41 protein-coding genes and 3 pseudogenes (1 of these 44 running past the window's edge) are annotated in these 57,671 nt (G+C 62.1%); 25 read left to right on the top strand and 19 right to left on the bottom strand.

What is annotated here, in order from left to right:
• Positions 1–1,255, bottom strand: partial view of an AAA family ATPase gene (locus SM766_RS19175; RefSeq protein ID WP_116560466.1) — the 5' portion only. It extends 161 nt beyond the left edge of the window; 1,255 of the gene's 1,416 nt are visible here — the first part of the coding sequence; its start codon is at positions 1,253–1,255; its stop codon lies off the left edge, out of view.
• A gap of 63 nt (positions 1,256–1,318) precedes the next feature.
• Between SM766_RS19175 and SM766_RS19170 the strand changes: the two genes are divergently transcribed.
• The gene (locus SM766_RS19170; protein WP_368948810.1) at positions 1,319–1,600 is read left to right on the top strand and encodes a hypothetical protein; all 282 of its coding nucleotides are present in this window, start codon (positions 1,319–1,321) and stop codon (positions 1,598–1,600) included.
• 192 nt (positions 1,601–1,792) lie between these two features.
• Complete coding sequence (locus SM766_RS19165) at positions 1,793–2,806, top strand: replication initiator protein A (RefSeq protein WP_368948809.1); 1,014 nt, start codon at positions 1,793–1,795, stop codon at positions 2,804–2,806.
• Positions 2,807–2,919: 113 nt separating this feature from the next.
• On the opposite strand, the gene SM766_RS19160 is transcribed toward SM766_RS19165, so the two are convergent.
• Positions 2,920–4,167 (bottom strand): glycosyltransferase family 4 protein, encoded by a 1,248-nt coding sequence (locus SM766_RS19160; RefSeq protein WP_368948807.1) that lies wholly within the window; start codon positions 4,165–4,167, stop codon positions 2,920–2,922.
• Positions 4,168–4,461: 294 nt separating this feature from the next.
• Here SM766_RS19160 and rfbC point away from each other — a divergent pair, with 294 nt between their 5' ends.
• The 4 genes from rfbC (at position 4,462) to rfbA (ending at position 7,911) form a co-directional block, all read left to right on the top strand.
• Entirely contained in the window at positions 4,462–5,016 is a 555-nt protein-coding gene (gene rfbC, locus SM766_RS19155) for a dTDP-4-dehydrorhamnose 3,5-epimerase (protein ID WP_368948836.1), read from the top strand.
• Between the two features lie 3 nt (positions 5,017–5,019).
• Positions 5,020–6,072 (top strand): dTDP-glucose 4,6-dehydratase, encoded by a 1,053-nt coding sequence (rfbB, locus tag SM766_RS19150; RefSeq protein WP_368948806.1) that lies wholly within the window; start codon positions 5,020–5,022, stop codon positions 6,070–6,072.
• A 109-nt stretch (positions 6,073–6,181) separates the two neighbouring features.
• Positions 6,182–7,030 carry a dTDP-4-dehydrorhamnose reductase gene (rfbD, locus tag SM766_RS19145; protein ID WP_368948805.1) on the top strand — a complete coding sequence of 283 codons (849 nt, stop codon included), beginning with the start codon at positions 6,182–6,184 and terminating at the stop codon, positions 7,028–7,030.
• Positions 7,027–7,911 carry a glucose-1-phosphate thymidylyltransferase RfbA gene (gene rfbA, locus SM766_RS19140; RefSeq protein ID WP_368948803.1) on the top strand — a complete coding sequence of 295 codons (885 nt, stop codon included), beginning with the start codon at positions 7,027–7,029 and terminating at the stop codon, positions 7,909–7,911. Before rfbD ends, rfbA begins: the two co-directional genes overlap by 4 nt.
• A 6-nt stretch (positions 7,912–7,917) precedes the next feature.
• On the opposite strand, the gene SM766_RS19135 is transcribed toward rfbA, so the two are convergent.
• Complete coding sequence (locus tag SM766_RS19135) at positions 7,918–9,033, bottom strand: polysaccharide biosynthesis/export family protein (RefSeq protein ID WP_368948802.1); 1,116 nt, start codon at positions 9,031–9,033, stop codon at positions 7,918–7,920.
• Positions 9,034–9,144: 111 nt separating this feature from the next.
• Here SM766_RS19135 and SM766_RS19130 point away from each other — a divergent pair, with 111 nt between their 5' ends.
• The 8 genes and pseudogenes from SM766_RS19130 (at position 9,145) to glmM (SM766_RS19095) (ending at position 18,590) form a co-directional block, all read left to right on the top strand.
• Entirely contained in the window at positions 9,145–10,050 is a 906-nt protein-coding gene (locus tag SM766_RS19130; protein WP_368948801.1) for an NAD-dependent epimerase/dehydratase family protein, read from the top strand.
• Positions 10,051–10,053: 3 nt separating this feature from the next.
• Complete coding sequence (locus SM766_RS19125; protein ID WP_116560441.1) at positions 10,054–10,665, top strand: sugar transferase; 612 nt, start codon at positions 10,054–10,056, stop codon at positions 10,663–10,665.
• 259 nt (positions 10,666–10,924) lie between these two features.
• Positions 10,925–12,799 carry a polysaccharide biosynthesis protein gene (locus SM766_RS19120; RefSeq protein ID WP_368948799.1) on the top strand — a complete coding sequence of 625 codons (1,875 nt, stop codon included), beginning with the start codon at positions 10,925–10,927 and terminating at the stop codon, positions 12,797–12,799.
• 91 nt (positions 12,800–12,890) lie between these two features.
• Positions 12,891–15,164 (top strand): YjbH domain-containing protein, encoded by a 2,274-nt coding sequence (locus tag SM766_RS19115; protein WP_368948798.1) that lies wholly within the window; start codon positions 12,891–12,893, stop codon positions 15,162–15,164.
• A gap of 2 nt (positions 15,165–15,166) precedes the next feature.
• A complete protein-coding gene (locus SM766_RS19110; RefSeq protein WP_368948797.1) occupies positions 15,167–15,886 on the top strand; it encodes a YjbF family lipoprotein in 720 nt (239 codons plus the stop codon).
• Between the two features lie 174 nt (positions 15,887–16,060).
• Entirely contained in the window at positions 16,061–16,315 is a 255-nt protein-coding gene (locus SM766_RS19105; protein ID WP_368948796.1) for a hypothetical protein, read from the top strand.
• Positions 16,316–16,559: 244 nt separating this feature from the next.
• Positions 16,560–17,200, top strand: a pseudogene (locus SM766_RS19100) (nucleotide sugar dehydrogenase); the annotation flags it as partial.
• A 46-nt stretch (positions 17,201–17,246) separates the two neighbouring features.
• Positions 17,247–18,590, top strand: a complete 1,344-nt coding sequence (glmM, locus tag SM766_RS19095; protein WP_368948795.1) for a phosphoglucosamine mutase — start codon at positions 17,247–17,249, stop codon at positions 18,588–18,590.
• Positions 18,591–18,602: 12 nt separating this feature from the next.
• On the opposite strand, the gene SM766_RS19090 is transcribed toward glmM (SM766_RS19095), so the two are convergent.
• Positions 18,603–21,287, bottom strand: coding sequence for a methyl-accepting chemotaxis protein (locus tag SM766_RS19090; protein ID WP_368948794.1), 2,685 nt, complete (start codon positions 21,285–21,287; stop codon positions 18,603–18,605).
• Between the two features lie 566 nt (positions 21,288–21,853).
• Here SM766_RS19090 and SM766_RS19085 point away from each other — a divergent pair.
• Complete coding sequence (locus tag SM766_RS19085) at positions 21,854–24,574, top strand: PAS domain-containing hybrid sensor histidine kinase/response regulator (protein WP_368948793.1); 2,721 nt, start codon at positions 21,854–21,856, stop codon at positions 24,572–24,574.
• A 302-nt stretch (positions 24,575–24,876) separates the two neighbouring features.
• On the opposite strand, the gene SM766_RS19080 is transcribed toward SM766_RS19085, so the two are convergent.
• From SM766_RS19080 to rfbF, 4 genes are all read right to left on the bottom strand, one after another.
• Positions 24,877–25,647 carry a cephalosporin hydroxylase family protein gene (locus SM766_RS19080; RefSeq protein WP_368948792.1) on the bottom strand — a complete coding sequence of 257 codons (771 nt, stop codon included), beginning with the start codon at positions 25,645–25,647 and terminating at the stop codon, positions 24,877–24,879.
• Positions 25,648–25,675: 28 nt separating this feature from the next.
• Positions 25,676–26,521 (bottom strand): NAD-dependent epimerase/dehydratase family protein, encoded by an 846-nt coding sequence (locus SM766_RS19075; protein ID WP_368948791.1) that lies wholly within the window; start codon positions 26,519–26,521, stop codon positions 25,676–25,678.
• Between the two features lie 19 nt (positions 26,522–26,540).
• Positions 26,541–27,755 (bottom strand): glycosyltransferase family 2 protein, encoded by a 1,215-nt coding sequence (locus tag SM766_RS19070; protein WP_368948790.1) that lies wholly within the window; start codon positions 27,753–27,755, stop codon positions 26,541–26,543.
• A gap of 200 nt (positions 27,756–27,955) precedes the next feature.
• Positions 27,956–28,723 carry a glucose-1-phosphate cytidylyltransferase gene (rfbF, locus tag SM766_RS19065; protein WP_116560461.1) on the bottom strand — a complete coding sequence of 256 codons (768 nt, stop codon included), beginning with the start codon at positions 28,721–28,723 and terminating at the stop codon, positions 27,956–27,958.
• A 390-nt stretch (positions 28,724–29,113) separates the two neighbouring features.
• Between rfbF and rfbG the strand changes: the two genes are divergently transcribed.
• The 5 genes from rfbG (at position 29,114) to SM766_RS19040 (ending at position 36,546) form a co-directional block, all read left to right on the top strand.
• A complete protein-coding gene (gene rfbG / locus SM766_RS19060) occupies positions 29,114–30,232 on the top strand; it encodes a CDP-glucose 4,6-dehydratase (RefSeq protein ID WP_368948789.1) in 1,119 nt (372 codons plus the stop codon).
• Between the two features lie 286 nt (positions 30,233–30,518).
• Positions 30,519–30,851 carry a hypothetical protein gene (locus tag SM766_RS19055; RefSeq protein ID WP_368948788.1) on the top strand — a complete coding sequence of 111 codons (333 nt, stop codon included), beginning with the start codon at positions 30,519–30,521 and terminating at the stop codon, positions 30,849–30,851.
• A gap of 13 nt (positions 30,852–30,864) precedes the next feature.
• Positions 30,865–33,087: a nidogen-like domain-containing protein gene (locus SM766_RS19050; RefSeq protein WP_368948787.1), complete on the top strand. Its 2,223-nt coding sequence runs from the start codon at positions 30,865–30,867 to the stop codon at positions 33,085–33,087.
• A 159-nt stretch (positions 33,088–33,246) separates the two neighbouring features.
• Positions 33,247–34,962 carry a calcium-binding protein gene (locus SM766_RS19045; protein ID WP_368948786.1) on the top strand — a complete coding sequence of 572 codons (1,716 nt, stop codon included), beginning with the start codon at positions 33,247–33,249 and terminating at the stop codon, positions 34,960–34,962.
• Between the two features lie 189 nt (positions 34,963–35,151).
• Positions 35,152–36,546, top strand: a complete 1,395-nt coding sequence (locus SM766_RS19040; RefSeq protein WP_368948785.1) for a M10 family metallopeptidase C-terminal domain-containing protein — start codon at positions 35,152–35,154, stop codon at positions 36,544–36,546.
• A 5-nt stretch (positions 36,547–36,551) separates the two neighbouring features.
• Here the strand turns inward: SM766_RS19040 and SM766_RS19035 are convergent, their stop codons facing one another.
• Positions 36,552–38,849: a calcium-binding protein gene (locus tag SM766_RS19035; protein WP_368948784.1), complete on the bottom strand. Its 2,298-nt coding sequence runs from the start codon at positions 38,847–38,849 to the stop codon at positions 36,552–36,554.
• A 241-nt stretch (positions 38,850–39,090) separates the two neighbouring features.
• Here SM766_RS19035 and SM766_RS19030 point away from each other — a divergent pair, with 241 nt between their 5' ends.
• On the top strand, positions 39,091–40,152 hold the full coding sequence (locus tag SM766_RS19030; RefSeq protein WP_368948783.1) for a peptidase G2 autoproteolytic cleavage domain-containing protein: 1,062 nt from the start codon (positions 39,091–39,093) through the stop codon (positions 40,150–40,152).
• A 36-nt stretch (positions 40,153–40,188) separates the two neighbouring features.
• Here the strand turns inward: SM766_RS19030 and SM766_RS19025 are convergent, their stop codons facing one another.
• From SM766_RS19025 to gmd, 4 genes are read right to left on the bottom strand one after another with little or no spacing between them, the layout of a single operon-like run.
• Complete coding sequence (locus SM766_RS19025) at positions 40,189–41,640, bottom strand: mannose-1-phosphate guanylyltransferase/mannose-6-phosphate isomerase (RefSeq protein ID WP_368948782.1); 1,452 nt, start codon at positions 41,638–41,640, stop codon at positions 40,189–40,191.
• Positions 41,641–41,689: 49 nt separating this feature from the next.
• Positions 41,690–42,856, bottom strand: coding sequence for a DegT/DnrJ/EryC1/StrS family aminotransferase (locus tag SM766_RS19020; protein ID WP_274838578.1), 1,167 nt, complete (start codon positions 42,854–42,856; stop codon positions 41,690–41,692).
• Positions 42,853–43,788, bottom strand: coding sequence for a GDP-L-fucose synthase family protein (locus SM766_RS19015; protein WP_368948781.1), 936 nt, complete (start codon positions 43,786–43,788; stop codon positions 42,853–42,855). Before SM766_RS19015 ends, SM766_RS19020 begins: the two co-directional genes overlap by 4 nt.
• 4 nt (positions 43,789–43,792) lie before the next feature.
• Positions 43,793–44,911, bottom strand: a complete 1,119-nt coding sequence (gene gmd, locus SM766_RS19010) for a GDP-mannose 4,6-dehydratase (RefSeq protein ID WP_368948780.1) — start codon at positions 44,909–44,911, stop codon at positions 43,793–43,795.
• 196 nt (positions 44,912–45,107) lie between these two features.
• Between gmd and SM766_RS19005 the strand changes: the two are divergent.
• A pseudogene (locus SM766_RS19005) lies at positions 45,108–45,317 on the top strand (transposase); the annotation flags it as partial.
• Between the two features lie 147 nt (positions 45,318–45,464).
• Here the strand turns inward: SM766_RS19005 and SM766_RS19000 are convergent.
• The 3 genes and pseudogenes from SM766_RS19000 to SM766_RS18990 form a co-directional block, all read right to left on the bottom strand.
• Positions 45,465–45,644 (bottom strand): annotated as a pseudogene (locus SM766_RS19000) (integrase core domain-containing protein); the annotation flags it as partial.
• Positions 45,645–45,863: 219 nt separating this feature from the next.
• Positions 45,864–47,906 carry a glycosyltransferase family 2 protein gene (locus tag SM766_RS18995; protein ID WP_368948779.1) on the bottom strand — a complete coding sequence of 681 codons (2,043 nt, stop codon included), beginning with the start codon at positions 47,904–47,906 and terminating at the stop codon, positions 45,864–45,866.
• Entirely contained in the window at positions 47,903–48,439 is a 537-nt protein-coding gene (locus SM766_RS18990) for a hypothetical protein (RefSeq protein ID WP_368948778.1), read from the bottom strand. Before SM766_RS18990 ends, SM766_RS18995 begins: the two co-directional genes overlap by 4 nt.
• Positions 48,440–48,565: 126 nt before the next feature.
• On the opposite strand from SM766_RS18990, the gene SM766_RS18985 reads away from it, so the two are divergent.
• Positions 48,566–50,134, top strand: a complete 1,569-nt coding sequence (locus SM766_RS18985) for a glycosyltransferase family 4 protein (RefSeq protein WP_368948777.1) — start codon at positions 48,566–48,568, stop codon at positions 50,132–50,134.
• Between the two features lie 28 nt (positions 50,135–50,162).
• Here the strand turns inward: SM766_RS18985 and SM766_RS18980 are convergent, their stop codons facing one another.
• The 3 genes from SM766_RS18980 to wecB all read right to left on the bottom strand — a co-directional run bounded on the left by SM766_RS18980 (position 50,163) and on the right by wecB (position 52,994).
• On the bottom strand, positions 50,163–50,459 hold the full coding sequence (locus SM766_RS18980) for a hypothetical protein (RefSeq protein ID WP_368948775.1): 297 nt from the start codon (positions 50,457–50,459) through the stop codon (positions 50,163–50,165).
• A 129-nt stretch (positions 50,460–50,588) separates the two neighbouring features.
• Positions 50,589–51,845, bottom strand: coding sequence for a UDP-N-acetyl-D-mannosamine dehydrogenase (wecC, locus tag SM766_RS18975; RefSeq protein ID WP_368948774.1), 1,257 nt, complete (start codon positions 51,843–51,845; stop codon positions 50,589–50,591).
• A gap of 33 nt (positions 51,846–51,878) precedes the next feature.
• Complete coding sequence (gene wecB, locus SM766_RS18970) at positions 51,879–52,994, bottom strand: non-hydrolyzing UDP-N-acetylglucosamine 2-epimerase (RefSeq protein ID WP_368948773.1); 1,116 nt, start codon at positions 52,992–52,994, stop codon at positions 51,879–51,881.
• A gap of 199 nt (positions 52,995–53,193) precedes the next feature.
• Here wecB and glmM (SM766_RS18965) point away from each other — a divergent pair, with 199 nt between their 5' ends.
• A complete protein-coding gene (glmM, locus tag SM766_RS18965) occupies positions 53,194–54,534 on the top strand; it encodes a phosphoglucosamine mutase (protein ID WP_368948772.1) in 1,341 nt (446 codons plus the stop codon).
• 59 nt (positions 54,535–54,593) lie between these two features.
• A complete protein-coding gene (locus tag SM766_RS18960; protein WP_368948771.1) occupies positions 54,594–57,119 on the top strand; it encodes a glycosyltransferase in 2,526 nt (841 codons plus the stop codon).
• Positions 57,120–57,671: the final 552 nt, after the last annotated feature.

Genomic DNA, 57,671 nt, shown 5'->3' with positions numbered 1-57,671 from the left:
CGCCGGCCTGACCGATCAGCGCGGTGTAATCCTGTTTATGCGGAGAGAGCACCGGCCCCATATAGGCCTGCATCAGCCCGGCCAGCTCGCCCTGCTGGGCGCTGTCGTAGCGGGTGATGACAGCGCGCACCGCATCCCATTCAAAGCCCATCTCGGGCCGACCCAGGGCGCGGGCAGCAAGGTTCTCGCCCTCCTCGATACTGGCAAAGGTGGAATGCAGCATGTCAAAGAACCGCCCCGTCGAGTCGAACTCCAGAAAGGACGCCCCCATGGGCACCAGCAGGATATCCGCCGCTGACAGCCCGTTGATGGTGAGATAGCCAAGAGCGGGGGGCGTATCGATGAAGATCACATCGTACTGGTCCAGCACCCCGTCGGCCTCCAGCCGGTCGGTGAGCGCATCCCAGAGCTTCCAGGAGCGCGCCGCCATGCGCCAGACCGGGATCTGGAACTCGGCCCAATAGAGGTTCAGCTGGGCGCCGATCAGATCGATATTGGGCCAGTGGGTGCTCTGGATCACATCCGCCGCCGTCATGTCCATCGCCGCAGTCAGCGCATCGTCCATCGGCTGGGGCGCCTCGCCCCGGTCCAGACGGCGCTGGTTCTCGCTGCGCAGGTGTTCGCCGTAATGGCGCGCCAAGAGCGGAAAGGCGGTCTGCCATTCATCCTCGACCCGGCCGCCAAAGATCGAGGTCATTGACCCCTGGCTATCAAGATCAATGACCAGCACCTTGTAGCCATCCAGCGCCGCCGACATCGCCAGATGCGCCGCGGTGGAGGTCTTGCCGACACCGCCCTTGAAGTTGGCCACGGCGACCATCTTGGCCGGCAGGCCCTTGGGGCGGTAGGGGATGTAATCCTTGGCCTTGGATCCTTGCGCCGCGAAATGCGCCCGCAGGACCAGCACCTCGTCGAGGGTGAACCACTTGGCGCCGCCCTCGGTTTCCGAACGCCCCTGCGGCAGCTCCGGGTTGGCCTTCAGCACCCGGCGGAAATGGGCCTGGGCGACGGGGATCAGGTAGCGGGTGATTTCCCAGGTGGAGAACAGGCGCAGGGTTTTGCGCCCTTCGTCATCCAGGCCCCGGCTGGCCAGATCGGCCCGGCCCCGGGCACAGCCTTCGGCGATTCCGGCAAAGCCTGCCGTGCTGGTGGGCGCCTCCAGCTCGGCCAGAGCCGCGTCGGGATCAATGTTGAAATAGGGGGGCAGGGCGCTGTCTTTTCGCCCGGTTTCTTTCCTGTGGATATCTCGTGCCATGGATTGCTGCCGGTTTCTTTGCTGCTGCGCTGCGCCCTTCTGAAAAGAGTACAACCCTCTTGGATGAAACGCCTTATGTGCGCTCTTTTTGGCAAGATAACAGAAAACAGCGCACATGGAAGAAATATGCGCACCCCTTTTGCTTTTTCTAAGCAAATCCGTCTGTTGCAGCGGGGGAAAGCCGTGGTTTTGGGGGTGTTGGGGCAGGCTGAAAATTTTTCTGCCCTGTTATTTATGAGTTATATAATAGTTACGGGAAGAAGCCCGGTGCTGCAAAGCCCTTTTTTCATTGGCGATTGGGCGTGTTTTTCTGGAAGCAGTGACTCTGAAACCCCGTTCATATGACTCCGAACCCCCGATGTTCCGATTCCGGAACCCCGTTGCGGCGGCATGTGGATAACTTTAGGGTGAGCGTAATCAAAACCACGAAAAACGAGTCACCCCGGAGGGCGCAATGATCGCCCTGAAAACCGGGGGGCCAGGCAGAGCGACAGGGCAGGGATCATGGCAGCTGCGGGCACAGCAGGCGGAACGGGTATGCAAACTCCCGTGGCGCAGACATCGGAGCAGGGGGCGTTCTTCCTCTGCGATATTTTCGATGCGATCCCCAAGAACGACCTCGCCTCGATGGAGCATCCGCTGTTCTCGCTGGGCACCCGGCCGGACCGGCGCATTCTCAACTACGAACACAATGGCGCCGAGATCACCGTGACCCCCAGCGTCAAGGGGCTGGCGACAATCCACGACAAGGACATCCTGATCTTCTGCATCAGCCAGCTGATGGCGGCGCTGAACGCCGGGCGGCAGGTCAGCCGCACATTGCATCTGAAGGCGCATGATCTGCTGATGGCGACAAACCGGGAAACCTCGGGTGATGCCTACCGGCGGCTGCGCGAATCCTTTGAACGGCTTGCGGGCACCCGCATCACCACCAATATCGTCACCGGCGGCCAAGAGGTCACCTCGGGTTTTGGCCTGATCGAAAGCTGGGAAATCGTGCGCAAGGCCCGGGGCGGGCGCATGGTCAACGTTGCCGTCACCCTCAGCGAATGGCTGTTTCGGGCGGTGCTGTCGAAATCGGTGCTGACCCTCAGCCGCGATTACTTCCGCCTGCGCAAACCGCTGGAGCGGCGCATCTACGAGCTGACCCGCAAGCATTGCGGCCGCCAGGAAGGCTGGACCATCTCGGTGGACACCTTGCTGAAGAAATCCGGATCGGCCAGCCCGCGCCGGGTGTTCCGCAAGATGATCCGCGATATGATCGAGGCGCAGCCCTTGCCGGATTATGCGATGGAAGAGCTGCCGGGCGATCTGATCCGGTTCAGCCAGAAACACGCGGTGGTCGCCCCGGCGTCCGGTATGGGGATGGGCGCCGCCCCGGTGCTGAAGCCGGAGACGCTGGAGCGCGCCCGCAGCCTGATGCCCGGCGCCGATGTCTATGCGCTGGAGGCCGAGTGGCGGGCCATGTGGCAACGTTCGGGCAGCCCGCGCCTGCGCCAGGCGGATGGGGCTTTCCTGGGCTGGGTGAAAAAACGCGCCCGAGAGGCCTGAAACAGTCCCTAAAGAGCTTAAAGTCGTCTCTAAACCGGCCCTCAGGGAAGAGGGCCAGTCCCGTCATTTGTCATGGCAGATACCTTCAAATGTTTCGCGCGCGAAACATTTGCTCAGATCCGGATCCGCTTCTCTTCAGGCACCAGCGCGTTGATCTGCGCGATATGTTCCGGCAGGCAGCGGGTCAGGAAATCGTAGGTCTCCACCACATGGGCGCGGGCATTGGGGCCAAGATGGGCATAAGATCCTGGGTTGGCCACCACATCCACCACCTGCGCCGCCAGCGCATCGGGGTCGAAGAAATCCACCAGCATGCCGGTTTCCCCATGGGTGACGGCCTCGCGCACCGGCGCCACATCGGCGGCCACCACCGTGGCCTGCATCGACATCGCCTCCAGCAGCGACCAGCTGAGCACGAAGGGCATGGTCAGATAGATATGGCAGCGGCTGATGCGGATGATGTCGCAGAGGGCATCATAGGGGACGCGGCCGAGGAAATGCACCCGGCTCCAGTCGATTTGGCCTTGCAGCTCATCCTCCATCTCACCGCGCAGGCCCTCCGGGTGTTTGCTTTCGGCGCCATAGGAGGTCTCATTGCCGCCGATCATCAGGACACGGGCGTTGGGGCGTTCCTTCAGGATCTTCGGCAGGGCGCGCATCATGATGTGAAAGCCGCGGGCGCGCTCCATGTTGCGGGCGACATAGGTGATCACCTCGTCGTCCCGGGTTAGCGGGCGGTCCAGCCGCCCCAGCGAAATCGAGGCCTCGGGGTCGGGCTGCAGCCGGTCGGTGCGGATGCCGTCGTGGCAGACATACATGCGGTCATGGAAGCTTTTGGGGAAGCGGTCGCGCTGCCAGTAGGTGGGGGTATGGCCGAGATCGACGGTGTGGATATTGGTATAGGGCACCGTGTTGCGGGCCTGGGCAAAAAAGCCGGCCTGATCGTTGGGCGGGTTGTCCGGGTCGAACCCCACCAGCCCGCCGGAAGTGCGGTAGAAATATTCGAAGAAGCCGATCATCGGCACCTCGGGCCAGACCTCTTTCAGGAAGGTCAGCTCACCCCAGCCGGTGTGCCCGATGATGATATCGGGGCTCCAGCCGCGGGCGTCTTTCAACTGCCGCGCGGCCAGCGCCGCGCCAATACCGGTGCCGGCGGCGGCCTCCCAGTCCTTGGACAGCCCATAGGCGTCCTTGGCGGGCTGATGATGCGCCTTGTAGGTCACCGTGGTGACGCCGGGCAGCTGGATGTCACTGCGCTGGGTCAGGAAATAGATCTCGTGACCCTCGGGCTGCGCCGCCAGCCAGGTGATTAATTCCCGGTACTGGCCGGGCATGTTCTGATGGACAAAGAGAAATTTCATTGGTGATTTTGACACCGTCTTAGGAATGTTTTTTGCATGCTTGCCCTGCGGGGGCGGCTGGCGCAACCGGATTGCGGCTGAGCGCCCCGGTTCTGTCGTCTCCGTGTCATGAGGTGGTCATGGGCTGGTCATGGGGTTGCCGGTTTTACAGAGCAGAAGGGGCAGGCCCTCCGCGCTGCGGTTGCGGAGGCAGAGCTGAAGGCTGGCTTGATCACTGGCCTGATGACTGGCGCGGGGGCGCCGGAGCGGCTAGGACTGCGGCAGGAAAAGATCATCCAGATCGGGACGGACAGGATGCAGATCGAAGAGACAGGCATGCCGGGACTGAAGGTCCTGACACCGCAGCGGTTCGGGGATGCCCGCGGGTTCTTCAGCGAAAGCTGGAACCGGCAGCGGATGGCAGACCACGGGCTGGATTTCGATTTCGTGCAGGACAATCATTCGTTGTCGTCGCAGGTCGGCACCCTGCGGGGGCTGCATTTCCAGGCGCCGCCCCATGCCCAGGACAAGCTGGTGCGCTGCGGGCGCGGGGCGCTTTTTGATGTGGCGGTGGATATCCGCAAGGGCTCGCCCAGCTATGGCAAATGGTTCGGGATCGAGTTGAGCGCGGAAAACGGCAAGCAGCTGCTGGTGCCCAAGGGCTTCCTGCACGGCTTCATCACTCGCGCGCCGGATACCGAGATCCTTTATAAATGCACGGATTATTACGCGCCCGAGTGTGATGGCGCCGTGGCTTGGAACAGTTGCGGCATCGACTGGGGCTTTGAGGGCACGCCGGTCCTGTCGGATAAGGACGCCGCCGCTGGCGCGCTGGCAGATTTCGACAGCCCGTTTGTCTGGGAAGGATAACCCATGAAGATACTCGTGACCGGCGGCGCCGGATTTATCGGCTCTGCGGTGGTGCGCCTGGCGATTGCCCGGGGCCATCAGGTGGTGAACCTTGATGCGCTGACCTATGCCGCCTGTCTTGAGAATGTAGCCGAGGTGGCAGAGAGCCCCGATTACGCTTTTGAACAAGCCGACATCCGCGACCGCGCCGCGCTCGACCGGGTCTTTGCTGCGCATAAGCCCGATGCGGTGATGCATCTGGCCGCCGAAAGTCACGTGGACCGCTCGATCGACGGGCCGGGCGATTTCATCGAGACCAATATCACCGGCACCTTCAACATGCTGGAGGCGGCGCGCAAATACTGGGCCCGGAATGACCGCCCCAAGGGCTTCCGTTTCCATCACATCTCCACCGATGAGGTCTATGGCTCGCTGCCCAATGATCCCGCGGTGATGTTCACCGAAGACACCGCCTATGATCCGCGCTCACCTTATTCCGCGTCCAAGGCCAGCTCTGACCATCTGGTGCGCGCCTGGGCCGAGACCTACGGGCTGCCGGTGGTGCTGACCAATTGTTCCAACAACTACGGCCCCTATCATTTCCCGGAGAAACTCATCCCGGTGGTGATCCTCAACGCGCTGGCCGGAAAAGCCCTGCCGATCTATGGCGATGGCTCCAACATCCGCGACTGGCTTTACGTGGAAGATCACGCTGATGCGCTGTTGCTGGTGTTGCAGAAGGGCGTGCTGGGGCGCTCCTATAATATCGGTGGCGAGAACGAGCGTAGCAATCTGGAACTGGTGCAGACGCTCTGTGCGATCCTCGATGAGAAACGCCCGCGCGCCGATGGGAAATCTTACGCTGAGCAGATCACCTTCGTGACGGATCGTCCGGGCCATGATGCGCGCTATGCCATCGACCCCTCGCGTATCCGCGAGGAACTGGGCTGGCGCCCTTCGGTGACGGTGGAGGAAGGTCTGGCAAAGACCGTGCAATGGTATCTGGATAACGAGGCCTGGTGGCGCCCGCTGCAGGACCGTCACGGCGTCGGCCAGCGGCTGGGGACTGGCGAATGATGGCCCGGGGTGCGTATAGCAGCCCGGGCAACGCCCGCCCCGCCCCCATGGGCGGGCGTTTCACGCCCACCCCGGTGCGGGCGCTGCCCTTGGTTTGGGGGAAGGCGATATGATCCTTGTCTTTGGCAAAACCGGCCAGCTGGCCCGCGAACTGGCTGCCTTTGACGGCGTCACCTGTCTGGGCCGCGATCAGGCGGACCTCTCCGATCCGGAGGCCTGCGCCGAGATCCTCCGCGCCCGGGCGCCCGCCGCGGTGATCAATGCCGCCGCCTATACCGCTGTCGATCGCGCCGAAGAGGAAGAGGAACTGGCCACGGTGATCAACGGCGTTGCTCCCGCCGCCATGGCCCGCGCCTGCGCCGATCTGGGGATCCCCTTTGTCACCGTTTCCACCGATTACGTCTTCGACGGCAGCGGCGATACCCCCTGGAGCCCCGAGGATACGACCGGTCCCCTTGGCGCCTATGGCCGCAGCAAGCTGGTTGGTGAAGAGGCGGTGCGCGCAGCAGGCGGCACATATGCCATCCTGCGCACCTCCTGGGTGGTCTCGGCCCATGGCAACAATTTCATCAAGACCATGCTGCGCCTTGGCAAGGAACGCGACCGCCTGACTATCGTGGCGGATCAGATCGGTGCCCCGACCCCGGCGCGCGCCATCGCGGTGGCCTGCGTGACGATCGCCGGGCAACTGGCCGAGGATCCGGGCAAGAGCGGCACCTATCATTTTGCAGGTACACCGGACACCAGCTGGGCCGGGTTTGCGCGCGAGATCTTTGCCCGCGCGGGCCTTTCGTGCGAAGTGGTGGATATCCCCTCCAGCGAGTATCCGACTCCGGCAAGGCGGCCGTTGAACTCTAGGCTCGATTGTGCCTTGTTAGATACTGTTTTTGGCATCACCCGCCCCGATTGGCGGGCGGGCCTTGATGATATTCTGAAGGATCTGGGAGAGAGTGCATGACGGCACGCAGCACCACGCGCAAGGGCATCATTCTGGCGGGGGGCTCGGGCACCCGGCTCTATCCGATCACCATGGGGGTGTCGAAACAGCTGCTGCCGATCTACGACAAGCCGATGATCTATTACCCGCTGTCGGTGCTGCTGCTGGCGGGCATCCGCGAGATCTGCATCATTACCACGCCGCAGGATCAGGAGCAGTTCCAGCGCACCCTTGGCGACGGCAACCAGTGGGGCGTCTCGCTGACCTATGTGGTGCAACCGTCGCCCGATGGTCTGGCGCAGGCCTATATCCTGGCCGAGGAGTTCCTGGATGGCGCGCCCTCGGCGCTGGTGCTGGGCGACAATATCTTCTTCGGCCATGGTCTGCCGAGCCTGCTGGCGGCAGCAGATGAACAGGCCAGCGGCGGCACCGTCTTTGGTTATCACGTGGCCGATCCCGAACGCTATGGCGTAGTGGATTTCGATGACCAGGGCACCGCCCGCCAGATCATCGAGAAACCTGAGGTGCCACCGTCGAACTATGCGGTGACCGGGCTTTATTTCCTTGATGGCTCTGCGCCCACGCGCGCGCGACAGGTCCAGCCTTCGCCGCGCGGCGAATTGGAGATCACCGACCTTCTGCAGATGTATCTGGATGAAGGCAGCCTGCGGGTGGAAACCATGGGCCGCGGCTATGCCTGGCTTGATACCGGCACCCATGGCTCGCTTCTGGATGCGGGCAATTTCGTGCGCACCCTGACCAAACGCCAGGGGCTGCAGACCGGCTGCCTTGAGGAAATCGCCTATGAGCAGGGCTGGATCGACGACCAGCAGCTGCAGGCCCGCGCCGACCTGTTCAAGAAGAACGACTACGGCACTTATCTGGAGCGGCTGCTGGACTGACGCGCGTTACAGCACGCCGGCCCGGCTGAAGACGCCGAAGAAGTTGCCGATGAGATTGGAGACGGTCAGCGCATCGTTGATCGGGGATTCGGTGGCAATGACCAGATCGCCTGGGTTGATCTCGAACTTGCGGGCGGAAAACAGCCCGTCCGCCGTGGTCAGATCCAGGGTGAAGACCACGCGGTTGTGGCGCGGTCCGCGCTGACCGGGCGCCACCGCTGAAGCCGGGTATTCGCGCAGGACCAGCAGCCCTTCGGGATCGGCCTTGCTGTCCTGAAAGCCCCCCGAGACCGAGATCGCGTCCATCGCCGACATCTCGTCCTTGGTGAAGATATGCAGATCCTCGGTGCCGGTGGCCCCGAAGGACAGGAAATAGCGTTCGTCCTCTTCCACGAAGACCCGGTCACCGCCGCGCAGGAGCGTATCAAGGCGCGGATTGTTCAGCAGGTTCTGCACCGAGGTGCCGTAGATATTGCTGCCCCGCACCAGGCGGATCTGCGGGTTGTTGAGATTGGAGGAAATGCCGCCCCCGGCCGAGATCAGCCCCATCACCGTATAGTTGCGGTCCGGCATCGGATAGGTGCCGGGCCGGGCAACGCCCGAGACCAGATCGACCGAGTTGCCGCGCCCCTCGGCCATGTCCAGCTGCAATTGTGCCGAGGGCACGATGGCCTCCAGTTCTTCCTGCAGTTTTTCTCGCGCCAGATCCGGGGTAAGTCCCAGCACGTTCACATTGCCCACATAGGGCATGAAGACAGAGCCGTTCGAAGCCACCCGCACGTCCTGCAGCTGTACCATCTTCTGCTCGTGCGAGGTCAGCAGGGAATTGTCGCTGCTGTCCCAGATTCGGAGCGTCAGCGTATCGCCGGACTGGATGATCTGGGTCTTGGCGCCCTGGCTGGCCCGGATCCAGCCCAAAAGCTCTTTCTGGCCGGTTTCCGGCCATTGCCCCACCGTGGGCAGGAAGGCGCGGGTGACCTGATAAAGCGCAAAATCGGCATCCGGTTCGCTGGACTGGGCCAGGATTTCCTCGCTGACAGGGGCGCCGCTTGGCAGACGGCCACAAGCCGCCGACAAAAGAACTAGGCTGACGGCGGCGAGCAGTGAAATGAAAGAGCGCATGAGGTCCCTGTCCGGAAACGGCTTGATTTCTGATCCGGTTTCGGACCTGTGGTTATTATTCGAGCAAGATACTGGGCCTGTGCCATGCGTCAACAACAAGCGTCAACACCTATGGAGGCAGAATCGGGAGGCGATCCCACAGCCCCGGCCATTCTGGTGCTCGGCGCCGCTGGGCGGATCGGCGGGCTGTTGCGCCGGGACTGGCCGACCCTGCTGCCCGCGGGCGCCGATCTGCGCTGGCAGGCGCGCCGCCGTCCGGCTGATTATGCCGCAGGGGAAGCCTGGCATATCCTTGCGCCGCTGGAAGATCCCGCGACTCTGGTGCGGGCCGCCGAGGGCGTCGATACGATCCTCTGCCTCGCTGGCGTCACCCCGGGTCATGGTGGTGATCTCGATGACAATACGCGCCTCGCCGAAGCCGCGATAAGGGCGGCGCAGGCAAGCACCCGCGTTAGCGACAGAAAGACGCGGGTGTTGCTGGCCTCTTCGGCGGCGGTCTATGGCAATCAGCCCGGTGTCCTGTCCGAAGAGGCGCCACTGCATCCGGCCAACCCCTATGGCGCCGCCAAGGCCGCGATGGAGATGCGGGCCCTCAGGCTGGGGGCAGAGGCCGGGGTGGCGATCACCGCCCTCAGGATCGGCAATATCGCGGGGCTCGATGCCATTCTCGGCGGCTGGCGCCCCGGGTTTCAGCTGGACCGTTTCGCCGATGGCACGACGCCCCGGCGCAGCTATATCGGGGTGCGGATGCTGGCGCAGGTGCTGGCGGCGCTAGTGCAGCACCGGGGTCTGCCTGAGGTGGTGAACGTGGCTCAGCCCGGCCCAGTTGCCATGGGCGATCTGCTGCGCGCGGCGGGACTGGATTTCAGCTTGCGCCCGGCGCCCGATAGCGCCATCCCCGAGGTTGCGCTGGAGGTGACCCGGCTGGCCGGGTTGTTGCCGCCGGATGTGCCGCTACCCCCTGCCGATCCGGCGCGGCTGGTGGCCGAATGGGCCGCGCTGAGGGACGAAAGCTGAGACATGACCTGGGACAAACGCCTTTTCGATCTTTTCTTTGCCACGCTGCTGATCGTGATTCTGGGGCCGATTCTGCTGTTGCTGCTGCTCTGGTTGCTGCTGAAGGAAGGGCGACCGCTGTTTTATGTGGCAGAGCGGATGAAAACGCCGGATCAGCCCTTTGATCTCTGGAAGCTCCGCACCATGACCGTGGTGGCCGAGGATGCAGGTGTCTCCGGCGGTGACAAGGCGGCACGCATCACCCGCACCGGCGCCTGGCTGCGGCGCAAGCGGCTGGATGAATTTCCCCAGCTCTGGAACATCCTCAAGGGCGATCTCAGCTTTGTCGGGCCGCGCCCGCCGCTGCGCCAATATGTGGAGGCCCATCCTGAAGTCTATGAAAAGGTGCTGAAAAGCCGTCCCGGCGTTACTGGTCTGGCGTCTATCACCTATCACAAGCACGAGGCGGCGCTGCTGGAACGCTGCACAAGCCGCGAGGAAACCGATGCGGTCTATTCGCGCATCTGCGTGCCTGCCAAGGCGCGGCTCGATCTGATTTACCAGCGCCACCGCAACATGTGCTATGATTTCGATCTGGTGTTCCAGACCATCGGCAATATCTTTCGCCGCGGTTAGTTGCCTGTTTTTGGGGGTAGACAGGGTCCGGATTTGGCGACTTTCCGCCGCCCCGGGGTTTGTGCTAAAGCCAAAACAGGATAGAGATAACGACTAGACGAATTTGAATAGTGATCCGGGTGATTTGTATAAACCGGGCGGATAGCATGGGCGGGATTGCGAAGAAACGCATCATGCAAAGGCGGCAACCCGATGTCGTGACCGGGCAGGGTCGTGGCAGGGTCAACCGGGCAGGCTGTCAGGGAACAGGGGCACAAGCGTGTTTAATCTGATCAGTGCATTATCGCGCAAACAGAAATCCTATATCTTTCTGGCTATTGACCTGGCTCTGATCCCTCTGGCGCTTTTGTTCACCTTCGCAGTGCAGCCGCTGCCGGATCCTGCCCTGAAAACCCTGATTCTGATGGTGCCGGTGCTGCCTTATGCCATGGCGGTGATGGCGGCCATGTCGGTCTGGCTGGGGCTGCCGATGGTGCAGCTCAACGCCTATGAACGCCACGCGGTGACGCTGACGGCGGCGGTCGCCTTCGTGACCGCCCTTGTGGTGGCCGGGCTGACCTATCTGTTCGGACCCGACCTGACGCCCGGCACCCATGTGGTGTTCGGTACCAGCTATTTCCTGTTCCTGGTCGCCACCCGCGGGGTGCTGCATCAGGTGGTCATGGCGATCTACCGCCGCGCCCAGCCACGCTGCCGGGTGCTGATCTACGGTGCGGGCACCACCGGCACCCAGCTGGCACAGGCGCTGAAGGCCCATGACGGCATCGATCCGGTGGCCTTTGTCGATGACAATTCCTCGCTTCAGGGCATGACGCTGGTGGGGCTGCCGGTGTTCCCGCCGGCCCGCATCGACCACATCGTCAAGACCCGCGGCATCAAGCGGGTGCTGCTGGCGATGCCGTCGCAAAGCCAGCCGAAACAGGCCCAGATCACCAAGCACCTGCAGGATATGCAGCTGGAAGTGCAGGCGCTGCCCTCCTTTGCCCAGCTGATCGGCGAAGAGGCGCTGGTGGACAAGCTGACCCCGGTGGCGCCGCAGAAATTCCTCGGCCGCGCGGCCCGCGATGTGCCCTTGCAGGAGGCCGCCGCCTCCTATGCCGGGCGGGTGGTTCTGGTCTCCGGCGCCGGGGGGTCGATCGGCTCGGAGCTCTGCCGTCAGGTGCTGGCCTGCGCGCCGACGAAACTGGTGCTTTTCGAACTGTCCGAACTGGCGCTTTATACCGTGCATCAGGAAATGAAGCAGCTGACTGCGGGCACCGGGATCGAGGTTGTGCCGGTGCTGGGATCGGTCACCGATCCGCGTCAGGTGCGGTTGGTGCTGAACACCCACGACGTGCAGGTGGTGCTGCATGCGGCGGCCTATAAACACGTCCCCTTGGTCGAGGCCAACCCGCTGCCGGGCCTGGCCAACAACGTCTTTGGCACCGAAACCCTGGCCCGGGCGGCGGCGCAGACGGGGGTGGAACGTTTCATCCTGATTTCCTCGGACAAGGCGGTGCGGCCGACCAATGTGATGGGCGCCTCCAAACGCATGGCAGAGCTGATCGTGCAGGATCTGGCCAGCCGCCATCCGAACACCGTCTTCACCATGGTGCGCTTTGGCAATGTGCTGGGCTCTTCGGGCTCGGTGGTGCCGCTGTTTCAGGAACAGATCAGCCGCGGCGGCCCGGTGACCGTCACCGATCCCAATGTGAAACGCTATTTCATGACCATCCGCGAGGCGGTGCAGCTGGTGCTGCAAGCCGGCGCCGAGGCCTGCGGCGGCGAGGTCTTCGTGCTGGATATGGGCGAGCCGGTCTCCATCCTGCAGCTGGCCCGCCAGGTGATCGCCAGCGCCGGTTACACGGTGCGCGACGAAGGCAACCCCGATGGCGATATCGCCATCGACATCATCGGGCTGCGCCCCGGCGAGAAGATGGAAGAGGAGCTGACCCTCAGCCAGGAGGTGATCGGCACCCGGCATCAGAAGATTTTCTGCGCCCGGGAAACCGTGCTGTCGGAACTCGAAACCGCAGCCCTCTTGCGCGGGCTGCGCCAGGCGGTGGCTGCCGGGGACGAGACGGCAGCCCGGCAGGTGGTCACGCGCTGGGTCGAAGGCTATACTCAGCCCCCGGCGGACCGGAAAACCTCATGAGCGCGCGCCGCGCTGTTCTGACCGTTGATCCGGTTCGGGATTCTGTGTTCTAACCGCCTGAGGCAGGCATTTTCAGACAGTCAGGACCGTCGTGACCTCTTCCCGCAGATATACGTTCCGGCGCGTTTTCCCCTCTTTTGCAGGGCCGGGCCCCTCTGGCCTCTCTGCCGCGATCATCGCGGGGATCTGCACAGGCGCCTCTGGCGCCCTGGCACAGGACAGTACCACGGCGCCGGGATTTGCCACTGCGGCGCAGGTCGACAACTTTGATGCGCCCAGTCTGGAGCCGCCCGCAGCACCGGGGCTCAATTTCTACGGCACCCCCGGCCTGATGGACACGCCAAGCGCCGAAATGCTGCCGGACGGGCATTTTGCCACCACCTTTTCCTGGTTTGGCGGGCAAAGCCGCTACAACCTGACCTTCCAGGCGCTGCCCTGGCTCAGCGCTTCCTTCCGCTACAACGGCATCCGCAATCTCAACCTCTTTGGCTTCAACACCTATTACGACCGCGGCTTTGACGTGCGCTTCCGGCTGCTGCGTGAGCGGCGCTACTTGCCGGAACTGACCATGGGACTGCAGGATTTCGCCGGCACCGGGGTCTATGCAGCGGAATATCTGGTCGCCACCAAGCGGATCGAAACGCCCCCCTTACGCTTTGGCGGCGCGGCCGGGCGCAGCCCCGGCCAGTTGAAAGTCTCGGCTGGTCTTGGCTGGGGGCGGCTTGGCTCCTATGGGGCGGTGGGCAATATCGGCGGCAAGCGCCCCAGTTTTGTTGGCGGCGGCACCGGCGGCAACCTGTCCTATGACCAGTGGTTCCGCGGCGATTTCGCGCCTTTTGCGGGCATCGAATGGCAGGCCAATGAACGCTGGTCCGTCAAGGCGGAATATTCCTCGGACGCCTATGTGACCGAGACCCGCATCTCCAATGTCTTCGAGCGCAAGTCGCAGGTGAACTACGGGCTTGAATACCAATGGTCCAAGACCACCCGCATCGGCGCCTATTACATGTATGGCTCGGAACTCGGTATCACCGCGCAGTTCCAGCTGAAGCCCCGGCACCCGATCATCGCGACCCAGGTGCCCGCCCCGGCCCCCATCGTGCCGCGCAGCCAATGGGCCACGAAAGAGGAACACTGGAGCCAGGACTGGACCGAGAGCGAATATAAACGCACCCGGTTCCGCGATCTGGTGGCCGAAGGGCTGAAGCCGCACGGGCTGATCCTGGAGGCGATCGACCTCAAGGGAACCGAGGCCGAGGTGCGGTTCCGCAACCCGCGCTACCGCTCCTATGCCATCGCAGTGGGCCGGGTGGCGCGCACCATGGCGCTGACGCTGCCGCCTTCGATCGAAACCTTCCGCATCATCCCGGTGCGTTCGGGCATGGGCCTGTCCACCACAGTGGTCCGCCGCTCCGATCTGGAAGAACTGGAATTCTCGCCCGAGGCCTCCGATGGTCTGATGGCGGTGGCGGCGGTGACCGGCGCCGGGCCACTGCCCGAGACGGCGATCTTCTCGGAGGAGCTTTATCCCGCCTTCACCCGCTCCATCAGCCCCTATGCGGCGCCGGCCTATTTCGATCCGGCCCGGCCATTCCGGCTGGATGTGGGGGTGGATTTCGCGGCAGGCTATTCTCCGGCGCCCGGCTGGCGCCTCGCTGGCACCATCCGCCAGCGGGCCTGGGGCAACGTGCAGGACGGGCGGGCCTCGAACTCGGTGCTGCCGCATGTGCGCACCGACCAGTCCTTCTATGCGCAATATGGCACCACGCTGGAAAACCTCTACGTGGACCGCAGCTGGCAGCCGCGGCGCAACGTCTATGCCCGCATGCGCGCGGGCCTGTTTGAAAGCATGTATGGCGGTCTGTCGGGCGAGGTGCTGTGGAAACCGGTCTCCAGCCCGCTGGCGCTGGGGGTCGAGGCCAATTATGTCATCCAGCGCGATTACGATCAGCGCCTGTCCTTCCGCGATTACAAGACCTTCACCGGTCATGCCTCGGCCTATCTGGAGCTGGGCGAAAGCTATCAGGCGCAGGTCGATGTGGGTCGCTATCTGGCCGGGGATTACGGCGGCACCTTCAGCCTGTTCCGGGAGTTCGAGAACGGCTTCAAGGTCGGCGGCTTCTTCACTCTGACCAATGTCTCGGCGGCAGAGTTCGGCGAAGGTTCCTTTGACAAGGGGTTCTATTTCCGCATTCCGCTGGGCTGGCTCCTGGGCAAGGAAACCCGCAACGCCTACGGGCTGACCATCCGCCCGATCCAACGGGACGGCGGCCAGCGCGTCGGCGGGGTCGGCGGTCTTTACGGCGATGTGCGCACCGCCCACCGCCGTAGCCTGCAGGCGCAACGGGCGAGGTTCTGGGAATGATCATGACACAGCTGACCCGCCCCCTGCGCGCGCTCGCCGGGATCCTGAGCGCTGCGCTTGTGCTGGCCGCCTGCAGCGGCGGGCCGCAGGATGCGCCGCTTGAGGTGGAAATCATGCAGGTCGTCGGCCAGCAGGTAAAACAACGCCTGAAGCGCCAGCCCGAGCGTCCGCCGGTGACGCGGGCGCTGCTCGACAGCCTGGATGAGACCTATATCGAGGTCACCATCGAGGACGACGGCCAGCGCGCCTATCTGCAACCGCAGCTGGTGAAACAGGACAGCACCCCGGGTCAGGTCACCGTCTGGCTGACCGAGGACGCGGTGACGCTGGCGATGCGCAACGGGGTGCTCACCGCCACCCGCGGGCTGCGCAACGACATGCTGTCTTCTTCGGCGCTGCTCCGCGAGACCGGCGGCGCCATGGGACCTGCGGGGGGAGCGACGGGCGCGCGGCGCTATGAATTTGCCGCGCTCGACAACCGGTCGCAGGTCTTCACCCTGGCCTGCACCGTTTCTGATCTGGGCCTGGAGACCATCGAAATCATCGAGTTAACCTATCAGACCCGACATCTGCAGGAACGCTGCGAATCCGGCCCGGGGGGCGAATCCGGCGTGGTGGTCAACGATTACTGGGTCGATTCCCGCAGCGGCCATCTGTGGCAATCGCGGCAATGGGCCGGTCCCACCACCGGCTATCTGCGTATCCGCCAGCTGACACTTTGAGCGAATTGTCGCCTTTTTCGCCTTATTTCCCCCGCATTTCGCAGGGGGTGAGCGGTTTTCGCGCAACGTTCAAAAAAAATGTTTTTTTCTGCCCGCTGCAGCCTCTCCTTTCGTTGAATTGAAAGGAGACCTCGCATAGGGTCACCCTCAAAGGTCTCCACAGGAGTTTGGATCATGAAACAGTTCTTCGCAGCATTCGCACTGGTCGCAATGGCCGCAACATCCGCATCCGCACAGGCAACTGGCGCCGCAGCTGCCGGTAACGGCGGCGGCAGCGGCAGCGGTGGTGCAGGTCTCGGCGGCGGTCTGGGTGCAGGCGGTATTGCAGCAGGTGTGGTCGCGGCAGCGGTCATCGTTGGTGTTGTCACCAACGACGACAACGAAACCGGTACCACCACCACCACCACCACGACCGGCAACGGCAACTAAGCCAGAGGGTCGCAGCCGGTATTCTCCGGCGGATGATATTTCGAAAAAGCGGGTCCTCTGTGGCCCGCTTTTTTGCACCCTGTTGAAGCCTCTTTCGCAGCGGTTTATAGCCGAGGGTCAGACATTGATGCCAGCCGCATCGCTGAACTCCGCGGTGGCCGTGACCGCACCGGCGAGATCTCCGCCCGGATCTGACGCCGCTGCTGCGCGCCTCGGAAACTGTGGGTGCCGCGTTGAAGCCCTGCGCCTGGCCGATATCGTCAAGGTCACCTCCGGCTCGACCCCCGAGTGGCGGCACAGGTCGATGCGCTTTACCGCCAGGTACTGCAGGCGGCCGGCAGCAAATGGAATTTCCTCAACTTCCGCCCGGGTCTGGTGGGCGGGCACTGTATCGGCGTCGATCCCTATTACCTGACGCATAAGGCCGAAAGCCTTGGCTATCATCCCGAGATCCTGCTGGCGGGGCGGCGGCTCAACGATGGCATGGGCGCCTATGTGGCCGGCGAAATGGTCAAGGCGATGCTGCGCCGCGGGTTGCCTGTCGCGGGCGCGCGGGTGCTGGTGATGGGGCTGACCTTCAAGGAAAACTGCCCCGATCTGCGCAACACCCGGGTCATCGACGTGCTGCACGCGCTTGAGGAATTCGGTGTCCTCCCCGAGGTCCACGACCCCCATGCCGACCCCGAGGAGGCGCTGCGAGAATATGGTATTAACTTGGTAACCGAGCCCGCCGCGGGGCGCTATGACGGGGTAATGCTGGCGGTGGCCCATGATACCTTCCGGCAGATGGGCGCCGAGGCGATCCGCGCCTATGGCACCCCCGGCGCGCTGCTTTATGATCTGAAATACATCCTGCCGCCCGAGGCCTCGGACCTGCGCCTTTAGGCAGCGGTCGGCTTTGGGGCATATCAACGGAAAGAAGACCCGACCCATGCGCAAACTCTTTGGTACCGACGGGGTGCGCGGCACCGCCAACACCCACCCGATGACCGCCGATATGGCGCTGCGCATCGGCGCTGCCGCCGGACGTTATTTCCGGCGCGAGGCCGGCGGCGTCCACCGGGTGGTGATCGGCAAGGACACCCGCCTCTCCGGCTATATGTTCGAAAACGCGCTGACCGCTGGTCTGACCTCCACCGGCATGAACGTGCTTCTGCTGGGCCCGGTGCCGACCCCGGCGGTGGGGTTGATGACCCGCTCGATGCGCGCCGATCTTGGCGTGATGATCTCGGCCAGTCACAACCCGGCCGAGGATAACGGCATCAAATTCTTCGGCCCCGATGGATTCAAACTGTCGGATCAGGCGGAGATCGAGATCGAAGCCCTGATCGAAGCCGGGGTGGAACCGGCGCAGGCAGGCAATATCGGTCGCGCCAAGCGGATCGACGATGCGCGCTTTCGCTATGGTGAGCGGGTGAAATCCTCACTGCCGCGCGATATCCGTCTGGAGGGGCTGAAGGTGGTGGTGGATTGCGCCAATGGCGCCGCCCACCGCGCCGCGCCGGAAATCCTCTGGGAGCTGGGCGCCGAGGTGATCGCCATGGGCACATCCCCCGATGGCACCAATATCAACCGCGGCTGCGGCTCCACCCAGCCGCAGGCGGCGGCCGAAATGGTGGTCGCCCATGGCGCCCACGTGGGGATCTGCCTTGATGGCGATGCCGACCGGGTGATCGTCATCGACGAGAACGGCGCCATTGCCGATGGCGATCAGCTGATGGCGCTGCTGGCGGCGCGCTGGTCCGAGGCGGGCCAGCTGGCAGGCGGCGCGCTGGTGGCCACGGTGATGTCGAACCTCGGGCTGGAACGCTTCCTTCAGGACCGGGGCCTGAGGCTGGAACGCACCGCTGTTGGCGACCGCTACGTGGTTGAGGCGATGCGCGCGGGCGGGTTCAACCTTGGCGGTGAACAATCCGGCCATATCGTGATGAGCGATTACGCCACCACTGGCGACGGGCTGATGGCGGGGCTGCACGTGCTGGCCGCCATGGTGCAGACCGGGCAGGCGGCCTCTCAGCTGGTGCGCCAGTTCGATCCGGTGCCGCAGCTTCTGAAGAACGTGCGTTTCGGCGCCGGGCAGACACCGTTGGAAGAGACCGGCGTTCAGGACGCGATCCGCGACGCCGAGGTCGCGCTGAACGGGCAGGGGCGTCTGCTGATCCGCAAATCCGGCACCGAGCCGCTGATCCGGGTGATGGCGGAATGCGAGGATGACGCCCTTCTGATGCGCACCGTGGATCAGGTGGTCGAAGCCGTCGAAGCCGCAACCGCCTGACGGGTCCCTGGATCAGGCCGACAGGCGCGGGGCTTCTTCAGCCATCAAATCCTGATCTGATGCGCTCTGGCCGGTGCGGAACCGGTCCAGCGCTGCGGCCATGGCCTGCGCCTCCTGCGACAGGGAGATGGAGGCCGAGGTTACCTCTTCGAAAAGGGCGGCATTCTTGGTGGTGGCATCGTCCAGATTGGCCACCGCGCCATTCACCTCCTGCAGGTTGCTGGACTGTTCGGCCGAGGCGCGCGAGATATTCTGCATCAGCTCGGCGGCGCTGGAGACCGATTGCGAAATCTCGTTGATCACCTCGCCGGTGCGCCCGACCAGATCGGCGCCCAGTTCCACATGTTCGCTGCTTTCGGCCACCAGGCTGGCGATCTCGTTGGCCGCCTCTTTCGAGCGATGTGCCAGGCTGCGCACCTCCGAAGCCACCACCGCAAAGCCCTTGCCCACGGATCCGGCCCGCGCCGCCTCGACCCCGGCATTCAGCGCCAGCAGATTGGTCTGCTGGGCGATGCTGTCGATGAGGCCGATGATCTTGGCGATCTTGTCCGAGCTTTCCTTGATCGCCTCCATGGCGGCAAAGGTGCGCTGTACCACATCCATGCTTTCGCTGGCGTTGCGGCGCGCGGTCTCCACCGAGGCCGAAGCCTCGCCCGAGGCCTGCGCCGTGCTTTCGACCGAGACCGACAATTCGTTGAGCGCTGCCGCGGTGGAGGCCAGGGTCTGCGCCGAATGCTCGGAGCGGGCCGACAGATCGCGCGCGGCGCCGGAAATCTCGGTGGTGCCGCTGGCGGTGGATTGGCCGCTCTGGCTGAGGCTGCGTACGGAATCTTCCAGCGCGCCAAGCGCCCGGTTGAAATCGTCGCGCAGCTTGCCGTAGCCCGCGCTCATCTCGTCGTGGATCCGTACCGTCAGATCGCCTTCGGCAAGCCGTTCCAGCCCCTGGCCGATGGCGCTGACGGCAGCCGTCTGCTGCGCCAGATGCTGCTGGCGTTCGGCCTCGGCCGCCTTTGAAATCTCTTCCTTTTCCACCAGCCCGTTGCGGAACACCGACAGGGCCTGGGCGATGCGGCGGATTTCGCTGCTGGAACGCTCAAAGCCGGTGACCGGGCTGAGATCGCCGCCCGCCAGGTTTTCCGTGGTCTCGCTGATCCGGATCAGCGGCCGGGTGATCAGCAGCCGGGTCAGCACCAGCGCCGCCAAAAGCACCGCCGCCGAGACCGCCCAGAGGGTCTGCATCCGGGTTTGCGCCGCCTTCACATCGCGGGAGACGGAGCCGGCCATCTCGGCGATGGCGCCTTGGTTGTCGGCGCTGAGCGCCGCCGCCCGCAAGGCGATTTCGGCCACGGTACTGGCCGCCTCCTGCGAGGCAGAAACGGTTTCGGCGCGGGCGCGGATCGTGGCGATCCGCGAGGCGGCAAGGCCGGTCTCCGGATCGGCATCGGCAGCGATCTGTTCCAGATCGGCAGCGAATTGCCCGCCAGCAATATCGCGAAAGGCCATCAGCGCCGTGGCCGCCGCCTGCAGCGGCGCAGCGGCCTCTTCGACCGCGGCGGTGCGATCAGCGGCCAGCACCTGCAGCGCCGCCACCTGCAGGGCGTTGACCTGCGTGTTCATTTCCAGAAGCTGTTTCAAGACGCCGATTTCATTGTCCAGCAGGCCCTGCACCGCATCGCGGCTTTCCTCGACGGTTTCCTCGGCGACGATTTCCAGCACAAAGACCATGTCCTCGATCGCCTTGTGCAGGACATTGGCGCTGGCCTGGCGGTGATCCAGCACCAGGGGGCGCAATTCTTTCTGTTCAGAGCGGCGCGCGTTCATCATCTGGTCAAAGATGGCAAGCGCCTCTTCGACGATGCCGGCTTCAACCGGGTCTACCTCCATCTCCACCAGCCGCTCGGGCAGGTTTTCCAGCCGCGCGGTCGAGCTTTTGGCGATATTGGACAGGGCTTTTTTCAAAGACGGATCCCGGGTCTGCCCCAGCGCCAGCGCCACCCCGGACAGAAGGTTGATATCGCCCTGCGCCTCCAGAAGGCTTTGCAGGCCGGCAAAATTTTCCTCCACCAGCACCAGAAGCGCGTCTTCGATCGCGGACATCGTGGCATCGCCCCCGGTCTGCAGGTTGGAATAGGCGGCCTCGGCGGCGCTCAGCAGCGTGTTCTGCAGATGCTGGCTGTTCTCTTGCAGATCATCGATCTGCGCCGCGATCCGGGCCTCGCTGTCAAAGGTGGTTTCCCGCGCCGCCATCAGCGCATTCAGCGACTGCACCGTCTGGGTCACCACGGCCTCATACTCGGCGCGCAGATCCGAGGGCAGGCCGGTGACCTCCTCCTGCAGGCGCTGGGTCGCCGCCTCCATCTGGCTGCGGCGGTCCTGCAGCTCTGCGGCATCATCGGCCAGCAGGATATCTGTCATCGCATTGCGGGTCAGGCCGGTGGCCTCGGTCAGCCGGGCGCTGACCTCCAGCTGCGGCAGCATGTCCTGAGTCAGCACCCCCATGTCATCGGACACCCGGGCAAAGACCAGCGACACCAGCACCCCGATCCCGGCCGAGGCAGCCCCCATCGCCAGCAGGATCAGCACCAGCTTGGCCCCGATGCTGGAAAACGGCCGGAAGCGGTGCCGGGCGGACGGCCTGTCAGCTGCGGGATCTGCGGTGGGATCGACTGCGGGATCTGCGGAGGACTTGTGAACCATACTGTATCACCTGTAGCAAAGCGCCGCCCGCCTGCCCAGCGGAGGGCCTGCGGATCGGATGGGGGGCAAACAACCGCAGCCTATCAGCCTGTGGTTTAATTTTATTTTAGCCCTCTCACCCCTTTTTCAGATAATTTGATCGGGTTGATCGGACGCGGTCACGCCCGATGTGCAGCCAGCTGCTTTTCGGGGTAAGGTCAGGCGGTTTCTGAATATTTTCAGTGCCCTGTACAGTTTCCAATCTGGCCTTCTATCTCGTCTCCTCCCTGTTCGGGACTGGATCGGGGCCCGTCGGCCGCTTCCGCCCCGCCCGAAAACATGCCCAAAATGCGACGCTTTGACGGTTTTTCTCCTGATTTGAACCGCTTACTAACGGTTGGCTGCTAGTTTTCGTATCATCGGGGCAGAAACCGACGCCCAACCGCTGCCTGAACGCCTCTTTGCACCCGGCAAAGGGCGCGCTGCAGGCGGCCCGGGCGCGACTTGGATCTGTCCTGAACGTGTCTGGCACCCGGCTGGCACCCTTGATACAGGGCCGGTCGTACTAGGATTTAAAGAGGTTTTCGGTGACGCAGGCAGAGCATGCCCAGGATGATACGGCGCTTCGCGCCCTGATCGGCGCAGCCCAGAGCCCCATGGCCCTGCTCGGCGGCGATGGCGCGATCCTGCATGCCAACAAGGCCTTTGCGCGCCTTGTGCCGCTGCGCCCGGGTCCGGCGCCGGGTATGCAGCAGTTCGTCTCCCCGCCGCCGCTGTCGCCGGAACGGCTCAGCCCCGGCGCAGGCCCGGCGCGGATCACCACCATGGCCGCGAGCGGGGACCGGCTGCACTGGAATATCAGCGCGCTGCGCCCCGGTCTGTTCCTGATCGAGCTGACCCGCTCCCAGAGTTTCTGGCGGCGCCGGTTCTATGCCCGGCTGCGCGGCCTCGCCCGTGCCACCCAGAGCCCGGTAATTTTCTGTACCCCGGAGCAGCGCATCCGCTGGATCAACCCCGCCTGCGAACGGCTCACCGGCTACAGCAACGGCGATGCGCAGAACCTCAACCCCAGCGAGATCCTGCAAAGTGCCCATATGGATCCCGAGGGCACCGCCCGCATCACCCGGGCCATGGCCGCGCAGCGACCGGTCACCGCCGAGCTGCTGAACCGCGCCCCGTCCGGGCGGGAATACTGGCAGATGCTGGATGTCACCCCGCTGCACGGCCCCGACGGGCAGCTCGAAGGCTATGTGGCGGTGCTCACGGATATCACGCCGCTGAAACAGGCCGCCGAAGAGAACATGCGCAGCGCCCGGCTGGGCCGGATCATCGAAGAAAGCCTGCATGAAATCTATGTCTTCGACCCCGACAGTCTGAAGTTCACCGAGGTGAACCGGGGCGCCCGCGACAACCTCGGCTACAACATGAAAGAACTGGCGCAGATGACGCCGCTGGACATCAAGCCGGATTTCACCCCTGAAGCCTTCCGCAAGATGGTGGAGCCGCTGACCTCGGGGCGGCAAAGCGTGCTGCGCTTCAAGACCCGGCACAAGCGCCGGGACGGCAGCTGCTATCCGGTGGAGATCACCCTGCAGCTGATGATGGACGATCAGCCCTGGTTCGTGGCCATGGTGCAGGACACCAGCCTGCGCGATGCCAGCCAGCAGGCGGCGGAAGTGGCTCATGCCAGGCTGGTGGCCGCGGTCGAGGCGCTGCCGGACGGCTTTGTCTACTATGATGCCGATGATCGGTTGGTGCTGGCCAATGCCCGTTACCGTGAAATCTATTCCGCCAGCGCCCCGATGATCCGCGAAGGCGTCCGGTTTGAGGACATCCTGCGCTACGGGCTGGAGCATGGCGAATATGAAGAGGCCAGGGGCCGCGAAGAGGACTGGCTGAAGGAACGCCTGGCCCAGCACCGCAAGGAAAGCGGCTCTTTGCGCCAGCGGCTCAGCAACGGGCGCATCCTGCAGATCTATGAACGCAACACCCCCGATGGCGGCCGGGTCGGCCTGCGGGTGGATGTCACCGAATTCGACGAGGCCCGCGCCCGCGCCGAAGCCGCCAATGCCGCCAAGACCGCTTTTCTCGCCAATATGAGCCACGAGCTCCGCACCCCGATGAACGGCATCCTCGGCACCCTGCAACTGCTGGAGGACACCCGGCTCGACGCCGAGCAGAGCGAAATGCTGACCACCGCGGAAACCTCGGCACAGGGGCTGCTGTCGATCCTCAACGACATTCTCGATCTGGCCCGCATCGAAGCTGGCAAGGAAGAGCTGAACATCGCCCCCTTCGTGCCGAAGACGGTGCTGGAGCAGGTCGCCTCGCTGCACCGGGTGGTGGCCGAGCGCAAGGGCGTGGCGCTGGAACTGGTGCTGGCACCGGGCACCGGCACGGCGCGGCTTGGCGATGCCCGCCGGATCGGCCAGATCCTGCATAACCTCTGCGGCAATGCGCTGAAATTCACCGAAGTTGGTGAGGTGCGGCTCAGCGCCGAATTCTCGGGCGACGGGCACCTGTGCCTCGAGGTGCGCGACAGCGGCATTGGCATGACCCCGGAAGAGCTGCAGCGGGTGTTCGGTAAATTCGAACAGGCCGACAATTCCAGCACCCGCGCCTTTGGTGGCACCGGCCTGGGCCTCGCCATCGTCTCGGAGCTGGTCACGCTGATGCAAGGCCAGTTGGAGATCGCTTCAGAGCCGGGGCAGGGCACCACCATACGGGTGCGGCTGCCGCTGGAGCAGGCCGATGATGCGGACGCCGCGCCCCCCGAGACAGCCCCCAAAGCGGACGCGGAGACAGCAACAGGGACGGGCGCTGGTCTGCCGACGCCCCCCTCGGAGGCTCTGCTCCTTGCCCAGCCCCCCGCAGGATCTGAGACCTCCGGCCCGCCGCTGCGCATCCTGGTGGCCGAGGACAACGCCACCAATAGGCTGATCATCGGCAAGCTGCTGAGCCGGATGGGCCATCAGGCGGTGCTGTGCCACGACGGGGCAGAGGCCGTCGCCACCTGGGAGCCGGGGGCCTTTGACTGCCTGCTTATGGATATTTCCATGCCAAAGCTCTCTGGCATCGAGGCGCTGCACGCGATCCGCAAACAGGCTGGTGGCGCGGATCTTGCCCCGGTTTTTGCGGTGACGGCCCATACCATGCCGGACCAGGTGGACTCGCTGCTGGGTGAAGGGTTTGACGGGGTGCTGAGCAAACCGATCCGCACCATGGACCTGAGCCAGGCCCTGTTGCGCTGCCGGTCCGGGAACAGGCCCGAAAGCGGGGCAGATCCCCGGCCCGCAGGTCAGGCGTGATCCGGCCTGCGCCCAGGGTCTAAATCCCGCCTAAATCCCGATAGCACAGAACATATTTAACATAATATACATTATGAGACACATGACTGACAGCCGGGGCACATTCTAACCGGGGCACATTCTAAACTGGGTTGTGCCAAATACCATGCCTTGCTGGAAACGACGAGCGCGGCCATGGCGCCAGCCATCGCAAGGGTTATTCGCTCCATCATAGACGATAGCCCAGAAATGCAATGCCCTGCAGTCTTAACCGGTGCGGCTTACCCGCACCGGCTGTGATCTATTCCCGGGTCAGGCACGCGTCAGTCGATGCGGCGCAGGAAGCCGCCCTTTGCGACGGTGATCAGCAGGCGTTCGTGGATCTCGCTATCGGTCTCGAAGCTGCTGCTCTCCTGCAGGTAGGACTGCACGGCGGTATAGGGATTATTGCCCTTGCCCCAGGGACGGTCCGGATAGGTGTCCTCTTCCATGTCTTCGACCAGAGTGTCGAACACCACGCAGTAGCTGCCGGAGGAGGTGAGCGGGGCATAGGCACGCAGCTCTTCCAGGACGTGTTCATGGGTGTGGTTGCTGTCGAGGCAGACCAGGATCTTCTTGTAGTCGGCCGCGAAATCGCGGACCTGGCTGATGATCTCGGGATCCACCGAGGAGCCCTGGATCATCTCGATCCGCGAGCGCATCGGATGGGCGTCGATGGCGGCGCGGTTGTGGGCGCGGATGTCGATATCAATGCCCAGAACCCTGCGCTTGGAGACCGCCGGATCAAGGCTTTCTCCGGCTTCGATGGCATCGACCATATCCAGCATGGCCAGCATCGAGGCGGAGAACACCAGCGAGCCGCCATGAGCGATGCCGGTTTCGATGATCAGATCCGGCCGCAGCTCGTAGATCAGCTCCTGCATGGCGACGATGTCCTGCGGGTACTGAATGATCGGGCGGTCCATCCAGTGGAAATTATAGGAATATTGCGCCTTGGCGGAGCTGCGCAGGAAATCCAGCGCGGTTGTCTGAATAGTGGGGTTTGCACCCATTTCCTTGATGCGGCCGGTAATCTCGGTTTTGAAGTCGGTCATGGTGTCAGTCTCTTGCTCGATAGGGGGATCAGATGGGAAGCGGGGCATCGGTGCGGTGGCCGATCACGCAGGGCGGATCATCCGGATTGCCGGGGCGGGCGCCAAAGATCAGCAGATCCCGGCGACCGTATTGGTCGGCGATGCTTTCGGCCAGGGCGCGCACCGAAATGCCGGTGCCGCTGCAGATATTGCTGATGCCGCTGCGCGCGGACAGGGCATCCTGAACCAGCAGGGCAGCGGCGGCATCGACATCCATAAAGTCGCGGATCTGTGTGCCGCTGCTAAGCTCCAGCGGACGGCCTTCGGCCAGATGCGCATGCAGCGAGGCGACCAGCCGCCGGGGGTCCTCTTCCGCTCCGTGCAGGTAGAACAGCCGCGCCCAGAGAAAGGAGACACCGGCCTGCGGCAGCGCCGCTTGCAGAGCGGTTGCGCAGGCCGCCTTGGCGGCGGCATAGGGCGACTCCGGCGCCAGCGGTGTATCCTGGAAGGCCTGGCCGCTGCTCAGATCGTATTCCAGGCAGGTGCCGAGCCCCACGAAACGCGGCACCCCGGCCTGCCGGGCGCCTTCGGCCAGAGCCATGGTGCCGGCTACACAGTGCAGATTCTTGAGCGAGGTCTGGTATTTGCCCGGCTCCGCATACCAGGCCATGTGCAGCACCAGATCATAACCGCGGGCGGTTTCCGCCCACCAATCGGCGGGTTGCGCAAAGAGATCCTCGACCTCGACGACGCGGTCCCGGGGATCCGGGGCACAGATGCGCCCGGCCGAACCCTTCCGGATGACATGACACAACTCATGGCCGCCTTGGCGCAGCTGCCGGGTAACAGCGCGGCCGACAAATCCGGTGGATCCAGTCAGAAGGATACGCATCATTGCTGCCCGCAGCCTCTCTTCATACGAATTTCTGCTCCAGCTGGGTGCCTGTGACATGCGCCAGCGCGCGCTCCCGCGCGGCGTCGCACAAGGCTTCCTCCTCGCAACCGAAATCGAGGACGACATCCCGCTCGGTGACACCCTCGGCCTCGGTCACGCGCCGGAGCGGCAGGATGGTGAAGGTCTTGAGCTGCTGCAAAGAGGCCTCCGGATACTCGCCAATGACCGCGACCCCCTCGGCCCGCAGGGTCTCGGGCAGTTTGACACAGGCAAAATAGAGCGCCGCCGTACTGCGGATCTGCGCCATCGGAACAGGCAGGTTATCGACCTGCCCCAGCCCGCGCAGCCGCGCCGCCAGCGCATAGTTTTCCAGCGGGTCGGCGCCCAGATTCACCCGCAGCCGCAGCCCCGTGAGCATGCGTTCGATCGGGTGAATCCGCAGATAGTTGGCAACCATATCCGGCTTGGTCAGACCGCCATGGGTCAGGGCCAGACCATAGAGAACCTCCAGGCCACCGCGGTAGATGTCCCAGGCGCTCATGACATCGCGGAACCCCAGCTGCGAGCGTGTATCGCCTTCGAAGTGACGGCTGACGGAGATATAGAAGGGGTCCTTGGCATAGATCAGATCCCCCGCCCCCAGGTATTCGGCAGGAATGGTGAAGGCCCAGAATGCAATATCGGTGGCGATCGGGTGCAGGGCGCGGAAAGCCTCCCGGCGCAGGATGCAGATTTCCGAGTAGATGCGGTGTTCTACGATATGCTCCAGCAGCTGGGCATATTTGCCCTGACCAATGGTGACATCGCGCGGCTGGCTGTAGAATTGCGCTTGCACCTCGCCGGTGACCAGATCCTTGATCTGCCAGGGGGCATAAAGACCGCTGGCGGAGGGGTTGGCCTCCAGCATGGTGATGGCACTTTGCAGGGCCTCGGGCTGCAGCCGGTCGTCATCCGCGAGATAGACGAGATACCTGCCCTTGGCCGCGCTCATCACCGAATGAATGTTCGGCACCGCCCCGATGTTTGTCTCCTGCCGGAAGGTTCGCAGAGGCAGCCGCTCCCGCGCCGCCTCCAGCACAGCCTGGGTGCTATCTTCGGAAGCATTGTCAGAGACCAGAACTTCGGTTTCAAAGGGCAGCTGCGGCAGGATCTCCTCCAGATGCGCCAGCACCGTCTCCAGATATCTGGCCCGGTTGAATGTTGGAATGCAGATACTGAGTTTCAGGTCTGACATACGTGAAGTTTCCTGTTCGAATGTGCTGGGGGTCCGGCCGCAAAGCCGGAAGTCAAAGAGAGAGAGGCCAGACAGGCCGGTTCCAGGGTCACGGTACGGGACAGACGGCAGAAACTGCCGCGCTGATCTTCATGTGGATGCGGCCGGTAGTGAAAGGCGCCAGGCAGGGACAAGGCGGACAGAAGCGGATCTGACATGGGTCAGGTCCAGGTCTTCCAGGGCGCCTGATCACTGTTCCACAGGCCTTCCAGATAGGTCTTGTCGCGCAGCGTATCCATCGCGCTCCAGAACCCGCGGTGCTTGTAGACCGACAGCTGCCCCTCCTGCGCAAGGTTCTGCATCGGCCCCTTTTCCCAGATCGTCTCTGGTCCTTCGATCTGATCCAGCACCGAGGGTTCGCAGACGAAGAAGCCGCCGCTGACCCAGTGGTTGTCGCCCGCCGGTTTTTCCACGAAACCGGTGGCGGCGCTGCCGTCCATCTCGATGCTGCCATAGCGGCCGGTGGGTTGCACTGCGGTGACCGTTGCCTGACGGCCTTCGGCAAAGTGAAAGCCAAGGAGGCTGGTCAGATCGACATCGGAGACCCCGTCGCCGTAGGTCAGGCAGAAAGTCTCGTCCAGATACGGCCGGGCATAGGCCAGGCGGCCGCCGGTCTGGGTCAGCTCACCGGTGCTCAGCATGGTGATACGCCAGGGCTCGGCGGAGTGGTTCAGGATATTGAACTCTCCGGTGCCCAGATTGACGCTCACATCTGCATTATAGAGCAGGTAGTTGGTGAAATATTCCTTGATCATATGGCCCTTGTAGCCACAGAGGATGACGAAATCCGTCAGCCCATGGGCGCTGTAGGACTTCATGATGTGCCACAGGATGGGTTTGCCGCCGATCTCCAGCATCGGCTTTGGCCGCAAGTGGGATTCTTCGCTGATCCGGGTGCCCAGGCCGCCGGCCAGAATAACAACTTTCATGCACTTGCTCGCATCATTTTCAATTTCTCTTGAAATTTAGCGATAAGCGGACGCGGTTAATTTTCTTTTACCCGGATGAGGTGTTTCGAGTTTGGTAACCATTTTCTCCTAGGCCTTCAGACATCAGCCCCGTACTGGAAATCCCGCGCTGGAAACCCTTGCAAAGATGGATCATGAGCCGACCGCTGTCGCCCCGCAGACCCCTGCCCGCCTGCTGCACAAGGTGCCGCGCCCTGCGGGATCACCAAGACGTGAGAACCGGAGCAGGAAGGATCGCGGACAGGTCCAGCATCACCGGCAGCCGTCAACTGCAGCATGTTTCCTGACCCAGACGGCAAGACACCAACAGGCAGAGCACCAGAGGCACGCCACTGCAGATAAGGCACCAACGTGAGCAACACTGACTTCGACAGCGCATCCTCATTCTGGCAGGGGCGCCGTGTATTTGTGACCGGGCATACCGGGTTCAAGGGCAGCTGGCTGACCGCCTGGCTGCTGCAGATGCAGGCCCAGGTGCGTGGTTTTGCGCTGCCGCCCGCGATGGAGGGCGTGCCCGAGGGACGCCAGAGCTTCTTTGACGAGCTGGGCCTGGCGGCGCAGATCGACCATGTGCCGGGGGATGTGCGCGATCAGGAGGCGCTGCGCCAGGCGGTCAAGGGGTTTGACCCCGAGATCGTCATCCACATGGCGGCGCAGCCGCTGGTGCGCTATTCCTATGCGGCGCCGGTGGAAACCTATGCGACCAATGTCATGGGCACCGTGCATCTGCTGGAGGCCTGCCGCACGGCGGCGCCTTCGCTGCGCTCGGTTGTCGTGGTCTCCAGCGACAAATGCTACGAGAACCGCGAACAGATCTGGGGCTACCGGGAAACCGATGCCATGGGCGGCCATGACCCCTATTCCAGCAGCAAGGGCTGCACCGAACTGGTCACCGCCTCCTACCGCAATTCCTATTTCCCGCCGGACCGACTGGCAGAGCATGGCGTGGCGCTCTCCTCGGGGCGGGCCGGCAATGTGATCGGCGGCGGCGACTGGAGCCCGGACCGGATCGTGCCGGATGCCATGCGAGCCTTTGCCAGTGGTAACCCTCTGCACCTGCGCCACCCCGGCGCCCTGCGCCCCTGGCAGCATGTGCTGGATCCGCTGGCGGGCTATCTGCGCCTTGCCGAAATGGGAATCTCCGACCCCGGGCGCTGCGCTCAGGGCTGGAATTTCGGCCCGGCCGATCACATGACGCTTTCTGTCGAGGCGATGATTTCCGGTTTTGCCGAAACCCTTGGGCCGGAATTCCAGTGGAGCAGCCAGCCGGACAACAGCCTGCATGAGGCGAACCTTCTCAAACTGGATTGCAGCGCCGCGCGGCAGCTCTTGGGCTGGCAGCCGATGCTTGACGCCGACGACATGACAGCCTGGACCGCGGATTGGTACCAGGGCCAGGCGCCAGAGCAGCGCAACGCAACCACCGCGCGGCAGATCAGCGAATACCGCCGCCGCCTGGCTGCGGCCTGAGGCGCAGGGACTTGCCCTGAAAGGCTCCGACCGATCCTGCTGCCCTCCGTGTCGGCACGATACGCGGGGCCATCCGCTGCAACCCTGCTTCGGCCTTCACATGAACAGCATGACGTTCCGGCACCCTATGCCCGGAACGTTACGATCCTTGATTAAAATCAAGAACACCCCCTGCGAACCATGCCACCCTCAATGTGGTTCGCGATTAGAAGGGGCTGGATCGCGCGTGGGGGTGATGCGCGCGAGGCGGACCATTCAGGAAAACAGCAACGGGGGCACCGGGAGCATGGTATCTTTGCACGCAACCAGAACCGCAGCGGCGCTGTTTCTGCTTGTTCTTGCGACCGCCGCTCCGGCCGATCCCCCCGCACCCGGGGGTGGCTGTCGCCTGCTGAGGACGCAGGCTGCGGTGGTCTGCAAGGCCAAGGTCTCCTGCCGCAGCTCTGCCCCGGCGGTCGCGGCCATCCGTCCCTTGTTCTTCCACTGCGCCGCAGGCCAGCCCCTGCCCCGCCCCGTTGCCGAGGCCGCCATCGGCGCCTTCAAATCTCCGCGTTATTTCCGCTGCTGCATCGGCAACGATCTTCTTTCCATCCTGCCGACTGCTTCCACATCCGACTGAAAGGACCCCTGCGATGGCTTTTAACGATTACCGATCCCTTCTGGTGAGTGACACCGAAGCCTGGCACGATGGCAGCGGCGTCATCACCTATTCCTTTATCGGCACCGAAATGCCGCGCTACTATCGCAAGCTGGATACCGATGGCGACGGCACCAAGGACGCCTGGAACATCAGCGGGGAGATCGTGCCCTTCACCAATGATGTGTCGATGACGGTGGAACAGCGGGCGATGACCTCGGCCGCGATCAGCGCCTGGAACGAGGTGGCCAACGTCAACCTGCAGCCCGGCACCATCGCCCGCGGCGGCACCGACAGCACATTCGGCACCCCGGTCACCGGCAATGGCACCCTGGTCGCGGCAGGCGGCAGCGCCCTGCCCGTCAATGACGACGGCTCCTCTCTGGTGGATATGTCCGCGGTCTTCGAGGAGGGGCTGAATTTCTTTGGCGAAGAATATGACGCCAGCCAGATCTACGTGAACACCAATGGCAATATCACCTTCGGATCGGGTCTGTCCCAATATACCCCAAGCGGGATCTCGGCCGGCTCCACCCCGATGATCGCCGCCTTCTGGGCCGATGTGGACACCCGCGCCGGGCAGCCGATCTATGTCGATGTGGATGCCGAGGCCGATGTCGTCACCATCACCTGGGAGGATGTCGGCTTCTACGATCAGCACGCCGAGCCCAGCAACTCCTTCCAGATGCAGCTTTATGACCGCGGCGAGGGCGATTTCGACATCGTCTTCCGTTATGAGGATATAAACTGGTCGGCCGGCACCGCCTCGGGCGGCGACGAGGAAACCGGTCTGGGCGGCACCCCGGCCCGGGCCGGCTATTCGGCCGGCAATAGCGCCGATTTCTTCGAACTACCGCAATCGGGCAACGAAAGCGCCATCACCAATCTGGAAAACACCACCGGCAATACCGGCGTCGAAGGGCTTTGGGTGTTTGAGGTCCGCAACGGTGCAATCGTCGGCGACATCACCTTTGCTGCCACCGAATTCGAGGATCCCGACCTGTTCGGCTATGTCGCCGATTTCCCCAATCCCGACCATTTGGGCGACCGCCCGTCCAAGGCTGGCGATCTGTGGATCAACAGCGCCAATGAAGACCAGTTCATCCCGGGCACCGGCCCGGTCTATGGCCACACCAGCTGGAACACCTACCTGCACGAACTGGGCCATGCCCTGGGCCTGCGCCACCCCAATGAAGCCCCCAATGACGACAGCACCAATGCCCAGTACACGGTGATGTCCTATGTGGAGCATCCCTCGGAATCCGGTGAAGCGCTGAGCGATCAGGCCTATTCCCTGACGCCGATGGTCTGGGACATCCAGGCCATGCAGGAGCTTTACGGCGCCAATACCACCACCCGTGCCAGCGACACGGTCTATTTCGGTGATGGCGGCGGCACCCATGGCGCAGCAGAATATCAATACGCCACCAATGCCGACAACGATCTGGGCATGCAGGTCAAAGGCGAGGATGGTACCTACCGCGATGTCTACCTGACCATCTGGGATGCCGGCGGGCAGGATCTGATCGATGCCTCAGATCTGTCGACCCGCAGCCTGATCGACCTGCGCCCCGGCGCCTATTCCACCATCGGTGAAGAGACCGACAATATCGCCGTCGCCGCCGCGGTGCGCCAGGATGGCGCGGTGATCAATTTCATCGAGGATGCCTGGGGCGGCAGCGCCAAGGACCGGATCATCGGCAACAATGCCGACAATGAGCTGCGCGGCGGCGACGCCCGCGACGTGATCCGCGGTGGCCGCGGCAGCGACGATATCGCGGGCGACGGCGGCAACGACCGGCTGTTCGGCAATGGTGGCGGCGACCTGATGCAGGGCGGGCGCGGCAAAGACAAGATGAACGGCGGCGGCGGCGGCGATGATCTGTTCGGCGACGCGGGCCGGGATACGCTGAAAGGTCGTAGTGGCAGCGATCTCCTGGACGGCGGCGACGGCAATGACCTGCTGATCGGCGGTGGCGGCGGCGATACCTTCGTCTTCAGCGGCGGCGATGACCGGGTGCGCGATTTCGACACCAGCCGCAGCGGCGAGGTGATCGATCTCTCCGGTGTTGCCGCCTTCACCGGTTTCAGCGATCTGATGACCAACCACGCCAGCGACGAAGCCGAGGGTGTCATGATCCGCGATCTGACCGGCAATTCGATGCTGCTGGAAGGCCTCACAATGAGCGAGCTTAGCGCAGACGATTTCCTGTTCTGATTGTATTGTATTTCAGGCGCATCAGGGCCCGGGGTTTTTTCCACACCCGGGCCTGTTTTCTGTTCTTCTGAGGCCGAGAATCGTTAAAATCCACCGGTACGTTTGCTGCCGGTATTCTGGGGCAGTGACCTGAGTGACCAGTAGAAGGGACCCTCCTCCATGACAACCTACAGCCTGACCGGTATTGCCGTGCTGCGCAGCAGCCTCCAGGACGAAGAAGACGTGATCCGCGGTGTTGAAACAGGAATTGACCTGTCCATTTTTGTGCCCGGCGATACCTCGACGCTGCGCTATACCAATTCCGCCAATTCCGAAGACCCGAACCAGCCGCTTGCGGATATCCGGGTGGAGGGTGCCACCGGTTACATCGAGGGCGGCCCGCTGGACGAGGACGAAGCCTCGATCCTTGAGGTACGCTGGAATGATGGCGGCACCATCCGCACCACTACGGTGCTGGTGATGACCTTCTTTGAGGCTGAGGTCGATGGCTACAGCAATGTGGACGCCGATGCGATCTTCGTGCTGGACGGCGATCCCCTGCCCAGCATCAGCACCCGCGCCCAGTGGAATGCCTTTAACGGCAACATCGTATCGGTCGGTCCGGCAACCGGCACCTTTGCCCCGAACCAAGAAATCCCGCTGACCAGCTTCTTCAGCACCTCGACCGAAGATGACCTGATCATCGGCAGCGACGGCAATGACGAGCTGATCGGCGGCCCCGGCAACGATACCATCAACCCGGGCGACAATATGGACACGGATTTCATCCAGCCCGGCGCTGGCCGGGACCGGGTGATCTTCTCGGATCTGGAGCGCGGCTATGTGCATCTGGACCACTCGGATCTTGATGAAGGCATCACCGTGGAGATCGACGGCAATGCCAATACCGGGTTGATCGACAAGGGCGGCAATGGCCGCACCCGGCTGGTGGATGTGCAAAACCCGATCCTGGCCGGCGCTGATATCGGCGGGCTTGGCGTGGTAGGCACCGATTACAGAGATGTCTTCCGCGTCACCTCGGCCGATGGCGGCTGGCTGCAGCTGCGCGGGGGCGGCGGCAATGACCGTTTCGTCATCGGCGAAAGCGACGGTGCGGTGCGGCTGGATTACATCAACGCAGACAGCGGCGTGGTCGCCAAACTGAACCGTGGCCGCGTCATCGATGACGGGATGGGCGGCGCCGACCGGATTGCGGGCGACGGGCAGATCACCGAAATCCGCACCGGCATGTATGATGACAAGGTGATCGGATCGGGCCAGAACGAAAGCTTTATCCTGATGGCCGGCGAGGACACCCTGGACGGCCGCGGCGGCTATGACCGGCTGCGCTATGACCGCTCGGGCGTCGATGCCGTCGAGGTAAACCTTGGCCGGGGTGAGGCCACCGGCACCTGGCGCGACGAAGCCTTCAGCCACAGCATCCGCGGCATCGAACACGTGCGCGGCTCCCGCGAAGGCGATGACACGCTGGTGGGCAACCGCGGCGACAACCGTTTCGATGGCCGCGGCGGCAATGACACCATCAAGGGTCAGGGCGGCAATGACATTCTCAATGGCGAGGATGGCCGCGACAAGCTGATTGGTGGCGGTGGCCGCGACACCCTGGATGGCGGCGCCGGCAACGACCTGCTGATCGGCCAGAAGGGCGGCGATACCTTCGTCTTCTCTGAAGGCCGCGACAAGGTCAAAGGCTTCCGTGGCGCCGACGAGATCGATCTCAGCAGCGCTGAGGGGATCAGCGACTTCTCCGACCTGAGCAACAACCACATGAGCGAAGCGAACGGCAATGTGGTGATCACCGACGATAACGGCGACAGCATGATCCTCGTGAACCGCGATATCAGCGATCTGAGCGCGGACGATTTCCTGTTCTGATCCGCTTCTGCCTTCCCCGGCCCAGTGGTCTGGCGCCGGGGAAGGCTCCCATTTCCAGCTCCCTTTTTCCGCCCCGCCTGCCCCCGAGATCTACGGCCCGGGCTTAACCCGACCGCAGGGCAAGGCAGCTTAAAGAGATTTACCAGATCCTTCCCGGATCTCCGGCATATTTGAAAGACAGGATCGCCCATGGCCCGCAGAAACAGCTATCAGTCCATCCTCGGTGACAGCTGGCATGACGGCAGCGGCAGGGTGCGCTATTCCTTCCTCGACGCGGACATGCCGGGCTATAACCGGGCTGTCGACACCGATGGAGACGGCATAAAGGACGCCTGGCGGGTCGGCGGCGGCCGGGTCTCTTTCGACAATGACTTTTCCATGACCGCGAGCGAGCAGGAGATGGCGCTGCAGGCAGTCGCCGCCTGGAACGAGGTCGCGGGCGTCAACCTGCAGCCCGGTGTGATCCCGGGCGAAGGGTTTGGGGACGTCAGCTTTGCCAGCACCGAGTTCCGCGACCGCTTCCTCTTCGGCTTTGTTTCGGGGTTTCCCGATGCGGAGGATCTGGGCGAGACCCCGTCGCGCGCAGGCGATGTCTGGATCAATCGCAATAACCGCGACCAGTTCCTCGCGGGCGCCGGTGACGACGGCGGGCCGGTCTATGGCCACACCAGCTGGAACACCTACCTGCACGAGCTGGGCCATGCCCTGGGCCTCCATCATCCGAACGAAAACCCCAGCAATCCAAGGACCAGCAACCAATATACGGTGATGTCCTATGCCGCCCACCCGGAGGAACGCGGCGACGGTGCGCTTAAACAGGCCTTTCCGCTGACGCCGATGCTCTGGGACATCGAGGCCATGCAAGAGCTTTACGGCGCCAATACCACCACCCGCACCAGCGATACGGTCTATTTCGGCGATGGCGGCGGCAATCGCGGCGCGCTGGAATATCAATACGCAACCAATGCCGACAACACGCGCGGCATGCAGGTCAAGGGCGAGGATGGCCGCTACCGCGATGTGATCCTGACCATCTGGGATGCCGGCGGGCAGGATCTGATCGATGCTTCGGGCCTTACCACCGACAGCCGCATCAACCTGCGCCCCGGGACCTATTCCTCAATCGGCGAGATCAACGACAATATCGCCATGGCCGCTGCGGTGCGCCAGGAGGGCGCGGTGATCAATTTCATCGAAGACGCCTGGGGCGGCTCTGGCAACGACCGCCTGCGCGGCAATGGCGCGGATAACAGCCTGCTGGGCCAGGGCGGACGTGACCGGCTTTTGGGCGGCAGCGGCAACGATCAGCTCGACGGCGGCACCGGGCGCGACGTTCTGGTCGGCGGCAAGGGCGCTGATGTCTTTGTTTTCTCCGGCGGCAGCGACCGGATCCGGGATTTCACCCCCGGCGAGGACAGGATCGATCTGACCCATGCCACCGGCATCACGGATTTCCAGGACCTCCGCGACAATCACATGCGCAGCCGCAAAGATCATGTGGTGATCGAGGATGAAGACGGAGATCTTCTGATCCTGCGGCACAGCGCGCTTGATGATCTTGGCGCCGAGGACTTTCTGTTCTGATCTGGTCAGAACAGGAAATCATCTGCATCGATCTGGCCCGGGCGCAAATCCTCCAGCAGCAGATGCCCCGCTCCGGTGTCGATCCATGTACCCGCCGGGCGGCGGTTGATCTCCAGATCGTCAAAGCCGAAACCGCGTCCCGGCAGATCTGACAGGTCAATCAGATCCTCCCCCGGGGTGAAATCCCGGATCCGGTCCCCCCCGTGGTTGCGGGCAAAGACAAAGACATCCGCCCCGGCACCGCCTTCCAGCCGGTCACGGCCCTTGCCGCCGTCGAGCTGATCATCGCCCGCCCCGCCCATCAGGACATCCTTGCCGCCGCCGCCGGACAGGCGATCCCCGCCGTCCCCGCCAAAAAGCCGGTCACGTCCGCCCTGACCGAACAGCCTGTCACTCCCGTCATCACCCCAGAGCCCGTCGCTGCCACCGCCGCCCTTCAGCGCATCCGCGCCATCGCCACCGTGTAGCTGATCATTGCCGCCACCCGCTTTCAGCAGATCATTCTCCTGCCCTCCGAACAGGCGATCATTGCCTTTCTGCCCCTTCAGAACATCGGCGCCGAGACCGCCATAAAGCATATCGTTGCCCGCCCCGCCCATCAGCCGGTCGTTGCCCCGCTCTCCCTCCAGGTGGTCGGTGCCGCCATGGCCCTTCAGCACATCGGCGCCATCGCCACCCATCAGCCAGTCATCGCCACTGCGCCCCAGCAGCAGATCATCACCGCCCAGACCCTGCACCGTATCCTCGCCGCTGCCGCCGCCCAGCTGGTCATTGCCGCCACCGCCGTATTGAATGCCATCCGCCAGCGTCACCCCCAGGGCCACCCGGTCGGGGTGGCTGAAATGCCCGCCCGGCCACAGATCGGCAAGGTCCAGCGCGCCGCCATCGGCGCTTTGCACCACCACCACCGTGTCGCCGAATTTCAGGCGGATCCCGTCGCGCAGCTCTGTCACCTGCAGCTGCGCCATGCTGCGCAGCCCCGTCAGCAGGGACAGATCCAGCACATCCTCACCCGGGGTGAAGTCCTCGATCTGCACCCAGCCGGATACCACCTCCGGCAGGAAGACATCGGCGCCATCGCCACCCCGCAGCGTGCTGCCCGTAACCTGCGCCCGCAGCACATCATCGCCCGCACCTCCTGCGACCGTGGTCTGCCCTGTTCTGGCGGTGATCACCTGCCCCAGATCCGACAGATCGAGGGTAAAACGGCTGATACCGCCCGCCGCCCCCGAGGCCGCAAAGACCTGCAGCGTGTCGCCCGTCACCAGGGTTTCCAGCGCCGTCACATTCTCCAGCCCCAAGCCGCTGTCGTGGGCCAGGCTGGTCAGATGCAGCAACTGCCCCGAAGGCAGCATCCGCAGCAGGCTGATCCCGTCATCGCTGCCCGCTGCCAGCACCAGCACGGTGCCATCCGCCAATGTCACCACCTCCAGCGCCGACAGCCCGCCAAACCGGGTGGTGGCGGTGTCGTTCAGCTGATCGGAGAGCGACAGCGCGCCGTTGCGCGCCACCGACATCAGGCTGAGCGAGCCGCTGCCGCCCGCCCCCAGCAAGGCCCAGGTCCGGCCATGCGCCTCAAAGCTTGCGACTGCGCTGATACCGCCCACCGGCAGGCCATCCTCGACGCCGAAACTGCCCGCTGCCGTCAGCGCGCCGGAGCCCGGATCGACCCGGTAGCTGCGCAGCCCCTGAAAGGTGCCGCCTTCGGCCAGAAACAACAGCGGTGCCCCGGCCGGACCGCCGAGGGCCAGCGCCACCGTCTCCGGCTGCAGATAGGCAGTATCGCCCCCCTCCGTGGCAACCGCGCCCTGCATCCGGCCCCCTGCGTCCAGCCGCCAGCCTGACAGGCGTCCGCCGGAGCCAGTGATGCCGTAGATCACCGCATCGCCGCCTCCCAGCGTCAGCGCCGCCAGCGCCCCGAGCCCACCCGCTGCGGCGCCGGGCAGATCCTGCTGCTGCTGATCGCCAAGGCTGCTAGCGTCCTGACCATCGGCCCCGAGGCGGTGAAACAACAGATCACTTTGCCCCGTGTCCTGCAGCAGCAGCCGGGTCTCATCACCGATCTGCGCCAGCAGCACCTCTCCGGTTTCGGCCGTTACCCGCCCGTGCAAGCGGCTGTCCTCTGCCCCGACGGGGCGCGCGGCGCCGGAACCCTCCAGCCGGAACAGGGTCGTGCCGCCGCCCCAGCCATTCACCGCATAAAGCACCGATCCACTCTCCGTCTCCTGCACCGCAAGATCGCGAAGATCCTGATCGAACAGAGGGTTTCCCGTCTCGAAATGCTGCGCAAACACAATATCCATCAGTCTGCATCTCCGACCTGACCGCACTCATCACGGTGGCGAAGATCGGCACCCCCCGTGTCCGCACTGGGACCGGGAATGGGGCGAAAAGGGGAATATTGTTTACATATTGAAGACAATCATCCGGGTTGGGCAGGACTAGCCCGTGTTGCCGGGTCCGCGCCCGCCCGGTTAGCGTCGCCTTGGCGCCTCCCGGGGCAGGCTGTGTTCCGCCCTTTTCGCCTCCGGAGCCGCCCAGCACATGCCAGAACAGACCTCCCCGATCCTGTCCCTGCCCTATCTGATGCCGTCACAGGCGCAGAAACACGTGACCCATAACGAGGCGCTGCAGATGCTGGATGCGCTGGTGCAGCTGCGCGTCGCCGCCTTTGACGCCGAAACCCCGCCTGCCGACCCCGCGCCGGGCGATACCTGGGCGCTTGGGGCCACGCCAACCGGCGCCTGGGCCGGGCAAGCAGGCCGTCTGGCCATCTGGCAGGGTGAAGGCTGGCTGTTCCTGGCGCCGCAGCCCGGCTGGCGCGCCTGGGGTCTGGCCGAGGAAGAGCTGCGCCACTGGGATGGCAGCGCCTGGCGCCAGCCGCCGCATCTGGGCCTCAACACCAGCGCCGATGCCAGCAACCGTCTGGCAGTTGCCGCCCCGGCCACGCTGCTGACCCACGACGGCGCCGGGCACCAGCTGAAGATCAACAAGGCCGCCGCCCCCGACACCGGTGCGCTGCTGTTCCAGTCAGGCTGGAGCGGACGGGCCGAGATGGGCCTTCTGGGCGATGACGATTTCTCGATCAAGGTCTCAAGCGACGGCAGCAGCTGGACCGAGGCGCTGCGCATCACCGGCGACGGCGATGTTCTGGCCGATGGCGCCCTTATCGGCGGCGGCGCCGATTACGCGGAATATTTCGAATGGGCCGATGGCAATCCTTCGGGCGCGGACCGGCGCGGCATCGCGGTGGCACTGGATGGCGGCAAGATCCGCCCGGCCGCGGCAGGCGAGGATCCCATCGGCGTGGTCTCTGTCACACCTTCCGTGCTGGGCGGCGGCGATGGGGGCGGCTGGCGCGGCAAATACCTGCGCGACGATCTGGGCAGCCCCCTGTGGGAGGAAGACGCGGATGGCCAGCAGAGCCGCCGTCTGAACCCCGCCTATGATCCCGCCCGCGCTTATGTACCGCGCGCGGAGCGGGCCGAATGGGCCATGGTGGGTCTGATTGGCAAGCTGCGCCTGCGCCGGGGCCAGCCCACGGATGCGCGCTGGATCAGGCTGCGGCAGGTGTCAGACAGCGTCGAGGAATGGCTGCTGCGCTGAGCGTGCCCTCCCCCTTGGCACCTTACCGCGTGGCTCCTACCCTTTTGCACCCTGGCCGCGGGCATAGACATCCTCGTAGCGGATGATGTCATCTTCGCCGAGGTAGCTGCCGGTCTGCACTTCGATCAGCACCATCGGCACCTTGCCCGGGTTCTCCATCCGGTGAACCGAGCCAAGCGGGATATAGACCGACTGGTTTTCGGTCACGAGGCGCACCTCATCATCGACGGTGACCTTGGCGGTGCCTTCGACCACGATCCAATGTTCCGATCTGTGGTGGTGGCTTTGCAATGACAGCGCCGCGCCGGGATGCACATGGATGCGCTTCACCTGGAACCGCTCGCCCACCGCCAGGCTTTCGAACCAACCCCAGGGGCGGTGATCCATCGGGAATTCGGTGGCCTGTTTGGCGGATTTCTCCTTCAGCGCCGCCACCGCCAGCTTCACGTCCTGCGCGCGGGAGGCATCGGCCACCAGCACCGCATCGGGCATCGCCACGGTGATCACGTCCCGAAGGCCGATCCCCACCACCTCAAGCCCTTCGTCCTCGGAGCGAATGAGGCTGTTGTCGCAATCGATCGCGGTGGCCGCCCCCGCGGTGACAACCCCCCGGTCATCCGGGGCGCTTTCGCGCCAGACCGCGTCCCAGCCGCCCAGGTCCGACCAGCCGGCCGCAAAGGGCACCACGGTCAGATTGTCAGCCTTTTCCATCACCGCATAGTCAATCGAGATATCCGGGCAGCCGTCCCAGGCGCCGGGATCAAGCCGGAAGAATCCGAGGTCCGGCGCCCCTTGTGCAATCGATGCCGTGACCGGCGCCAGCAGATCCGGCGCATGGGCGCGGAAGGCGGCAAGAATGGTTTTCACCGAGAAGAGGAAGATACCGGCATTCCACAGGAACTGCCCCGAGGCGAGCATCTCTTCGGCGCGGGCGGCATCGGGTTTTTCCACGAAGCGTTTCAGGCCGATGGCCCGGGGGGTGAAATCACCCGGCCCCCCATCCAGTTCCAGATAACCATAGCCGGTTTCCGCATGGGTCGGCTTGATGCCGAAGGTGACGATCTGACCGGCCTCGGCGGCTGCCTGCCCGGCCGCAACCGCGGTGCGGAAAGCGGGCGCATCGGGCACCACGTGATCCGAAGGCGCCACCAGCATCAGCCCCTCCGGGTCGCTCTGTTCCAGGTAAAGCGCCGCCGCCAGCACCGCGGGCGCGGTATTGCGCCCCGCCGGTTCGATCAGCACGGCGCCGGGGTCGATGCCGATACCTGCCAGTTGCTCGGTAACAATGAAGCGGAAATCGGCGTTGGTCAGCACCATCGGCGCCGCATACCCCGCCCCCGACAGCCGCTTGGCCGAGGCTTGAAACAGGGTTTCCTCACCCACCAATGGCACGAATTGCTTGGGGTAGCTTTTGCGGGACAGGGGCCAGAGCCGGGTGCCGGAGCCACCGCACAACAAGATGGGAGTGATCGTTGAAGATGCGCTCATCGCCTGTTCCTTTATGCTGTCCTGCCTGCCGGGCGCCTGCCGCCGCGGATCAGAGCGCCGCCAGGGCCGCTACCGCCTCGGGGAGGGGGTAGTGATGATTGCCGACAAACAGCCCGTTTGCATCAATGTAATCGGCATTCGTCAGCGCACCGTGAATGTCATAGTCGAAATATTTCATCACTTCGTTCTTGGCGAAATTACCGGCCACGATGGGGCGGCATTCGAACCCGGCAGCAGCCAGCTGTTTCACCAGATCGGCGCGCATCAGCCCCGCCTCTTCGCGGATCACCAGCGAGAAACCGAACCAGCTCGATTTGCCGATCTCGCGCTGGATCATGAACTTGGGATGATCGGCGAGTTTTTCCTGCACCAGCGCCCCATTGGCGCGGCGCCCTTCGATCAGGCCCGGCAGTTTCTTCAGCTGCTCCTGCCCCAGCGCGCCGGACATCTCCAGCGGGCGCAGATTGTAGCCCGGCAGCACGAAGCGGAAGCTTTCCTCGAAAGGATCATCCGACTTCTCACCGGTGACATGGTTGAATTTCGGCAGGTTGCGGGTCCAGCCATGGGCGCGCAAGCTCAGCATGACGTGGTAGAGTTCCTCGTCATCGGTGACCACCATGCCGCCTTCCATGGTGGAGATATGGTGCGAGAAGAACGACGAATAGCTGCCCATGACGCCGAAGGTGCCGGCTTCCTTGCCGCCATAGGTGGCGCCCATGGATTCGCAATTGTCCTCGATCATGACGATCTTGCGGTCCCCGATCAGCGCCTGGATGGCGTCGAAATCATTGGGGTTGCCTAAGAGATTCACCACCATGATGGCGCGGGTCTTGTCCGTAATGGCCGCCTCCAGCGCCGCCAGATCGTAATTCAGCGTCTCGCGGTCGATATCGACGAATTTCATCCTGAGGCCATATTGGCCCAGGGGGTAATAGGTGGTGGACCAGCTGACCGCCGGGACGATGATCTCATCGCCGCGTTCCAGCTTCAGATCCGGGTTCTTGGTGAAACAGAGCGCCGCGGTCATCAACAGGTTCGCCGAAGAACCGGAGTTGACCATGACGGCAAACTTGCTGCCGAACTGGGCGGCGAACTGCTCTTCATAGGCGCGTACCTCGGGGCCCATCGAGAACATGTCCGAGGCGATCACGCGCTGCAGCGCATCCTGTTCCGCCTGATCCCAGGAGGAGGTGGCAAGAGGGTATGTGAAGGTCATGCGTGTCCGCTTTCCAGATAATAGCGATAGGTCTGCGCGATCCCATCGCGCAAGGAGGTCGGCGCCTGCCAGCCCCAGGCGGTCTGGCGCTCGGTCGAGCAGAGCTTCTGCTTCATGCCCACGGGTTTGCTCAGATCATGGGTGAATGCCCCCTGCCAGCCGATCACATCGGCCACGGTGGCGTAATAATCGTTGATCGAATGATCGTGGCCAAGGCCGATGTTCATCGCACCGGGGAGCGTCTCAAGGTCCTCTGCCGCCTTCCAGATGGCATCGGCCAGATCGGCGGCGAACATGAATTCGCGCCGCGCGGTGCCATCGCCCCAGATCTCGACTTCGGTCTCCCCCGTCTTCATGGCCTGATGCACCTTGTGGATGATGGCTGGCAGCAGATGCGAATGTTTCGGGTCGAACTTGTCGTAAGCGCCATAAAGGTTGCAGGGGATCAGCGTCTTGTAGAGCGCGCCGGGGTCCTCCTGACGGATGTAATCGCACAGGCGCATGGCCATGATCTTGGCCAGGGCATAGCCTTCGTTGGTGGGCTCCAGCGCGCCGGTGAGGATGCTCTCCTCGCGCAGCGGATTTTCCCCTTCGCGCGGATACATGCAGGTGGAGGCAAGATTGATCAGCCGGGTCACACCCGCGGCCCGCGCCCCCATGATGACATTGCGCCCCATGGCGAGGTTTTCATCGAGAAAGGCCACCGGATTGGCCATATTGGCCTGGATGCCGCCGACCCGGCCCGCCGCATGGATCACCAGATCGGGTTTATGCGCCTCCAGATAGGCCTCCACGGCACCCGCATCCGTCAGGTCCAGATCGCGGCTGCGCGGCGCCAGGATCTCCCAACCGGCCGCTGCCGCGTGATCCAGAACATTGCGCCCCACCATGCCGCCGCCGCCGGTGAGGAACAGACGTGGTTTTGCACTCATACCCTCAGTCCTCGCGCGCCACCGGCGTGTCATAGCCGTGCTCCATCAGCACGCGGGAGCGCTGCGCCACCTTCAGATCCTCAGCCACCATCTCGGCGCACATCTCCTGCACGGTAATCTCCGGCGTCCAGCCCAGTTTCGCCTTGGCCTTGGCCGGGTCGCCCAGCAGGGTCTCCACCTCGGCCGGGCGGAAATAACGCGGATCAATGCGCAGGATGACATCGCCCACCTTCAGCGCCGGGGCCTTGTCGCCTTCGATGGCTGCCACGGTGGCAACCTCATCGGTGCCCTCCCCGGTGAACTCCAGGGTGATGCCCAGCTCGGCGGCGCTCCAGGTGATGAACTGGCGCACCGAATATTGCACGCCGGTGGCAATGACGAAATCTTCCGGCGCGTCCTGCTGCAGCATCATCCACTGCATGCGCACGTAGTCCTTGGCATGGCCCCAGTCGCGCAGCGCATCGATATTGCCCATGTAAAGGCAATCCTCGAGACCTTGCGCGATATTGGCCAGGCCGCGGGTGATCTTGCGGGTGACGAAGGTCTCGCCCCGGCGCGGGCTCTCGTGATTGAACAAGATACCGTTGCAAGCGTACATGTCATAGGCCTCGCGGTAGTTCACCGTGATCCAATAGGCGTACATCTTGGCCACCGCGTAAGGAGAACGCGGGTGGAAGGGCGTGGTCTCGGTCTGCGGCACCTCCTGCACCAGACCATAGAGTTCCGAGGTCGAGGCCTGATAAAATCGGGTCTTCTTTTCCAGCCCCAGGAAGCGGATCGCCTCTAAGAGGCGCAGAGTGCCCATGGCATCCACATCGGCGGTATATTCCGGCGCCTCGAAGGAGACCGCCACATGGCTCTGCGCGCCAAGGTTATAGACCTCGTCAGGCTGCACCTCGGACAGGATCCGCGTCAGGTTGGAACTGTCGGTGAGATCGCCGTAATGCAGCTTGAAACGGGCATTGTCGGTATGGGGATCCTCGAAGATATGATCCACCCGCTGCGTGTTGAAGGAGGAGGCACGGCGTTTGATCCCATGCACCTCATAGCCCTTCTCCAGCAAAAACTCCGCCAGATAGGAGCCATCCTGCCCCGTCACCCCGGTGATCAGCGCCTTTTTCATGCTTTTCCTCGTCTTCGCACCTTATCGTCTTAATAGAGGAGGTACGGCCCATACTGTAGCACTGCAAGCGCAATTCTTCATAAGAGCTTATATGGCACAATCGTTCATGCGGGCTCAGGTCAGGCCCACTACACACCGCTTACTGAACCGCACCGGGTTTGCCGGATGCTCCAACTCTTGAGTAGGATGGAGCATCATGAGCAAGACGACGAACAAGTATTCCCCCGAAGTTCGCGAGCGTGCCGTTCGCATGGTTTTGGACAATCTTGGGCAACATGAGAGCCGCTAGTCGGCGGTCCTGTCGATTTCCTCGAAGATCGGTTGCGCACTGCAGACGCTGAACGAATGGGGCAAGAAGGCCGAAGTCGATCGCGGCGATCGCGCGGGTGTCGCGACTGAAGTGGCCCCAGGAAACTGGACAGCGAGCTAAGGTGTATTCCGAACCTTTGAAGTGACCTGCCCCCCACTGGCCCCTCGTTCATAACGAGAGTCTGCAGGTTTGTGCTCTGAGCCCCAACCTTGGACCGCCAGAAGCTGGATTTTTCCGGCTCTGTCACGATGACGGGCTGGTGACGCCATCGGGATAATGCATGGCAATCGGGACGTTGTATCCGATTGCGCTGTGGAGTCTATCCTCATTGTAGTGCCGACGCCAATCCTCCAGCTTTTCGCGGGCATCTGCAAGGCTCATGAACCAGTGTGCGTTCAGGCATTCCGCCCGGTGACGCATATTGGGCGGGCTTGGAAGAGCAATAAGCAGCATGAAACCTAAACCCGATACACCTTAGCAAAGCTGCAAAACTATCCGAAAAGGTGGGACCACTTCACTTATACGCGGCTCTGGAAAGATCAGACATGGCCGCATAACTTAGATCAATCCGCCTCCGGAAAACCCGGTGCAGTTCATATAGCCTGTCAAAGCCCCCGTGATACATATGCATCAAACTGCCTTTTAGAGGTCCACAGTCGGCTTTTTACTTTTTGAGCACATCTGGGAATTTACGAATGCCCGTAGTGCAATCCGGTCGTTTTCACTGAGAGGATCGCTGCGAACCCAGCCTGACGGGGATGTCGTACTGCGGATCTCGCACAAGCCCTTGATGCCTGTCGAAAATATCTTCCGCAGCTCTGCCCGCTCTTTCTCAATTTGCTGCGTGATCGCCTCTGCGGTTTCAAGGTCGATATGCAACGTGGAGCTGCGGAGGATATCGAGATCTGCAGAACCCGTGACATTCGTTTGTAGCAACATTGGACGCAGGCGAGCAAAACCCTCCAGATCCGTGAGCGTCTGCACATATTCCAGCTCAGCAAGCTTGCGAATACTAACACGCTGGTTGCTCCGTTGCGTAGTCTCTGGGGCGGGCAGCTCCAGAAGGCGGCAGAAATCGGCAAGCATATCCGGCTCCGCAAGATCCTGTGGGCTAATTGAACGCAACAGAAGTTCTTCGGAGGTGAAATGCTCCGTCAGAAGGCGGGCAAACTGCAAATTGGAATAGAGTGGGAAGCCCCAGCTATCTTCAAAACAGGCAAGAAATTTCTCGATCGAAGGCGCACCATCAGCATAGAAGCGGCGGCGGGAGATTTGAAACAGCCCGGCCCGGACATATTGCGCATAAGAGGATTCCACAAAATCATATGGGTTGCGGAAATAAGCCACAACCCGGACCTGCCAATCAGGGAACTGAGCGCGCAAGGTTGCGTGAAGTCGGAGCAGGTTGCTGCTGGAAAAGGCGTTGGTCCAATGTTCGCATGACAGCACGATGCGGCTGCACTGCCGGTTGAGCGCTTCAGAGATAATCTCGTCTAGGGCCTGCGGCAAAGATTCCGGTGCCAATTTGGCCAGCGGCAGGTGGTTGCGGTAGCCGTCCGGAGCACGCCAGCTTTGTGGATAACAGACCCCCTGCGTTTGGTGCAGTTCTGCAGATTTCGACATATGCTGCTGAAGAGTCGTCGATCCGCATTTAGGCAGGCCAACATGTAGCCAGACTTGCTGTTCAGGCCGTTTTTCTAGGATTACGGGACTAACCATCGAGCGTACCGAAAGATCACCAACTGAAGGTTCAAGAGGGGTGTCTTGATCCTTGGTCATCATAGCCTGGATGTCCGTCGGTACTTCAGCCTGAATGAAATCTCGGGTCTGGCGCGCAAATTCGGGCTGCAGGTCAGTTCGGATAGAGCCGTTAATCCAATGTAGAAGGCCAGTTGCAAAACGATAATAGGGAATGGCAAAAGGACGGTGCTTTTCCGAAGACCGGATTTTGGCAGATACACGAGACAGTGCCGTGAAAACTTGGAGGCGCTCGGGGCCGTTGCGATTGGTCAGTCGGTTTTGATCGGAGGCAACGTAGTGAACCACTCCGACCCGGTCGCTTGCCAATATGGTTCTTGCATTGAGAAAACTGCGCCAATGCAACTCGATATCATTGTGAACCATGATTTCGGTGCACTGGATATCATGCTCACGTAAAAAATCAGTACGATAGATTTTGTTCCACGGGTAATTGGCAGTCTGGCACAAGTTGAGCGCCGCAGTGGAGGAGACCACTGACAAAGATCCCACATCCGCGGCAGCCGCGTGCCATAGGTGCTGATCTGAAGGCATTTGCCCCCATTTGCCCTCTGTGCTGCGGCGGCTATCGTGATGCTGAAAGATGCAGAAATCAAATGTTTTGCCTACTAGGTCTCGCAGCAGGTCCGGCAACTCTCGTAGCGGCAGATCGTCCGCGTCTAGAAACATCACATGATCCGTTGCCACATGTTGAAGCGCAAGATTGCGAGCCGCGCCCGCACCGCCCGGGATTTCCTGACGTAACAGTGTGATCTGTTCCGGGGGCAGGCCTACTGCGGTCGGCAACGGATCAAAAGCAACCGCAGGTTCTGAACCATCGTCGCAGATGATTACATGGCTAGCGAAATTCAATTGCCGCATATGCCTGAGCAAGCGGTGCAGGTGAATTTCATCATTATGTACAGGGATTATGACGGTTAAAGTCATACGATGAAGAGACGCAGATCGTGTAGGTGCAAGCGGAAACTGTGCAGGGGCAGAAACAGGATCAGTTCACGCCAGGGGGCTTGGGGCGGCAGGTCCAGCTGCTGGCCGATCGGCAAGGCGTCAAGATGGCTGGAGGCCTCCGGATGTGCCAAAATACGCTTTGTGAAAAAACAATCGTCAAAGCCTCCTTCGCTGCGACCCGAGCGGATGCATACGCGGACCACCTCAATCGTCGGCGCGGCACTGCGACAGGCGATGCCTATAATGCCAGCATGAGACAGATCGATGCCGCCAAGCTCCATATGCAGTCCGAACCAGTTCCCCTCGCCGCTGGTGGAAACATCCAATTCTAGTAATCTCCCGGCAGGAGAAGACCAGTGGCCTTGCAGCTTGAGTTCAGGATCCGGATGCAGGGCAATGCCTGGTTGGATTTCAGTCTGTTCGGAAAGATTGCCGCTGGTTTGTCCGTCCCGCCATATTGCAAGAGAATAGTTCAGATTTTCCGCTGGTCCAGCAGCAATATTATCAATCATGAGAGGCACCCCAAAATATTGATTCATTGGGTGCTTGTAGTGCCGTGTCCGCTTTGGTTTGTCCATTGGGAAAAGAGAACGTAAAGAAGGTGAGCTAATATATCGGCACCGTCAAATGAGAGAACAATGCAACATGATAAAGGCCTGACGCAGGGCTATATGGCAGCTGGGCGGATACTAGCAATGCGGCAGCCTGAATATGAGCCTAGGGGATTGCTGCGTCGAGCGCTTGCGGAGGCCAATGGTGAGAGCGACAAACTTGCGCTGGCAGCAGCGGCGCTGGATCTCGCGGAACCCGAGTGCGCTGCGGTAGCGCTTGCGCAGTTGCCGGATGGTCCGGCCCAATCGAGGTTGCAGCAGCGCGCAGAGCATATGTTTGCTCTGAGTCGGCTGCCACAGCCCGCGCGCCCCAAGGACTGGGCGCCAGTGCCTGGGCGTGTCGCTTATGTTCTGTATAGTAGCCTGCCCTGGATCTCGACAGGCTATGCCTTGCGTTCGCAGCACCTGGCCTCGGCACTGCACAATGACGGCGCGGATCTACAGTGCTTGACCCGCCCCGGTTTCCCCTGGGATGAGGACCCGGCGGTGCTGTTGACCGATTTGGTCCACGCCGGATCCTTTGAGGAGGAGGTTTCAAGCTTATCCTACCTGCGCACCCCCGAACCGCAATTCGGGAATTGGCAGAATTACCCGACCTATGTCCGCGAAAGCGCTGATATGCTCACACTGCGATTTCTGGATCTGCGCCCCGAAGTGGTAATGGCGGCCTCGAACCATGCCTGCGCCTTGCCCGCACAAATCGCAGCCCGGCGTCTTGACCTGCCCATGGCTTATGAAATGCGCGGCTTTTGGGAGTTGAGCCGCACAGCCCGGGAACCGGAGTTTCTCGGCACGCCGCAGTACCGCTATGAACGCTGGCTGGAAACCCAGGTTGCGCTGCAGGCCGACCACGTCTTTACCCTGTCGCAGCCAATGCGCCAGACACTGATGTCCCGCGGGCTGGCCGCAGAGGGGGTTACCTTTTTGCCCAATGGCTGCGACCCGGCCCATTTTGCCCCGACAGGCCATGGCAAAAGGCTGGCAGCGGACCTGAATTTACCGGAAGGCGTGCCGGTCATCGGCTATGCAGGCAGCTTCCCAGCCTATGAGGGCTTGGAGGATCTGATCACTGTGGCTGCCAGGTTGAAGACCGCAGGCCATCGCTTCCGGCTCGTGCTAGTCGGCGATGAAAAGGGCACCGGAGTGCGTGGGACCCCAGTGAGCCAGACCCTGCGCCGCCAAGCGGTTGAACTGGGGCTGGGGGACTGGTGCGTCATGCCAGGACGGGTGCCTCCAGAGCAGGTCGCGCACTGGCTGGAAGTGTTCGATATCTGCGTGTTTCCCCGCCGTCCGCTTCCGGTCACCGAAACGGTTGCGCCGCTGAAACCGGTAGAGGCGATGGCCGCCGGCAAAGCCATTGTCCTGTCGTCGGTCGGGGGCATGCAAGGTCTGCTGAAAGATGGCGAAAGCGGACTGGTCTTTGCCAAGGGGGATCGCGAGGATCTACAGCGCCAACTGACAGTACTGCTCACGAATGCGGAGTTGCGCGCGCAGTTGGGGCACAAAGCCCGTCAGCGCGCACAACTCCAGTATTCCTGGAGCCGTATTGCAGACATCATGAACGACAGGCTGAACCGTTTGGTGCAACCATGTTGAATAGTTAGATATGAAAATTGATGCAGGCTCAGGATCTCCGAAGAGCGAGAGACAACTTACGCAACGGTGCCGTCACTTTCCAAGACATGCTATGCTCCAGTGCATTGACACGTTCCGCGAAACGATCACGCTCCTGCTGCACCGCCTTGAGCTGATCCTCCAAATCTGTGATTTTTTGAGATCTTGCTGCGATTTCCTGGCCAAGAATCGCAATATCCGCATAGCGCTCCTCTAAGACCTTTTCCTGCGCCGAAAGTTGCTTGCGCAGATCAGACAGTTCAGTTTGATCAGAAAGTTCCATCACCAGTCCTACATTCTCAGTCATCAAGGAAATACGTCTTCTTTATGAGTTAGCACCATTAAAGGAACAAGGACGGAAAGCCCATTCAACCCAACACGCACAATAACCGCAACCCGCTCCCTTAGCCCCGACCTGCCGCCGGACCACGCAACCTCACAACCCGACCACGTCGATCACTTTCAGGCCCTCAGGCAATTTATCCCTGAGCGTTTCAAAGGCAGAGTGTTTGACCAGAACGCAAGCCACATCGGCCACAGCCAATGCCTCGTCCAACTCCGAAAGCACAATGGTACTTCCTTCCAACTTGGTGGGGAGCCCATCGATATGCGGCTCCACCGCCAAGACCTGAAACCCCAGCTTGCTGAGCTCCAAAGTGATCCCCAACGCCGGGCTTTCGCGCAGGTCATCGATATTCGGTTTGAAGGCCAGACCCAAGCAGGCCACCTTAACGTCAGACATCGATCGCGACGGATCAGCGGATAGCACTTCCATCACCGCCTCGCGCACCTTTTGCAGCACCCATTTAGGTTTGGTGTCATTCCCATCACGGGCAGCGCGGATCAGCTTGGCCTCTTCTGGCGCCGAAGCGACGATGAACCAGGGGTCCACTGCAATGCAGTGACCGCCAACGCCAGCGCCAGGCTGCAGGATATTGACCCGGGGATGACGATTGGCCAGACAGATCAGCTCCCAGACATCGATGCCAAACTTATCACAAATCACCGACAACTCGTTGGCAAAGGCAATCTGTACATCGCGAGAGCTGTTCTCGGTCAGCTTGCACATTTCGGCGGTCTTGGCATCGGTCACGATGCAGTCCCCCTGCACGACCTTTTTGTAAAGCGCGGTGGCCATCTCGCTCGCCCGGGCAGTCATGCCCCCGATGATACGATCATTTTCCACCAGTTCGCGTACCACATGCCCCGGCAAAACCCGCTCGGGGCAATGAGCCACCTGTACATCGGCCCCCTCACCCGCGGTTTGCGGGAAGCTGAGATCCGGGCGCGCCTGTGCCAGCCACACTGCCATCTGCTCGGTCGCACCGATGGGGGATGTGCTTTCCAGAACCACCAGATCACCCGCCTTTAGAACAGGGGCGATCATCGTCGCGGCCGATTGGATATAGCTTAAATCTGGCTCGTAGCAGTCTTTGAAAGGGGTTGGCACCGCAATCATGAATGCCTCGGCCGGTTCAGGTTGAAGCGTGGCGCGCAGCTTGCCGTCGCTCACCGCCTTGTGCACGATCCCGTCCAATTCAGGCTCAACAATGTGGATCTTGCCAGCATTGATCGTCTCAACCACTTTGGAAGAAACATCCACTCCGATTACCTCAATCCCACGGGCGGCAAACAGAGCGGCAGTCGGCAGGCCGATATAGCCGAGACCAATCATTGAAATACGGTCGAACATTTTTCTCTCTATCTGTCAGATTAGAAGGGTAGGTCAGACGCTCAGAAAAGTTGCAGCGATACGTTCCGAGGCCTTGCCATCCCCGTAAGGGTTCAAGGCCCGCGCCATGCTCTCATAGGCTTCTGTATCACTCAGCAATTTCAGAGCCTCATTGCGGATCTTGTCGGCATCGGTTCCCACAAGCCGCACGGTACCCGCTTCTACAGCTTCGGGGCGTTCGGTCGTCTCGCGCATGACCAGAACCGGCTTGCCAAGGCTTGGAGCCTCTTCCTGCACACCGCCAGAGTCGGTGATCAAGAAATAGGAACGCTGCATCAACCACACGAATGGCAGATAATCCTGCGGCTCGATCAAATGTACATTCGCCGCACCCCCAAGGATCCGCCTGACCGGCTCTTGGACATTCGGATTGAGATGCACGGGATAGACCACCTGCACATCGCCCTCTTCGCTGATCGCCCGCAATGCATGGCAGATGTTCTCAAAACCCTGACCAAAGCTTTCACGTCGATGACCGGTCACTAGGATCATGCGCTGACCACCCTCGATGAAAGGGAAACGCGCCTGCATCTGCGCATTCAGCGCCGGATCAATCTCGAACTGCGCAACTACCTGTTGCAGCGCATCGATCACCGTATTGCCGGTAACAACGATACGGTCATCGGAGACATTTTCCGCAAGAAGGTTCTGCCGGGCCGTCTCGGTCGGAGCAAAATGCAGATCGGCGATCCGCCCCACCAACATGCGGTTCATTTCCTCCGGCCAAGGCGCATAGATATTCCCCGTGCGCAGACCGGCTTCAACATGCCCAACTGGCACCTGAGCATAAAATGCAGCCATGGCAGCTGCCATTGTCGTTGTGGTATCCCCATGCACCAGAAGCCGATCATAGCGATGATCTTTCAACACGTCCCGCAGGGCCTGGATGATCCACGAGGTGATATCGGTCAGATCTTGGCCGGGCTTCATCACATTCAGATCAAACCGCGGCGTGATATCGAAAAGCTGTAAAACCTGATCCAGCATCTCACGATGTTGAGCGGTCACGCAGACATCGACCTCAAGACCCTGCGTGGCTTGCAGCTGCTTTACCACCGGCGCCATCTTGATGGCCTCAGGGCGGGTACCAAACACCATGAGAACTTTCAAGACGTACCCTCGCTTCGATGCACTGCATGCACTTCGCGTTCTAGCAACTCTGCTTTCAATTACAACCGGCAAACCGTGCAGGCAAATGAGTTAAAAAACAGGCAAGTCGATTGCACGTAAACTGCACAGCCGGTAGTAGCATTGGGAAGCATAGGACATCGCCTGTTTCCCAATGCGGTAATGACTGGAGAACCCGAGAATGACACGCAAATACTTTGGAACAGACGGGATCCGCGGACGGGCCAATACAGGTGTGATGACGGCCCCCTTCATGGTCGATCTTGCAGCCGCCGTCGGGCAGTACTTCAACGCCACCTCGAAAACCCGGCGCGTGGTCATCGGCAAGGACACTCGACGCTCCTGCTATATGCTGGAAAACGCACTCACCGCCGGTTTCACGGCCGCTGGCATGGACGTTTTTGCCCTGGGGCCCCTGCCCACTCCGGCCGTGGGCCTGCTGACCCGCTCAATGCGCGCAGATCTGGGAGTGATGATTTCGGCCAGCCATAACCCGCATCATGACAACGGCATCAAATTCTTCGGCCCTGACGGGTTCAAGCTGTCGGACCAGGCAGAGCGGGAGATTGAGGCCATCCTAGAGGCCAAAAGCGTGATCACGGACAGCGATCATATCGGCCAGGTCACCCGTCTGAACGATTCCGCTGCACGCTACGTGGAATATGCCAAAACCACCATCCCAAGCCAGGTACGCTTTGACGGTCTGAAGATCGTGGTCGACTGCGCCAATGGCGCCGCATACAAGGCCGCACCGGAGGTGCTTTGGGAGCTTGGCGCCGAAGTCATTCCAATCGGGATCACGCCAAGCGGCTACAATATCAACAAGGGTTGCGGCTCCACCGCCCCTGAACTGGCCGCCAAAACCGTGCTGGAAACCGGTGCGGATCTGGCAATCTGCCTGGACGGGGACGCCGATCGCATCATCATGCTGGATGAAACCGGCACGGTGGTGGACGGAGACCAGATCATGGCGTTGCTTGCCACCTCCTGGGCCCGCAAAGGCATGCTTAAACACAACACGCTTGTGGCCACGGTAATGTCGAACCTTGGCCTTGAAACCTATCTGGCAGAGCAAGGCATCACGCTGCGCCGCACCGCAGTGGGAGACCGCTATGTGGTGGAAGAAATGCGTCAAGGCGGCTTTAACATGGGCGGCGAGCAGTCGGGGCATATCGTGATCACCGATAACACCACAACTGGCGACGGGTTGCTGGCAGGCTTGCAAGTGCTGGCGCTTCTGAAAGAAACCGGCGAGAAAGCCAGTCACCTCACCCGCCAGTTCACCCCTGTGCCACAGCTTTTGCAGAACGTGCGCTACACGCCCGGACAGGACCCGTTGGAGCAGACCGCCGTACAGGAGGCAATCCGCCACGGCAAAGCGGATCTGAATGGCAGCGGCCGCCTGCTGATCCGCAAATCCGGCACCGAACCCCTGATCAGGGTCATGGGAGAAAGTCTGGACGAAGCCCTGCTGCAAAAAGTCGTCGCCAATGTCGCACAGGCCGTTACATCTTCCTCATGATAGAGGGTGAATGATTTCATCCACCCTGACGGCCACCGAACAGCAATATGAGCCACTCAATGAAAGACATTGATCTTCCGCTACCGGATTTCGTGGATGGCCTGCTGTCATCTGGCTGGCATCTGCACGGCACCTCAAGGCATTTATCTTCGTATGTGCTATTGCGCGCGGCGATCTCACATAGCTCATCCGTTTCTCAACTTGAAAGCTGCCTCACCTTGGCAGGTAAAATGGATGAGGAGGCTGCGGTCGATCTATGCGTTCAGAGGTTTGAGGCGCTTTTTTCTTCCGCCATCGGAAATTCGCCCACAACCGAACATCAGGACTTCAAGAAATACGCCCGGAAAATACGCTCGGATATAAAGACAAAATACGTTGATATGGCGACGCCATATCAAGACCTGATTACCTTCAGAGGTTTTGGAAATACACGGCGGCTCCTTTATGCAGATATCGATCTGAACACGGTCGATGGATCGGCGATATGGATGGCCTCGATGGCGAGGATCTTGTCCCGAACGCAGAAAGTCATCATCGTTTCCAAGCAACCAATCCGTCGTGATGCAGTCGTTGGGGATCTGCTGAAACACCCGAACGTGCTGTTTATCACACCGGGCAATACGGCCTTGAAAACGGACATCCTGTCGGTAACCGACTGCGCAGCACTGATCCGGGGTCTTGATCATCTTCTCCCAGAGCTATCGGCAATCTTTGTACGCGGCCTGACCGCAACACAAACCCTGATGGCGGACCGCCAACTGTATAAGCGGGTTTATGCCTATCTGACTGACATTTACGAACACACTCCCGCAGGCATCCAGCCCAAACCAGAGGCCGCGAATGCGGTGGATGTCATTGCCCGCCAGTCCGCTGCATTGCTGGTGCAGACCCCTCAGATCGAAGCTCTATTGCGAGAGTTTACCGATGTGCCCTTCCGGTCTATTCCGCTGCCGCCCCCTGTGCCGGACAACTTCTTCAAAGCCACCCGCGCCGTCACCGAAGATCGGACGATCCGCATTGGTTACGCCGGCAAAATCGCACCGCAATGGGGCATTCGGCAACTTGCCAGCTGGGTGGAAACGCTCCGCTCCGAAGGTCTTGATATCGAAGTCACTCTGGTCGGCGATAAGGTGTCCGGAGCCGGAACTGCAGAGCAAAACAAAAAGTTCAGACATGAGACAGCGGTTCTCCTGGAACGTATCCAGGCGCGGCAATTGGGAGCCATGGAGCGCCAGGACGTTCTCAAAGAAATGCGGCGTATGGATTTCGTATGGTGCTGGCGCCCGGCCGACTTCGAAAACCACACTCTGGAATTGTCCAGCAAGCTGGTGGAGAATGTGATTGCAGGCCTGCCCTGTATTGCCTTCCCCAGCCCTGTGAACACTGGCGTCCTCGAAGAAGACTACCCGTTCTATGCCAAGGACCTGGATGACTTCCGGGCTATTCTGTCCCGTACAGCGCCTGCAATCGATCCGGAACTGCGCCAAACCCTATATGACCGCCATGCGATTTCCGGACAAAGCGCTCACTTCGATCACGTCCTGGAGCACCCAGCCCCATCCCCGCGCAGGAACATCATCCTGGCGGCACATGATCCAAAGTTCTGCCACGCCTATTTTTCCGGCCTGAAAACACAGGGGCACCGGGTCAGCTACGATGACTGGGAATGGGGTGAGCCCAAAAATGAGCAACGCTCCCGCCGACTGCTTGAAACCGCGGATACAGTTTTTTGTGAATGGGGCTTGGCGAATGCGGCTTGGCATTCCCAGAACATCCGCCCGGGCCAAAACCTGATCGTGCGGGTGCATGCGCAAGAAGTCCGAGACCGGGCCCGCAAGTTCGGCCCCCAAATCCGGTACGAAAACGTAAACCATTTCGTTTTCGTAACAGAATGGGTGCGGCAAAAGGCAATCAAACTGTTCGGATGGCCTGAAGAAAAAACGGTTGTTATCCCCAATTTCTTACTCGATCAGGAATACCTATTTAGGCCCAAAGCGCCTTCTAGCGCGATCCATCTCGGCATGGTTGGCATGATCCCGATGAGCAAGCGTCTTGATAGAGCCCTAGATCTTATACTGGACCTTCATGCCAAAGGGCATGAGGCCCATCTACATCTAAAAGGTCCGCAGCCGCATGAACTGCCGTTTATGCTTCATCCGAGCCGTGCTTCGGAAATGGAGCGCTTCGCACATGAGTTCGGCAGGATAGAGCAAGATCCTGTCCTGCAGGGCAAAGTACATTTCTATGGGTGGGGCAATGATGTTGCGGTCTTCTACCAGAAGATAGATCACATCCTGTCCCCCAGCGACACTGAGAGCTTTCATTACGCATTGGCCGACGGTGTCCTCACGGGCTGCCACCCCGTGATTTGGGAGAGAGACGATGCTGGACAGCTCTTTTCTCCCAGCTGGGTCATTCAAGACACCGCTGCCGCAGCTCACGAAATCATACGCTTCCGCGCGCAGGACACCACCGCACGACAACGGGAACTCGAGGCAAACCGGGCACTTCTGGTGGACCGCTATGGCAGCGATAGGATCTTCTCAAAACTTGATGCCCTTCTTCTGAACCGAGATGGCCAATAAGTTCAGGACGTCTATCGCCAACCTCATTGGTGTCCGCCCGCTAGGGCATCGGGACTTGCGCAGACGGCCGCTCAGTCAGAGCTAGCGCAAAAGGCATGGTCGTCTTGGCACATATCCGAGAACAGTTCCGCCTGTCCCTGGGCAGCTATGGCCGCCCGCACATGACCGAAGAATCGAAGGATCTGAGGCTGCTCTGCCCCCTAAAAATTGGATCGTTTGAATCTGGAGTTTTCTGCTAGGATCAGGACTTCGGTAACGGGGGCGTCTCAGTCAAGCGATTTTGCACAGTCAAATTGATCCGCCAAGGCGGTTCGCGTGGATCGTAAGCGCGGGCTTGTCGCCCATCGGTTGGCGGCTTGACTGTAAGACCGCATGTCTTTTCCAGCGGCGCGCGCATGACGGTTCAGCCTGTATCCTGATCGCATAGCGGCTGACCTGCCCCCCGCAAAATCCCTCACCATGAAGTAGAGTCTGCCCAACCTATGTAGGAGCAGACAAATGCGTAAGAGCCGTTTCACCGAGGCGCAAATCATCGGGATGATCAAAGAGCAG

It is taken from the genome of Pseudophaeobacter sp. A-200-2 (genome assembly GCF_041008815.1).
GTDB classification, from domain to species: domain Bacteria; phylum Pseudomonadota; class Alphaproteobacteria; order Rhodobacterales; family Rhodobacteraceae; genus Phycobacter; species Phycobacter gallaeciensis_A.
The sequence above is the reverse complement of the archived record's forward strand: the minus strand, read 5'-3'. Positions and strand labels throughout refer to the sequence as shown.

Bases quoted from the DNA above. Each gene is read 5' to 3' on its own strand.
- SM766_RS19160 (WP_368948807.1), bottom strand. From the start codon at position 4,167: ATGAAATTTCTCTTTGTCCATCAGAACATGCCCGGCCAGTACCGGGAA.
- wecC (WP_368948774.1), bottom strand. From the start codon at position 51,845: ATGTTCGACCGTATTTCAATGATTGGTCTCGGCTATATCGGCCTGCCG.
- SM766_RS18990 (WP_368948778.1), bottom strand. From the start codon at position 48,439: ATGATTGATAATATTGCTGCTGGACCAGCGGAAAATCTGAACTATTCT.
- SM766_RS19090 (WP_368948794.1), bottom strand. From the start codon at position 21,287: ATGGTTCACAAGTCCTCCGCAGATCCCGCAGTCGATCCCACCGCAGAT.
- SM766_RS19135 (WP_368948802.1), bottom strand. From the start codon at position 9,033: ATGCGCTCTTTCATTTCACTGCTCGCCGCCGTCAGCCTAGTTCTTTTG.
- SM766_RS19040 (WP_368948785.1), top strand. From the start codon at position 35,152: ATGGCCCGCAGAAACAGCTATCAGTCCATCCTCGGTGACAGCTGGCAT.
- SM766_RS18960 (WP_368948771.1), top strand. From the start codon at position 54,594: ATGAAAGACATTGATCTTCCGCTACCGGATTTCGTGGATGGCCTGCTG.
- SM766_RS19030 (WP_368948783.1), top strand. From the start codon at position 39,091: ATGCCAGAACAGACCTCCCCGATCCTGTCCCTGCCCTATCTGATGCCG.
- SM766_RS19020 (WP_274838578.1), bottom strand. From the start codon at position 42,856: ATGACCTTCACATACCCTCTTGCCACCTCCTCCTGGGATCAGGCGGAA.
- SM766_RS19035 (WP_368948784.1), bottom strand. From the start codon at position 38,849: ATGGATATTGTGTTTGCGCAGCATTTCGAGACGGGAAACCCTCTGTTC.
- SM766_RS19015 (WP_368948781.1), bottom strand. From the start codon at position 43,788: ATGAGTGCAAAACCACGTCTGTTCCTCACCGGCGGCGGCGGCATGGTG.
- SM766_RS19050 (WP_368948787.1), top strand. From the start codon at position 30,865: ATGGCTTTTAACGATTACCGATCCCTTCTGGTGAGTGACACCGAAGCC.
- SM766_RS19055 (WP_368948788.1), top strand. From the start codon at position 30,519: ATGGTATCTTTGCACGCAACCAGAACCGCAGCGGCGCTGTTTCTGCTT.
- rfbC (WP_368948836.1), top strand. From the start codon at position 4,462: ATGCAGATCGAAGAGACAGGCATGCCGGGACTGAAGGTCCTGACACCG.
- SM766_RS19105 (WP_368948796.1), top strand. From the start codon at position 16,061: ATGAAACAGTTCTTCGCAGCATTCGCACTGGTCGCAATGGCCGCAACA.
- SM766_RS18980 (WP_368948775.1), bottom strand. From the start codon at position 50,459: ATGACTGAGAATGTAGGACTGGTGATGGAACTTTCTGATCAAACTGAA.
- SM766_RS19045 (WP_368948786.1), top strand. From the start codon at position 33,247: ATGACAACCTACAGCCTGACCGGTATTGCCGTGCTGCGCAGCAGCCTC.
- SM766_RS19110 (WP_368948797.1), top strand. From the start codon at position 15,167: ATGACACAGCTGACCCGCCCCCTGCGCGCGCTCGCCGGGATCCTGAGC.
- SM766_RS19170 (WP_368948810.1), top strand. From the start codon at position 1,319: ATGAAACGCCTTATGTGCGCTCTTTTTGGCAAGATAACAGAAAACAGC.
- SM766_RS19080 (WP_368948792.1), bottom strand. From the start codon at position 25,647: ATGACCGACTTCAAAACCGAGATTACCGGCCGCATCAAGGAAATGGGT.
- SM766_RS19165 (WP_368948809.1), top strand. From the start codon at position 1,793: ATGCAAACTCCCGTGGCGCAGACATCGGAGCAGGGGGCGTTCTTCCTC.
- SM766_RS19075 (WP_368948791.1), bottom strand. From the start codon at position 26,521: ATGATGCGTATCCTTCTGACTGGATCCACCGGATTTGTCGGCCGCGCT.
- rfbD (WP_368948805.1), top strand. From the start codon at position 6,182: ATGATCCTTGTCTTTGGCAAAACCGGCCAGCTGGCCCGCGAACTGGCT.
- gmd (WP_368948780.1), bottom strand. From the start codon at position 44,911: ATGAAAAAGGCGCTGATCACCGGGGTGACGGGGCAGGATGGCTCCTAT.
- rfbB (WP_368948806.1), top strand. From the start codon at position 5,020: ATGAAGATACTCGTGACCGGCGGCGCCGGATTTATCGGCTCTGCGGTG.
- glmM (WP_368948795.1), top strand. From the start codon at position 17,247: ATGCGCAAACTCTTTGGTACCGACGGGGTGCGCGGCACCGCCAACACC.
- rfbA (WP_368948803.1), top strand. From the start codon at position 7,027: ATGACGGCACGCAGCACCACGCGCAAGGGCATCATTCTGGCGGGGGGC.
- SM766_RS19125 (WP_116560441.1), top strand. From the start codon at position 10,054: ATGACCTGGGACAAACGCCTTTTCGATCTTTTCTTTGCCACGCTGCTG.
- SM766_RS18985 (WP_368948777.1), top strand. From the start codon at position 48,566: ATGCAACATGATAAAGGCCTGACGCAGGGCTATATGGCAGCTGGGCGG.
- SM766_RS19025 (WP_368948782.1), bottom strand. From the start codon at position 41,640: ATGAGCGCATCTTCAACGATCACTCCCATCTTGTTGTGCGGTGGCTCC.
- SM766_RS19130 (WP_368948801.1), top strand. From the start codon at position 9,145: ATGGAGGCAGAATCGGGAGGCGATCCCACAGCCCCGGCCATTCTGGTG.
- SM766_RS18995 (WP_368948779.1), bottom strand. From the start codon at position 47,906: ATGACTTTAACCGTCATAATCCCTGTACATAATGATGAAATTCACCTG.
- glmM (WP_368948772.1), top strand. From the start codon at position 53,194: ATGACACGCAAATACTTTGGAACAGACGGGATCCGCGGACGGGCCAAT.
- rfbF (WP_116560461.1), bottom strand. From the start codon at position 28,723: ATGAAAGTTGTTATTCTGGCCGGCGGCCTGGGCACCCGGATCAGCGAA.
- SM766_RS19070 (WP_368948790.1), bottom strand. From the start codon at position 27,755: ATGTCAGACCTGAAACTCAGTATCTGCATTCCAACATTCAACCGGGCC.